This window comes from Streptomyces sp. NPDC008086 (assembly GCF_042957325.1).
GTDB lineage: Bacteria > Actinomycetota > Actinomycetes > Streptomycetales > Streptomycetaceae > Streptomyces.
This window is the reverse complement of the sequence record NZ_JBIBIA010000011.1, coordinates 181493-229168: the sequence shown is the minus strand read 5'-3', so window position 1 is coordinate 229168 and position 47676 is coordinate 181493. Positions and strand designations below refer to the sequence as shown.

The 47676-nt window shown below is 70.3% G+C and carries 40 protein-coding genes; 24 read left to right on the top strand and 16 right to left on the bottom strand.

Annotation, left to right across the window (positions count from 1 at the left end; all coding sequences use genetic code 11):
- The first annotated feature begins 212 nt into the window (after nt 1-212).
- From lipA to ACFZBP_RS35555, 3 genes are all read left to right on the top strand, one after another.
- Complete coding sequence (gene lipA / locus ACFZBP_RS35565) at nt 213-1202, top strand: lipoyl synthase (RefSeq protein WP_217209512.1); 990 nt, start codon at nt 213-215, stop codon at nt 1200-1202.
- Nucleotides 1203-1459: 257 nt separating this feature from the next.
- Nucleotides 1460-1660, top strand: a complete 201-nt coding sequence (locus tag ACFZBP_RS35560; RefSeq protein ID WP_383444265.1) for a hypothetical protein — start codon at nt 1460-1462, stop codon at nt 1658-1660.
- A gap of 65 nt (nt 1661-1725) precedes the next feature.
- Nucleotides 1726-2427 carry a DUF4191 domain-containing protein gene (locus ACFZBP_RS35555; protein WP_383444262.1) on the top strand — a complete coding sequence of 234 codons (702 nt, stop codon included), beginning with the start codon at nt 1726-1728 and terminating at the stop codon, nt 2425-2427.
- Between the two features lie 87 nt (nt 2428-2514).
- Here ACFZBP_RS35555 and ACFZBP_RS35550 read toward each other — a convergent pair whose 3' ends face one another.
- Entirely contained in the window at nt 2515-2982 is a 468-nt protein-coding gene (locus ACFZBP_RS35550) for an RDD family protein (protein ID WP_383444257.1), read from the bottom strand.
- A gap of 197 nt (nt 2983-3179) precedes the next feature.
- Here ACFZBP_RS35550 and glnA point away from each other — a divergent pair, with 197 nt between their 5' ends.
- The 4 genes from glnA (at nt 3180) to ACFZBP_RS35530 (ending at nt 6614) form a co-directional block, all read left to right on the top strand.
- Nucleotides 3180-4589, top strand: coding sequence for a type I glutamate--ammonia ligase (glnA, locus tag ACFZBP_RS35545; RefSeq protein ID WP_062718837.1), 1410 nt, complete (start codon nt 3180-3182; stop codon nt 4587-4589).
- A 127-nt stretch (nt 4590-4716) separates the two neighbouring features.
- Nucleotides 4717-4989 carry a hypothetical protein gene (locus ACFZBP_RS35540; RefSeq protein ID WP_383445650.1) on the top strand — a complete coding sequence of 91 codons (273 nt, stop codon included), beginning with the start codon at nt 4717-4719 and terminating at the stop codon, nt 4987-4989.
- A 120-nt stretch (nt 4990-5109) separates the two neighbouring features.
- Entirely contained in the window at nt 5110-6027 is a 918-nt protein-coding gene (gene htpX / locus ACFZBP_RS35535; protein WP_391419456.1) for a zinc metalloprotease HtpX, read from the top strand.
- Nucleotides 6028-6029: 2 nt separating this feature from the next.
- Nucleotides 6030-6614, top strand: coding sequence for a hypothetical protein (locus tag ACFZBP_RS35530; RefSeq protein WP_391419453.1), 585 nt, complete (start codon nt 6030-6032; stop codon nt 6612-6614).
- Nucleotides 6615-6659: 45 nt separating this feature from the next.
- Here the strand turns inward: ACFZBP_RS35530 and ACFZBP_RS35525 are convergent, their stop codons facing one another.
- Both ACFZBP_RS35525 and ACFZBP_RS35520 read right to left on the bottom strand, forming a co-directional pair.
- Nucleotides 6660-6947, bottom strand: coding sequence for a hypothetical protein (locus ACFZBP_RS35525; protein WP_383444248.1), 288 nt, complete (start codon nt 6945-6947; stop codon nt 6660-6662).
- A 254-nt stretch (nt 6948-7201) separates the two neighbouring features.
- Nucleotides 7202-8551, bottom strand: coding sequence for a DUF2252 family protein (locus tag ACFZBP_RS35520; RefSeq protein ID WP_391419451.1), 1350 nt, complete (start codon nt 8549-8551; stop codon nt 7202-7204).
- 303 nt (nt 8552-8854) lie between these two features.
- Between ACFZBP_RS35520 and ACFZBP_RS35515 the strand changes: the two genes are divergently transcribed.
- Nucleotides 8855-10048 (top strand): DNA glycosylase AlkZ-like family protein, encoded by a 1194-nt coding sequence (locus ACFZBP_RS35515; protein WP_391419449.1) that lies wholly within the window; start codon nt 8855-8857, stop codon nt 10046-10048.
- A 60-nt stretch (nt 10049-10108) separates the two neighbouring features.
- On the opposite strand, the gene ACFZBP_RS35510 is transcribed toward ACFZBP_RS35515, so the two are convergent.
- Nucleotides 10109-10435, bottom strand: coding sequence for a hypothetical protein (locus tag ACFZBP_RS35510; RefSeq protein ID WP_234762455.1), 327 nt, complete (start codon nt 10433-10435; stop codon nt 10109-10111).
- Between the two features lie 267 nt (nt 10436-10702).
- Here ACFZBP_RS35510 and ACFZBP_RS35505 point away from each other — a divergent pair, with 267 nt between their 5' ends.
- From ACFZBP_RS35505 to ACFZBP_RS35470, 8 genes are all read left to right on the top strand, one after another.
- On the top strand, nt 10703-11071 hold the full coding sequence (locus ACFZBP_RS35505; protein WP_383444237.1) for an arsenate reductase family protein: 369 nt from the start codon (nt 10703-10705) through the stop codon (nt 11069-11071).
- Nucleotides 11072-11190: 119 nt separating this feature from the next.
- The gene (locus tag ACFZBP_RS35500) at nt 11191-11892 is read left to right on the top strand and encodes a hypothetical protein (RefSeq protein ID WP_391419446.1); all 702 of its coding nucleotides are present in this window, start codon (nt 11191-11193) and stop codon (nt 11890-11892) included.
- Nucleotides 11893-12138: 246 nt separating this feature from the next.
- Nucleotides 12139-13170: a glutamine synthetase gene (gene glnII, locus ACFZBP_RS35495; RefSeq protein WP_391419444.1), complete on the top strand. Its 1032-nt coding sequence runs from the start codon at nt 12139-12141 to the stop codon at nt 13168-13170.
- Between the two features lie 332 nt (nt 13171-13502).
- Nucleotides 13503-14048, top strand: a complete 546-nt coding sequence (locus tag ACFZBP_RS35490; RefSeq protein WP_391419442.1) for a winged helix-turn-helix domain-containing protein — start codon at nt 13503-13505, stop codon at nt 14046-14048.
- 65 nt (nt 14049-14113) lie between these two features.
- Nucleotides 14114-15133 carry an NAD-dependent epimerase/dehydratase family protein gene (locus ACFZBP_RS35485; RefSeq protein WP_391419440.1) on the top strand — a complete coding sequence of 340 codons (1020 nt, stop codon included), beginning with the start codon at nt 14114-14116 and terminating at the stop codon, nt 15131-15133.
- A 53-nt stretch (nt 15134-15186) separates the two neighbouring features.
- Complete coding sequence (locus tag ACFZBP_RS35480; RefSeq protein ID WP_383444221.1) at nt 15187-16461, top strand: sensor histidine kinase; 1275 nt, start codon at nt 15187-15189, stop codon at nt 16459-16461.
- A complete protein-coding gene (locus tag ACFZBP_RS35475; protein ID WP_391419437.1) occupies nt 16446-17099 on the top strand; it encodes a LuxR C-terminal-related transcriptional regulator in 654 nt (217 codons plus the stop codon). The genes ACFZBP_RS35480 and ACFZBP_RS35475 overlap by 16 nt, the downstream gene beginning before the upstream one ends.
- A 201-nt stretch (nt 17100-17300) precedes the next feature.
- A complete protein-coding gene (locus tag ACFZBP_RS35470) occupies nt 17301-18872 on the top strand; it encodes a DUF1996 domain-containing protein (protein ID WP_383444215.1) in 1572 nt (523 codons plus the stop codon).
- A 77-nt stretch (nt 18873-18949) separates the two neighbouring features.
- On the opposite strand, the gene ACFZBP_RS35465 is transcribed toward ACFZBP_RS35470, so the two are convergent.
- Nucleotides 18950-19381, bottom strand: coding sequence for a hypothetical protein (locus tag ACFZBP_RS35465; RefSeq protein ID WP_383444211.1), 432 nt, complete (start codon nt 19379-19381; stop codon nt 18950-18952).
- Nucleotides 19382-19481: 100 nt separating this feature from the next.
- On the opposite strand from ACFZBP_RS35465, the gene ACFZBP_RS35460 reads away from it, so the two are divergent.
- The 5 genes from ACFZBP_RS35460 (at nt 19482) to ACFZBP_RS35440 (ending at nt 24810) form a co-directional block, all read left to right on the top strand.
- Nucleotides 19482-19982 (top strand): tetratricopeptide repeat protein, encoded by a 501-nt coding sequence (locus ACFZBP_RS35460; protein ID WP_391419434.1) that lies wholly within the window; start codon nt 19482-19484, stop codon nt 19980-19982.
- A gap of 158 nt (nt 19983-20140) precedes the next feature.
- A complete protein-coding gene (locus tag ACFZBP_RS35455; protein WP_391419432.1) occupies nt 20141-22066 on the top strand; it encodes a hypothetical protein in 1926 nt (641 codons plus the stop codon).
- 73 nt (nt 22067-22139) lie between these two features.
- Nucleotides 22140-23018, top strand: a complete 879-nt coding sequence (locus ACFZBP_RS35450; RefSeq protein WP_383444205.1) for a metal-dependent hydrolase — start codon at nt 22140-22142, stop codon at nt 23016-23018.
- Nucleotides 23018-24040, top strand: a complete 1023-nt coding sequence (locus ACFZBP_RS35445; protein ID WP_391419430.1) for a 2Fe-2S iron-sulfur cluster-binding protein — start codon at nt 23018-23020, stop codon at nt 24038-24040. Before ACFZBP_RS35450 ends, ACFZBP_RS35445 begins: the two co-directional genes overlap by 1 nt.
- Nucleotides 24041-24120: 80 nt before the next feature.
- Entirely contained in the window at nt 24121-24810 is a 690-nt protein-coding gene (locus tag ACFZBP_RS35440) for a TetR/AcrR family transcriptional regulator (RefSeq protein ID WP_383444196.1), read from the top strand.
- 28 nt (nt 24811-24838) lie between these two features.
- Here ACFZBP_RS35440 and ACFZBP_RS35435 read toward each other — a convergent pair whose 3' ends face one another.
- From ACFZBP_RS35435 to ACFZBP_RS35415, 5 genes are all read right to left on the bottom strand, one after another.
- Complete coding sequence (locus ACFZBP_RS35435) at nt 24839-25201, bottom strand: 5-carboxymethyl-2-hydroxymuconate Delta-isomerase (RefSeq protein WP_383444193.1); 363 nt, start codon at nt 25199-25201, stop codon at nt 24839-24841.
- A gap of 31 nt (nt 25202-25232) precedes the next feature.
- Nucleotides 25233-26996, bottom strand: coding sequence for a SpoIIE family protein phosphatase (locus ACFZBP_RS35430; RefSeq protein ID WP_391419427.1), 1764 nt, complete (start codon nt 26994-26996; stop codon nt 25233-25235).
- Between the two features lie 75 nt (nt 26997-27071).
- On the bottom strand, nt 27072-32501 hold the full coding sequence (gene pulA / locus ACFZBP_RS35425; protein ID WP_391419425.1) for a pullulanase-type alpha-1,6-glucosidase: 5430 nt from the start codon (nt 32499-32501) through the stop codon (nt 27072-27074).
- 104 nt (nt 32502-32605) lie between these two features.
- Nucleotides 32606-32815 carry a hypothetical protein gene (locus ACFZBP_RS35420; protein ID WP_391419422.1) on the bottom strand — a complete coding sequence of 70 codons (210 nt, stop codon included), beginning with the start codon at nt 32813-32815 and terminating at the stop codon, nt 32606-32608.
- Nucleotides 32816-32927: 112 nt separating this feature from the next.
- Nucleotides 32928-34328 carry a glycoside hydrolase family 30 beta sandwich domain-containing protein gene (locus tag ACFZBP_RS35415; RefSeq protein WP_391419420.1) on the bottom strand — a complete coding sequence of 467 codons (1401 nt, stop codon included), beginning with the start codon at nt 34326-34328 and terminating at the stop codon, nt 32928-32930.
- A gap of 130 nt (nt 34329-34458) precedes the next feature.
- Here ACFZBP_RS35415 and ACFZBP_RS35410 point away from each other — a divergent pair, with 130 nt between their 5' ends.
- On the top strand, nt 34459-34782 hold the full coding sequence (locus ACFZBP_RS35410) for a hypothetical protein (RefSeq protein WP_391419418.1): 324 nt from the start codon (nt 34459-34461) through the stop codon (nt 34780-34782).
- Nucleotides 34783-34813: 31 nt separating this feature from the next.
- Here the strand turns inward: ACFZBP_RS35410 and ACFZBP_RS35405 are convergent, their stop codons facing one another.
- The 5 genes from ACFZBP_RS35405 to ACFZBP_RS35385 form a co-directional block, all read right to left on the bottom strand.
- Nucleotides 34814-36241, bottom strand: coding sequence for an alpha-amylase family glycosyl hydrolase (locus ACFZBP_RS35405; protein ID WP_391419416.1), 1428 nt, complete (start codon nt 36239-36241; stop codon nt 34814-34816).
- Between the two features lie 322 nt (nt 36242-36563).
- Nucleotides 36564-38240, bottom strand: a complete 1677-nt coding sequence (locus tag ACFZBP_RS35400) for an alpha-amylase family glycosyl hydrolase (RefSeq protein WP_391419414.1) — start codon at nt 38238-38240, stop codon at nt 36564-36566.
- Nucleotides 38241-38432: 192 nt separating this feature from the next.
- Complete coding sequence (locus ACFZBP_RS35395) at nt 38433-39323, bottom strand: ABC transporter permease subunit (RefSeq protein WP_391419412.1); 891 nt, start codon at nt 39321-39323, stop codon at nt 38433-38435.
- 14 nt (nt 39324-39337) lie between these two features.
- The gene (locus ACFZBP_RS35390) at nt 39338-40342 is read right to left on the bottom strand and encodes an ABC transporter permease subunit (protein ID WP_391419410.1); all 1005 of its coding nucleotides are present in this window, start codon (nt 40340-40342) and stop codon (nt 39338-39340) included.
- 107 nt (nt 40343-40449) lie between these two features.
- Nucleotides 40450-41718, bottom strand: coding sequence for an extracellular solute-binding protein (locus ACFZBP_RS35385; RefSeq protein ID WP_391419407.1), 1269 nt, complete (start codon nt 41716-41718; stop codon nt 40450-40452).
- A gap of 381 nt (nt 41719-42099) precedes the next feature.
- Between ACFZBP_RS35385 and ACFZBP_RS35380 the strand changes: the two genes are divergently transcribed.
- Both ACFZBP_RS35380 and ACFZBP_RS35375 read left to right on the top strand, forming a co-directional pair.
- Entirely contained in the window at nt 42100-43134 is a 1035-nt protein-coding gene (locus tag ACFZBP_RS35380) for a substrate-binding domain-containing protein (protein WP_391419404.1), read from the top strand.
- A gap of 131 nt (nt 43135-43265) precedes the next feature.
- Nucleotides 43266-44243 carry a phosphatase PAP2 family protein gene (locus ACFZBP_RS35375; RefSeq protein WP_391419402.1) on the top strand — a complete coding sequence of 326 codons (978 nt, stop codon included), beginning with the start codon at nt 43266-43268 and terminating at the stop codon, nt 44241-44243.
- 72 nt (nt 44244-44315) lie between these two features.
- On the opposite strand, the gene ACFZBP_RS35370 is transcribed toward ACFZBP_RS35375, so the two are convergent.
- A complete protein-coding gene (locus tag ACFZBP_RS35370; protein WP_391419400.1) occupies nt 44316-47315 on the bottom strand; it encodes a bifunctional [glutamine synthetase] adenylyltransferase/[glutamine synthetase]-adenylyl-L-tyrosine phosphorylase in 3000 nt (999 codons plus the stop codon).
- Between the last annotated feature and the right edge of the window lie 361 nt (nt 47316-47676).

Below are 47676 nucleotides of genomic sequence, written 5' to 3'. Positions count from 1 at the left end.
CCAGCCCCCACCCACCCGCACCCGAAGGACGACCGACCGGGGTCGAAGGGGCGGAGCCCCTGGGGATGGGACGGGTAGGGGCGGCGGGGGCGAGGATCTCGCGGGTCGTGCAGGAATGCGCCGACGTTCCGCAAGGTTGCCCAGCCCGGAGAGGCAAAACGCACGGGCGTACCCTGGTGTACGCCGAAGAATCGAAGCTACAGGGAGCCGACGTGTCCGCAGTCTCACCCGACGGACGCAAGATGCTGCGCCTGGAGGTCCGCAACAGCCAGACCCCCATCGAGCGCAAGCCCGAGTGGATCAAGACCCGGGCGAAAATGGGTCCCGAGTACACGAAGATGCAGAACCTCGTGAAGAGCGAAGGCCTGCACACGGTCTGCCAGGAAGCCGGCTGCCCGAACATCTACGAGTGCTGGGAGGACCGCGAGGCGACCTTCCTCATCGGCGGCGACCAGTGCACCCGCCGCTGCGACTTCTGCCAGATCGACACGGGCAAGCCCGAGGCCCTCGACCGCGACGAACCCCGCCGCGTCGGCGAGTCCGTGGTCACCATGGACCTGAACTACGCCACCATCACCGGCGTCGCCCGCGACGACCTCCCCGACGGCGGCGCCTGGCTGTACGCGGAGACGGTCCGCCAGATCCACCAGCAGACGGCCGAGCGCGAGGCCGGCCGCACCAAGGTCGAGCTCCTCGCCCCGGACTTCAACGCCGTACCGGAGCTCCTGGAGGAGGTCTTCGCCTCCCGCCCCGAGGTCTTCGCGCACAACGTCGAGACGGTCCCCCGGATCTTCAAGCGCATCCGCCCCGGCTTCCGCTACGAGCGCTCCCTGAAGGTCATCACCGAGGCCCGTGACTACGGCCTGGTCACCAAGTCCAACCTGATCCTCGGCATGGGCGAGACCCGCGAGGAGATCAGCGAGGCGCTCCAGCAGCTGCACGACGCCGGCTGCGAGCTGGTGACCATCACGCAGTACCTGCGCCCGTCCGTCCGCCACCACCCCGTGGAGCGCTGGGTCAAGCCGCAGGAGTTCGTGGAGCTGAAGCAGGAGGCCGACGAGATCGGCTTCTCGGGCGTCATGTCCGGACCCCTGGTGCGCTCCTCGTACCGCGCCGGACGGCTCTACCAGATGGCGATCGAGCAGCGTCGATCAGCTGCTCCGCAGCGGGGCGGTTCCTACGTCGCCTCGCAGGCCGTCTGATGGCACGGAGTGCCACCACTGCCATGTGAACCTGCGCACAAGCAACTGCCCCTCGGCAGCGGCCGATTGACGCGGTCCTGGACGTCCCCGCAGATAGGGGGCCCATCAGGGCCGCGTCAAGCATTTCGGGCCGCGCATCAAGGCTTCATTGGTGTTTGACCGGTCGGTCACGCCCTGGTAACACCAATCAGTGACGCTGGTTGTACACCCCGTGCACCACTCACCAAAGCCGCCATTCCCGAGGGGGGACCTCCACCATGCAGGCCGCGCCCGTTCGCGCCACCGCCATCCCGTCGTTCACCACTGCACTGCGTGCCGTCGAGTCGTTGCTCATGAGCAGCGGCCAGCGCACCGCCCGTCGCAACGCCTGGACGTCCGTGCTGGAGGACCGCCGTCGCGCCAAGGACCGGGTCGAGGCACAGCGCGTCCTGGACCAGGTCACCGTCGTCCGCTCCTGAGCCCTTCCCCGTCCGTCAGGGCACTGCCGTCGTCGGTGCTCCCGGGGCCACGTAGACTTCGTGGCATGGCGAGGAAGGACACGGCAGCGGACGCTGCGAACCCCGGGCGACTCAAGCAGATCGCTCTGACCTACAAGATGACCCGCAGGGCCGACAAGAAGATCGGTCTTGTACTCGCGGCTGTCGGAATCGTCACCTTCGGTGTCTTCCTCGCGATCGGTTTCTTGATCGGTCACCCCATCTATCTCGGCATCCTGGGCCTGCTGCTCGCCTTCCTCGCGTCGGCGATCGTGTTCGGGCGCCGGGCCGAGCGGGCGGCCTTCGGGCAGATGGAGGGCCAGCCGGGCGCGGCTGCCGCCGTCCTGGACAACGTCGGCCGAGGCTGGACGACCACACCGGCGGTGGCGATGAACCGCAGCCAGGACGTGGTGCACCGGGCCGTCGGCAAGGCCGGCATCGTGCTGGTCGCCGAGGGCAACCCGAACCGGGTGAAGAGCCTGCTGGCCGCCGAGAAGAAGAAGATGAACCGCATCGTCGCGGACGTGCCGGTGCACGATCTGATCGTCGGTGTCGGCGAGGGCCAGGTCCCGCTGAAGAAGCTGCGCACCACCATGCTGAAGCTGCCCCGTGTGCTGACCGGCCCCCAGGTGACCGCCACCAACGACCGGCTGAAGGCCATGGGCGACCTGATGAGCAACATGCCGCTGCCGAAGGGCCCGATGCCCAAGGGCATGAAGCTGCCGAAGGGCGGACCGAAGGCCCGTTGATCTCCCTCGCGGGAGACGGCCCGTACGAGAACGAGAAAGGGGGCGCCCGGATCACTCCGGGCGCCCCCTTCGTCGTACGAGTCGGTCTCAGATCCGGACCTCGACCGTGCCCGCCAGCCGGTCATGCAGCCCCCGCCCGTCGCGGTCCCAGATCAGGGCCGGGATCGCGACGCACAGCAGGGCGGTGCGGAGCAGGGCGCGCAGCGGGTTGACCGTGCCGGTCTCCAGGGTGACCACGCGCAGGCCGAAGAGGCGCTTGCCCGGGGTGTAGCCGACGGTGCCGACGGTCAGGACGCTCATCAGGAAGAAGAGGAGCAGCGCCCAGTTGCTGGTCGCCTGGCCGTAGCCGTCGGTGATGAGACCGTATGCGATCAACAGGCTGATGCCCCAGTCGACGGCCAGTGCTCCGAGCCGTCGTCCCGGGCGGGCGATGGAGCCCGGCCCGTCCTCCGGAAGGCCGAGCTGCTGACCCCGGTATCCGAAGTCGACACCCGCTTCCTCGGCGGCCGCGCGGGGGCCCGAGAGCCAGGATCCGATTGCTTGCCTCTTGTCCACCCGACCACCGTACTGTGCCCGTTTTGCGATGTGGACAGGTGGGGTGAGGTACGGGATGTCCGGTTAACGTGTGCGAAACAAATGGGTCACGCCCGAGAAATCACCCGTCCCTAGGGTCGAGGACAGCGTGTGCCACCGCACTGGCCGCACGAACGAACTACCACCCCGGTCGGACGGTCGGGAGTAGGAGGAGCTGGATGTTCCAGAACGCCGACGAGGCCAAGAAGTTCATCGCGGACGAGGACGTCAAGTTCGTCGACGTCCGCTTCTGCGACCTGCCGGGCGTCATGCAGCACTTCACGGTGCCCGTCGAGGCGTTCGACCCGGACGAGGAGCTCGCCTTCGACGGATCGTCGATCCGTGGTTTCCAGGCGATCCACGAGTCCGACATGGCGCTGCGCGCGGACCTGTCGACCGCCCGGGTCGACCCGTTCCGCCGTGACAAGACCCTCAACATCAACTTCTTCATCCACGACCCGATCACGGGCGAGCAGTACTCCCGTGACCCGCGCAACGTGGCGAAGAAGGCCGAGGCCTACCTCGCCTCCACCGGGATCGCGGACACCGCGTACTTCGGTCCCGAGGCCGAGTTCTACGTCTTCGACAGCGTGCGTTTCGCCACCGGCGCGAACGAGTCCTTCTACCACATCGACTCCGAGGCGGGCGCCTGGAACACCGGCGCCCTCGAGGACAACCGTGGTTACAAGGTCCGCTACAAGGGCGGCTACTTCCCGGTCCCGCCGGTCGACCACTTCGCCGACCTGCGTGCCGAGATCTCCCTGGAGCTGGACAAGCAGGGTCTGAAGGTCGAGCGCCAGCACCACGAGGTGGGCACCGCCGGCCAGGCCGAGATCAACTACAAGTTCAACACGCTGCTCGCCGCGGCCGACGACCTGATGCTCTTCAAGTACATCGTGAAGAACGTCGCCTGGCGCAACGGCAAGACCGCGACCTTCATGCCGAAGCCGATCTTCGGTGACAACGGTTCGGGCATGCACGTCCACCAGTCGCTGTGGACCGGCGGCCAGCCGCTGTTCTACGACGAGGCGGGCTACGCGGGTCTGTCGGACACCGCCCGCTACTACATCGGCGGCATCCTCAAGCACGCCCCGTCGCTGCTGGCCTTCACCAACCCGACGGTGAACTCCTACCACCGTCTGGTCCCCGGCTTCGAGGCCCCGATCAACCTGGTCTACTCGCAGCGCAACCGCTCCGCCGCGATGCGTATCCCGATCACGGGCTCCAACCCGAAGGCCAAGCGCGTCGAGTTCCGCGCGCCCGACTCCTCCGGCAACCCGTACCTCGCCTTCTCCGCCCTGCTCCTCGCGGGTCTTGACGGCATCAAGAACAAGATCGAGCCGGCCGAGCCGATCGACAAGGACCTCTACGAGCTGGCTCCCGAGGAGCACGCGGGCGTCGCCCAGGTCCCGACCTCCCTCCCGGCCGTCCTCGACTCCCTCGAGGCCGACCACGAGTTCCTCCTCCAGGGCGACGTCTTCACGCCGGACCTGATCGAGACGTGGATCGACTACAAGCGCACGAACGAGATCGCGCCGCTGCAGCTGCGCCCGCACCCGCACGAGTTCGAGCTCTACTTCGACGTGTGATCGGCACCGTCGACGCCTGACTCAGGCACCCAGGCATCACGCCCGCGCCCCCGCTGTCGTACCGACGGCGGGGGCGCGGGCGTATGTTCTATTCTTCTGTCGCTGGTACGACACGGGGGTGGACGGAATGCCGGAGCGGGACGGGCAGGACGATCAGGAGCGGGAGTTCGACCTGCGGTGGGCGGACAGTGCCGAGCACAAGGAGCCTTCGGCTCGGGCTCGGATGCTGGCCGCGCGGTGGAAGGAGAACCCGCCCGGGCCGGTGCCGTTCCGGGGCGAGCCCGACTATGTGGCGCGGCGGCAGCGGCGGTCGGGCTGGGTGTCCACGGCGATCGTGCTCGGGTGCGTCGCCGGGGTGATCGTGCTGTTGGGCTACGTCAACTTCCGCGCGGGCTACTAGGCGGGCGCTCCCTGCGGCCTTTGCTGGTCCTAGGTCCGATCACGACCCGTTCATGGGGGTCACCGGGTGCACACTGGGCAGTGGGACGAGTGCCTGAGTGTGCGCGCGGGGTGATGCGAGATGCAGAGCCGGTTCCGGAGTGATCGGCGGTTGACCGTCCGGATGGGGATCACTCTGTTTCTGCTCGGGTTGCTGTACGTGGCGTTCGTGGTCGCGTTGATATTTCTGCTGAGGTCCTGGGTGCTCGTCGTGGTCGTGGCGGCGGGGCTGCTGGGGGCGCAGTACTGGTTCTCCGACCGGGTCGCGCTGTTCGCGATGCGGGGGCGGGTCGTGGAGCGGGAGGAGTATCCAGAGCTGCACGGGGTCGTGGACCGGCTGTGCGCCATCGCCGACATGCCGAAGCCCGTGGTCGCCGTGTCGGAGATGGACATGCCGAACGCGTTCGCGACCGGGCGGAACCCCGATCACGCCGTGGTCTGTGTGACCAGGGGGCTGCTGCGGCGGCTGGAGCCGGACGAGTTGGAGGGTGTGCTCGCGCACGAGCTGTCGCATGTGGCGCACAAGGACGTCGCCGTGATCACCGTGGCCTCGTTCCTCGGGGTGATCGCCGGGCTGATCGTGCGGTTCGCGTTCTACAGCCAGCTGTTCGGTGGCGGGCGGCGGGATCAGAACACCGCCGTCGTCTTCGCCGCCGTGATGGGTGTGTCGGCCGCCGTGTACGCGATCAGCTTCCTGCTGATCCGGGCCCTGTCCCGGTACCGGGAGCTGGCCGCCGACCGGGCCGCGGCGCTGCTCACCGGGCGGCCCTCGGCGCTGGCCTCCGCGCTGACCAAGGTCTCCGGCGACATCGCCCGGATCCCGACCAAGGACCTGCGGACGGCGCAGGCGTTCAACGCCTTCTACTTCACGCCCGCGCTGGGCCGGGAGCCCGGTGTCGCGCGGATCTTCTCCACCCACCCGAGCCTGGAGCAGCGGCTCGACCAGCTGGGGCGGATCTCCGCCGAGCTGGGCGAGGCCGCGGCTCCCGGAGGGGTGTGAGCATGGGGCTGCTGGACATCCTGTTCGGCCGTACGAAGCCGGTCGCGCCCGATCTCGACCAGCTCTTCGCGCTGCCGTCGGCCGCGGTGACGCTGGAGGCGGCGGCCGGGTTCCGGCCGACGGGCAGCGGGGCGGTGTGCTTCGCGACGGTCGAGGGCGCCATATTCGAGCAGACGCACCGCGAGGTGCAGGCGCTGCTGGACGCGGACGCCGAACGCGAGGGGCGGCCGGTGCGGCTGACCCGGGACGGCTACGGCTACTCGTGGCTGGTCTCCACGCGGGGGCCAGACGATCTGCCGGAGCTGGTCAACGATCTGCACGCGGTGAACAGCGCGATGGAGGTCAACGGGTTCGGGCCGCAACTGCTGTGCTCGCTGGCCGGGTTCGAGGACGACGCGGGCAGGCGGCTCGCCCTCGTCTACCTCTACAAGCGGGGCACCTTCTACCCGTTCGCGCCGCTGTCCGGCCCTGCGGAGCGGCGCGACAACGCCTTGGAGCTGCGGGTGAAGGCGGCCCTCACGAACGATCTGCGGATCGAGCAGGACCTGGGCCGCTGGTTCCCGCTGTGGGGCGCCCCCGGCCTGTGACCGAGGGCGCCTCGAACTGCGGGCGCGCTACCAGCGGAACTGGTCTCACTTGCTCTTCTCGCGCTCCTGCCGACGGGCTTCGAGGGGGCGCTCGCGGCGGTAGCGCCGCTCCCACTTGGCCTGCATGTCACGGCGGTCGCGGTAGGAGCGGTAGTCCGCGGGCATGGAGCCTCCCGACGAGGCCCCTCCCCCGGCCCCGCCGCTCGGCGCGGAGGAGCTCCGGCCGTACTGCAGGTAGAGGAAGAGCACCGCGACGGCGGCCAGCCAGTAGAGGTGGTTGTCGAACCCTAGGATCACCAGGACGACGGTCCCGGACATGACGATGGTGCCCATCACGGGCCTCCGTGAGCGTGGATCGATTCTGGTTCTCGAGCGGTGAACGTGAACGGTGAACGAGGTCCGGCGGGGCGCTGGGGGAGGGCGACCGTCCGCCGGTGCGTAGAGACTAGCGTCGAGTCCGCAGGGTGGCGCCTGCCCTGCGCGAAGCGGCGTGAGCTGCTCCGTTACGCGTGTCCAGCGTAGGGATCCGGTCACCGGGCGTGCATCCCCTTTTCCCGTGACCGGGGTGCCGCGCGGGTCTGAGGTGGTCAGACGCCGGGTGCCGCGGTGATCACCCCGGCACCGACGGCCGCGCCCAGGGTCGTGTGGTCGGTGACGGTCTGGTCGGCGTAGGCGAGGGCGAATTCGGTGACCGCGCGGTCGAAGGTGTCGGCGCCGCCGAGGTAGCCGGCGATGGCGATACGGTCGCCGGAGCGGGCGTGCGCCCGGGCGAGGGCGGTGCCGCACAGCCGGGCGTAGGCGAGGAGGTCGTCCGGGCTCATCCCGGCGACGTCGGCGGAGCCCTTCATGTCGCGCAGCTGACGCCAGTAGAAGGCGCGGCCCTGCGGCCCGGACATCCAGCCGAGGAAGATGTCGCCGGACGCCTGCAGCAGCCGTTGCCCCGCGACGACGCGATGGCCGGGGTGGACGTACGGCCCGCTCGGCAGATGCTCCTCCAGCACGGACGGCCGGGCCTCCTTGATCTGGAGGAACAGCGGGTCGTCGGTGTCCCGCCCGGCGAGCAGCACGAGGAAGCAGCGCAGGCCGACGCTGCCGACGCCGACGACCTTGCGGGCGGCGTCGACGAAGCGGTAGCGGTCGAGGAGCAGCCGGCGTTCCTCGGTGAGGGTCGAGCGGTAGTCGCTGAAGGTCTTGCGCAGCGAGGCCATGTCGGACATGCCGGCGGGTTCGAGGAGCGGCGGGTCGTGGATGATGCGGCGGCGGCCGTCGACGACCTCGGTCAGCCGGTCGAAGGCCCGCAGGCTGGTGCGGCGCCGGGCGCGTCCGAGGCTGGCCTCGCCGCGGCGGCGGTCGCGGGTGGAGCGGACCAGGGGCAGCAGCTGATCGGCGTCGATGCTCGTGTACCAGACGTCGAGTTCGCCGCGCCGGGCCAGCCGCCGCATGGTGGTGCGGTACGCCGTCACGGCTGCGAGGGCGGCTCGGCCGGCCTTGGCGTCCGGGTGGCCGATCTCGCGGGCGGCCACGGCGACCGAGGTGGCGAGCCGTTTGACGTCCCATTCGAACGGCCCGCAGAACGTCTCGTCGAAGTCGTTCAGGTCGAAGAGCAGGGTGCGTTCCGGGGAGGCGTACAGGCCGAAGTTGAGCAGATGGGCGTCGCCGCAGAGCTGCACGGTGAGGCCGGTGTGCGGGGCGGCGGCGAGGTCGGCGGCCATCACGGCGGCGGCGCCGCGCAGGAACGCGAAGGGGGACGCCGCCATCCTGCCGTACCTGATCGGCAGCAGCTCCGGCAGCCGGTCGCGGCCCTGGCGTTCCAGCACGGCGACGGGGTCGGGGCGGTCCACGGAGGGGGTCCAGGCGGCGTGCGCGGAGCGGCTGACCAGCTTGCGGGCGGTCTTGCCGCGAAGCGCCCGGTCGGCGGGGCCGGCGGGGGTCGTCATGGGGAGTCGGTTCTGTGCACGGCTGCCCCGTGCGCCGGTACGAGTGCGGCCGCCCTGTGCGCCGGTACGGGTGCGGCCGCCCCGTCGACCGGCCTTGGTATGCCGTGCCTGCCCATCGCACCTCCCTCCGCCACGCCCGCTCGGGGCGAGGTCCGTCACCTCCTGATCGCAGTGAAGGCGGGGCCGGGGGTGGACGCATGCCGGGTACGGCAATCGGGTGACGGGGCCGTCGGGCGCGCGGGGGCCGTTGTCAGTGGCGTCGGGGAGGATGCGGTCACTGGTACGTGACGGGTGGAGGCCGGGATGGGGCGTGACGGACTGCGGTACATCGGGGTGGCGGAGCGGCGGGCCCGGCTGGGGGTGCGGCATCGGCTGGCCGGGGCGGCGCGGGCCGGGAGCCCGCAGGAGGTCGCGGACTCGCTCGTCGCGCTGCACGGCACCGATCCGGCGACCGTGTACCTGGCCGTGGGGGCGCGGCTGGCCGAGCCCGCGAAGACCGTGGCGGAGACCGAGCGGGCGTTGTACGAGGAGCGGGCGCTGGTCCGGATGCACGGCATGCGGCACACCGTGTTCGTCTTCCCCACCCGGCTGACGGCCGTGGTGCACGCCTCGACGGGCCTCGCGGTCGCCGGCCGGGAGCGGGCCTCGCTGGTCAAGGCCATGGCGGCGGCGGGGGCGCCGGACGCGGCCTGGCTGGCGGAGGTCGAGGAGTCGACGCTGGCGGCGCTCGCACGGCGCGGACAGGCGACGGCGGCCGAACTCGCCGAGGACGAGCCGCGGTTGCGCGAGCGGTTCGTGTACGCGGCCGGGAAGAGCTACGAGGGCGTGCACACCGTCTCGACGCGGCTGCTGCGGGTGCTGGGCGTCGAGGGGAAGGTGGTGCGGGGGCGGCCGCTGGGTTCCTGGACGTCCTCGCAGTTCCGGTGGGCCCCGGCGCCCGCCCATCCCGAGCTGGACGTCGCCGCGGCGCAGGCGGAGCTGCTGCGGAACTGGCTCGCGGTGTGCGGGCCGGCGACCGAGGCCGACCTCAAGTGGTGGACGGGGTGGCGGGTCACCGAGGTGCGTCGGGCGCTGGCGGCGACGGGGGCGCGGGCCGTGGCCCTCGACGAGGGGACGGGGTACGTCGTCGACGGCGACGTCGATCCGGTGGCGGGGCCCGCGGAGCCGTGGGCGGCGCTGCTGCCCGCGCTCGACCCCACGGCGATGGGGTGGCAGCGGCGGGAGTGGTATCTGGCGCCGGAGCTGTGGCCGTCGCTGTTCGACCGGAGCGGCAACGTGGGGCCGACGGTGTGGTGGGACGGCCGGGTGGTGGGCGGGTGGGCCCAGCGGGGGGACGGGGAGGTCGTCTGGCGACTGCTGGAGAATCTGGGGGGCGTGGAGCGGCGGGCCGTGGAGGCCGCGGTCGCGGTGGAGGCCGAGCGGCTGCGGGGTTGGGTGGGGGCGGCTCGGGTGACGCCTCGGTTCCGGACGCCGTTGGAGCGGGAGTTGTCGGCGTAGCCGCGGGCCGGCGGCCCGATGCCGGGTGCCCTCGGTCCAGAGGGGCACCCGGCGGCGCGCTTACCTCGAGTACCTCATGAGCGCCCGCACCATGTGGCACGTGGTGTCCGACGGCGGGTGGACGCCGATCGTCTCGGCGGTGCTGCGGATCGTCTCGTTACGGGCCTGGTTGGGCATGTAGACGCCCGTGTCGAGGAGGGCTATCGCGAGGCGCAGGGCCTTGAGTCGGCGGTTGTGGGTGATGTACCACTCGCGCGGGCGGCCCGGCGGCAGCGGCCGCTTCTCCACGGGCGCGTACGGCAGGTCGAGCAGCACCGGGTGCTGCGCGGTGGACTGGGTGGGCAGCGGCTTGCGGGCCGGCTTCTGCTTCAGTGCGGCAGCGGGCACGGGCATCCTCCTGTCGCGGTGGAGCGCCAGCCGGCTGGCCCGGCGACGCTCTCGAACACTGCTTACAGTTTACTGCCCGGCACTGACAATCGGGGGGTGTGAGCGCTCGCTGAAATGCCCTGGTCAGCAACGAAGTTGTGGCTCTGTCACGGCCGGGTCGCGAGGTGTGGTTGAGATGGCGATAAATTCGAACACCGGCTGGCTCGGGAGGGTGGCGACGGGCCGTCCCGGGGGGCGGTTCGGGCGGCTCGGGATACCGTGAGCGGCATGGAGATCTGGATCAATCCGGCCTGTTCGAAGTGCCGTAGCGCCCTGACGCTGCTCGACGCCGAAGGGGCCGAGTACACCGTCCGCCGTTATCTGGAGGACGTGCCGAGCGAGGACGAGATCCGGGAGGTGCTCGACCGGCTGGGGCTGGAGCCGTGGGACATCACCCGGACCCAGGAGGCCGAGGCCAAGGAGCTCGGGGTCAAGGAGTGGGCGCGGGACGCGGGTTCGCGGGATCGGTGGGTGCGGGCGCTGGCCGAGCATCCGAAGCTGATCCAGCGGCCGATCATCACGGCGCAGGACGGTACGGCCGTGGTGGGGCGCAGCGAGGAGGCCGTGCGGGACGCGCTGTCGCGGGAGGGCGACTGAGGGGCTCTCAGGGCGGGTGTGACGCAGGTTACTTGAGCGGCTCGCATGACCGATGAGTAACTTCGTTCGGTATCTCGTACATAGCGGCGTACGCTCCCCGACCTCTTCAGGAGGCGCGCATGTCGCGTAGGAGAACTGTCAGTGCAAAGAAGAAGCTCGCGCTGTTGGTGAGTGCGGCGACGGTGGCGGGAGGCGGCGCCTTCGTCATGGCGAGCACCTCGAACGCCTCGCAGGCGCCGACGGTCAAGTCCGCCGCGGACTCGACCGTCTGCCAGGGGCTCGCCACCGCGCTCGGCAACAACGAGCGGTTCATCGAGGGGCAACGGGCCAATCCCGACGCCCAGTCCGAGGCGCGGATCGCCAACCGCGAGGCCGTGATCGCGCAGATCAAGGTCCAGCAGGAGGCGTCCGGGTGCGCCGCCGGGGAGTCGGCTCAGGACTCCCAGGCCGCACAGCCGGCGGCGCCGAGCGCTCCGGCGGCGGGCGCCGAGGAGGCGGGAGGCGCCGAGGACGCCGGGAACGCGGGGGACGCCGGGAACGCGGCGGGCAACGGCGGCGGTGCCGCGGCCTCGGGCCAGCAGGTCTGCAACGGCTCGACCGTCACGCTCTCCGGTGAGGGCGGGGCCCCGGCCGCTTCCAGCAACCAGTTCCCGGCCGGTACGAAGCTGAAGGTCACCAACCTGGACAACAACAAGTCCACGACGGTGGAGGTCACCTCGGTCTCCGGCAGCTGTGTGCTGCTCAACAACGCGGCGTTCGAGCAGGTGCGGGAGGCCGGCAAGTTCCTGATCCGGCGGGCGGTGATCGAGAAGGTGGGGTGAGGCTTCGGTAACCACACCGTACGTGTCAGGGGTCCCGCCGCTCGCGGCCACGAGTGGCGGGACCCCTCTTGTCGCGGGCGCGGCGTGAAGCTCGCCACAGCGTCGGCCGGTAACACGGGGTTCACATTCGGGCAATGATCGGGAAATCGCCTGTTGACAGGCTCGCGGGCATCAAGTGCGGTGCCCCAGTGCCGCAGCGCCGCAGCACCCGCAAGTGCGTCAGACACACCCCGAAGGAAGTGGCCCGTGACCTTCAAGGCTGAGTACATCTGGATCGACGGCACCCAGCCGACCGCCAAGCTCCGTTCCAAGACGAAGATCATCACGGGCGAGCCCGTCGGTCTGGACGCGCTGCCGATCTGGGGCTTCGACGGGTCCTCCACGAACCAGGCCGAGGGCCACTCCTCGGACCGTGTCCTCAAGCCGGTCTTCACCTGCCCGGACCCGGTCCGCGGCGGCGACGACATCCTCGTCCTGTGCGAGGTCCTCAACATCGACATGACGCCGCACGAGTCCAACACCCGTGCCGCGCTCGTCGAGGTGGCGGAGAAGTTCGCCGCCCAGGAGCCGATCTTCGGTATCGAGCAGGAGTACACGTTCTTCCAGGACGGCTACCCGCTCGGCTTCCCCAAGGGCGGCTTCCCGGCCCCGCAGGGCGGCTACTACTGCGGTGTCGGCGCCGACGAGATCTTCGGCCGTGAGGTCGTCGAGGCCCACCTGGAGAACTGCCTGGCGGCCGGTCTGGCCATCTCCGGCATCAACGCCGAGGTCATGCCCGGTCAGTGGGAGTTCCAGGTCGGCCCGGTCTCCCCGCTGGAGGTCTCCGACCACCTGTGGGTCGCCCGCTGGCTGCTCTACCGCACCGCCGAGGACTTCGGTGTCTCCGCGACGCTGGACCCCAAGCCGGTGAAGGGCGACTGGAACGGCGCCGGCGCGCACACCAACTTCTCGACGAAGGCGATGCGCGAGGGCTACGACGCGATCATCACCGCGTGCGAGTCGCTCGGTGAGGGCTCCAAGCCGCTCGACCACGTCAAGAACTACGGCGCCGGCATCGACGACCGCCTGACCGGTCTGCACGAGACCGCCCCGTGGAACGAGTACTCCTACGGCGTCTCCAACCGCGGCGCCTCGGTCCGTATCCCGTGGCAGGTCGAGCAGGACGGCAAGGGCTACATCGAGGACCGCCGTCCGAACGCCAACGTCGACCCGTACGTGGTGACGCGTCTGCTCGTCGACACGTGCTGCTCCGCGCTGGAGAAGGCCGGCCAGGTCTGATCCGCCAGGCTTGCGCGAGGGGCGTCCACCGCCGTGGTGGGCGCCCCTTCGCCGTGTGCCGACCAGGTCGGCGTCCGAGCAGTGAGAGGAGGCTCCTTTCGATGGGCGGTGTCTGCTTCAATGGGGGCATGGCCAGCTTCCAGAAGTACTCCGCGACAGGTCGCCATGACCTCGAGCCCTTCTGGCCTTCCCGTCAGCACCACGACTTCGACCGGGTGTGTTGCCGCGCGTGAACGCGCGGGCCCTGTAAAGCCGTGACTCCCCGGCCTTCGGCCAGCGCGCAACGACGTACGTCTCCCACGGACCTCTCGCGCGAAAAGAGCTGACCTCTCATGGCGACCACTCGTACGCTCTCCACCGCCCCCACGCCGACCTCCCCGACCGGTGCCCGGCATCATCTGCGCGCCGTGGACCGGGACGAGGTGATCGACGTGGCGGACCTTCTGCCGCCGGGTGCCACCTGGCTGCCCGCTCCCCAGCACTCCCTGCCCACGCTGCCCGGCCAGCCGCCGATGATCGGCTACCTGGTGCTCGTCCCGGCCGACCAGCAGCCGCCGGTCGCGGCACCCGGCGGGGCGGCGGGCGACCCGCTCGTCACCGTCGACACCGTACGGCGCAGCGCGGCGGTCGACGGGCGCGAACTCGACCTCACCTACCTGGAGTTCGAGCTGCTCGCCCACCTCGTGGCCAACCCGCACCGCGTGCACACCCGCGACCAGCTGGTCACCACGGTGTGGGGATACGGGCATGTGGGCGACGGCCGTACCGTCGACGTCCACATCGCCCGGCTGCGCCGCAAGCTGGGCGCCGAGCACCGCGACGCGATCCGGACCGTGCGGCGCGTCGGCTACAAGTACACCCCGCCGGTCGGCCGCTGATCCGGTCCTCTGCTGACGGCAGAGTCCTGTTCCGTCCGGGCCGCGCGGCGTGCAGAGTCGGCTGTATGAGGCTTCTGATGCTGGGTGGTACGGAGTTCGCGGGGCGGGCCGTCGTGGAGGCGGCCCTCGGGCGCGGCTGGGAGGTGACCGTCTTCCACCGGGGGCGGCACGAGCCGGTGGCGGGGGTGCGGTCACTGCACGGTGACCGCACCGCGGCCGACGGGCTCGCCGCCCTCGCGGAGGGCGAGTGGGACGCCGTGGTCGACACCTGGTCGGCGGCGCCCCGCGCCGTGCGGGACACGGCACGGCTGCTGCGGGGCCGCGCCCAGCGGTATGTGTACGTGTCGAGCCGCTCGGTGTACGAGTGGGCTCCGCCCGCCGGATACGGCGAGGAGGCGCCCCTCGTCCAGGGCGCCGAGGCCGGTGCGGAGCAGACCGACTACGCGCGGGACAAACGGGGCGGCGAGCTGGGCGCGGTCGAGGAGTTCGGGGCGGACCGCTCGGTGCTGGTACGGACCGGGCTGCTGCTCGGGCCGTACGAGAACGTCGGGCGGCTGCCCTGGTGGCTGAGGCGGATCGCGCGCGGCGGCCCGGTGCTGGCGCCGGGACCGCGCGACCTGACCCTCCAGTACGTCGACGTCCGCGACCACGCGGAGTGGATCCTCGGCGCCGTGGAGCAGGAGCTGAGCGGGCCGTACCACCTCACGAGCCCGCAAGGGCACGCCACCATGGGCGAGTTGCTCGACGCCTGCGTGGCCACGGTCGGCGGGGACGCCGAGCTGCGCTGGACCGAGCCGGAGGTGATCCTGGAGGCGGGCATCGAGCCGTGGACCCAGCTGCCGGTGTGGGTGCCGCCGGGCAGCGACATGCATGACGCCCTGCACACCGCCGACGTGTCCCGGGCCGTCGCCACGGGGCTGCGCTGCCGTCCCGTGTCCGAGACCGTCGCGGACACCTGGCGGTGGCTCCAGGACATCGGGGGGACCGCGCCCATGCGGCCGGACCGGACCTTCAAGGGGCTCGATCCGGAGGTGGAGGCGAAGGTGCTGGCGGGGCTGGAGGGTGTATCTGACACCACCTCCTGATCGGGGGTCCCGCCCCAGTGACCGGGGCCGCGGCCCTCGGCAAGACTGACGCCATGACCAATGACACGGAAAGCGGCCGGAGTTCGAGGGCGCGCGGCATGGGGGTCGCGGCGCTGCGGGGGCTGGCGTTGGCCCTCGTCGCGCTGCCGGGATCCGTTCTCTGCTTCGTCCTGTCCCTCGTGTCCATCGCGCTCATCCCCGTCGGCGTCGGCCTGGTGACGACGCCGTGGGTGCTGACGGGGGTGCGGGCGTACGCCGACTGGCGGCGGGTCCTGGCGGCCGAGTGGGGCGGGGTGCGGATCCCGCCGGCGTACCGGCCGTTGCCCGAGGACGCCAATCCGTGGAGCCGCACCTTCGGGATGCTGGGCGACCCGGCGACCTGGCGTGACCTGCTGTGGCTGCCGGTCGACATGACGGCCGGGTTCGTCACCGCGCTGCTGCCGGCGGTGCTGCTGATCTATCCGTTGGAGGGGTTCGCGGTGGCCGCCGGGCTGTGGCGGGTCTTCACGGACGCGGGTGGCGGGACGTACTGGTACGGCTTCGTGCCGGTCACCGGACAGGCGTCCGCGCTCGCCGCCGGTGCGCTGGGGCTCGTCCTCCTCTTCTTCGCCCACTTCCTCACCGCGCGTCTGCTCCAGGCCCACTTCCGGCTCACCCGGGCCGTCCTCGCACCCAGCCAGGGTGAACTGGCCGAAAGGGTACGGGTGTTGACGGAAACCCGACGGGACGCCGTCGACACCTCCGCCGCCGAACTGCGCCGTATCGAACGGGATCTGCACGACGGGGCGCAGGCGCGGCTGGTCGCGGTGGGCATGGATCTCGGCACGATCGAGATGCTGCTGGAGAAGGACCCCGCGAAGGCCAAGCAGCTCGTCGCGCAGGCCCGTCAGTCCTCCGCCGACGCCCTCGCCGAGCTGCGCGACCTGGTGCGCGGCATCCATCCGCCGGTGCTCGCCGAGCGCGGGCTGGGTGACGCCGTACGGGCGTTGGCGCTACGGCTGCCGATCCCGACCGAGGTGAACGTCGAGCTGACGGGGCGGGCGCAGGCGCCGGTGGAGTCGGCGGCGTACTTCGCGGTCAGCGAGGTGCTCACCAACGCCGTCAAGCACGCGGGCGCCGACCGGATCTGGATCGACGTGCACCACACCGACGGGATGCTGCGCATCGGCGTCACCGACAACGGCAGGGGCGGCGCGGCGATCGGGGCCGGCTCGGGGCTCGCCGGGGTCGAGCGGCGACTGGGTACATTCGACGGCGTCCTGGCCGTCAGCTCCCCCGCGGGCGGTCCCACCATGGTCACCATGGAGATTCCTTGCGCGTTGTCCTAGCCGAAGACCTGTTCCTGCTGCGCGACGGACTCGTCCGGCTCCTTCAGGCCTACGACTTCGAGATCGCGGCGGCCGTCGAGAGCGGCCCCGAGCTGTCCCGCGCGCTGGCCGAGCTGGAGCCGGACGTCGCCGTGGTCGACGTACGCCTGCCGCCGACCCACACCGACGAGGGGCTGCAGTGCGCGCTGGAGGCCCGGCGGAACAAGCCCGGGCTGCCGGTGCTGGTGCTGTCGCAGCACGTGGAGCAGCTGTACGCGCGGGAGTTGCTGGCCGACGGCAGCGGCGGGGTGGGGTACCTGCTGAAGGACCGGGTGTTCGACGCGGACCAGTTCGTGGACGCGGTACGGCGGGTCGCGGCGGGCGGCACCGCGATGGATCCGCAGGTGATCCAGCAGTTGCTGACCCGGCGCGCGGCCGACGACCGGCCGCTGGCCCGGCTCACCCCCCGGGAGACGGAGGTGCTGGAGCTGATGGCGCAGGGGCGCACGAACGCGGCGATCGCCGACCGGCTCGTCGTCACGGAACGGGCCATCGCGAAACACACCGCCAATATCTTCGCCAAACTGGGCCTGGAGGTGTCGGACGACGACAACCGTCGCGTGCTGGCGGTTCTCGCGTATCTCGACCATGGCCGGTGAAATCGGACCGGCCGCGCACCCGTCGTGCGGGATCAACAACTCCCGGTGTTTTCGGGACTGTTGAGCACACAGCGTTCTCACGAATCTCTCAACAATTTCCGGTACGGCTGAACGCCTCTGGGGCGCCCTGCGTATGAATGGGCGCCGCTTCACTCCTGTCGGGCGCCTCGATGCCCCGAAAAAGGAAGTCAGAGGAGTTCCATGGGACGCAACATTCGAAAACGCCGTACGCCGCTGGCCACCAAGGCCATAGCCGCATCGGCGGCCCTAGCGCTCGGTGGGGGCGGGCTTGTATGGGCCAACTTCTATGCTTCGGCGCACGAGGACAACTCTGGGTGGAACCAGACGAAGTCCACGAACGCCCAGGTCGCGACGATCAACTGCCCTGATGTCGGCCAGCAGCTGACGAAGGTGCCGAAGAGCGCGCGCAAGGGCGTCGCCAAGGAGCTGGCGCTGCTGGACAGGCAGGTCACGGATGCCTACAAGCGTCTCGCCGAGACGCGGCAGGCCCAGGCGGGGGACGCCAACTTCGTCAACAACGCCATCCTCGGCCCGCTGAAGTCCAAGCGCGTGGCCACGCTCGACCGGATCGGCATCAACATCAACCGGGCCGGCGGGCAGCGGCCGCAGAACCTGGACCAGCTCGCCCAGTGCCAGGGCGTCCCGGCCGAGCAGCCCGAGACCAACGACGGCCAGCAGGGCGGGGACCAGAACCAGGACGGTCAGGACCAGAACAACGACGGCCAGAACAACGACGGCCAGAACGACGGCGGTCAGGACCAGGGCGGACAGGACGGCGGCGGGCAGGACCAGGGCGGCGGCAACGGCGGTCAGGCCGGCAACGGTCCGAACGCGGACGACTTCGTCGACATCACGCAGGTCCAGGGCAGCGCCCAGCTGGGCGTCGGCGCGAACGGCCTCCCCGCGAACGGGGACAGCGGTTCGACCGGCAGCTTCACCACGAACTGCGGCACCAACGAGAACGAGAACCGCAACTCGGACAACGTGATCGTCGCCCCCGGTGTCAGCAACGGTGCGCAGCACCAGCACGACTACGTCGGCAACCAGGCCAACAACGCCTTCGCGAGCGACCAGGACCTGGCGAACGGCGACACCACCTGCCAGAACCAGGGTGACAGGTCGTCGTACTTCTGGCCGGTGCTGCGGGTGCAGGACGGTCAGAACGACATCGACGCGAACGCCCCCGGTGGCGGTCAGGACGGCAACGTCGGCACGATCATCCAGCCCAGCGAGGCGCAGCTGAAGTTCGTCGGCAACAAGACGAGCGACGTCGTCGCGATGCCGCAGGCCCTGCGCATCATCACCGGTGACGCCAAGTCCTTCGTGAACGGCAACAACAACGCCAACGCGAACTGGAGCTGCACCGGCTTCGAGGACAAGGTCCAGCTGCACGACAAGCTCCCGATCTGCCCCGAGGGCAGCTCCGTGGTGCGGACGTCGAACTTCCAGAGCTGCTGGGACGGTCAGAACATCGACAGCGCCAACCACCGCACGCACGTGGCGTTCGTCCAGGGCGACGGCACCTGCGCCAACGGTTTCCAGGCGATCCCGCAGCTCCAGGTCCGTCTGGTCTACGACGTCCAGGCCCCGCAGATCCAGAACGGACAGGTGCAGAACGCCTTCGCGGTCGACTCCTTCCCGGACCAGCTGCACAAGGCGATCACCGACCACAACGACTTCATCAACTTCTTCGACGAGAACACGATGAACCAGATGGTCCAGTGCATCAACAGCGGGCAGGACTGCCAGTAGTCCAGTAGCCCTGCACCACGGAAAAGCCGGCGGTGGGATTCCCACCGCCGGCTTTTCGTCTGCCTCCGGTCGCGTGCTCAGCCGTGGTGGCCGCCGCTGTTGTGGCTGCCTCCGGGATTCATGTGCTCGGAGCCTTCCTCCATGGTTCCGCCCAGCTTGCTCTGCAGCGTGGTGACCGTCTTCTGCTGGCCGACGGCGACCCATTTGCGGCCGACGAGGTAATAGCCGCCGTAGTCCTTCGCACCGTTCAGCCACTCGGCCTGGCCACGGTCGGTGGCGAAGGTGGCGAGGATGTACTTGTCCTTGCCGGTCTTGCAGATGGCCTGGCGGAGTTCGTCGGCGTCGGTCTGCATGTTCGGGTCGCACTTCGCCATGGCGGCCAGATGCTCCAGACTGCCGGTCGCCGTCTTCGGCGCCTCGGCCTCCTTCTCGCCGCCGGCGCCACAGCCGGCCAGCGTGAGCACCGCCACGGCGCCGACTGCCGCGAGCATCGGTCGGGTCACCTTCATGTCTTCCTCCCTCAGGGGCCTCCCGGTGGATACGGCTCCCGTGCGCGGAGCGCTCAAAATACGGCTGCCGGTGTTCGCCCGCCCGTGCGAGAGTGACGCCGTGAACCAGAACTGGGAAGACCGCGTGGCCGGCGCATGGGCTGCCTTCGACGCCAACCCCGAGACGGACGCGGCCGAGTTCCGCGCCGTCATCGACACCCTCGTCGCCGAGCTGCCGGACGACAGCCCGCTGGGCCCCTTCGAGCGGGCCTGCGCCTGGGACTCGACCGGGCACTCGGACCAGGCGGTACCGCTGTACCGGGAGGCGCTGGCGCGCGGGCTGAACGGCTACAAGGGGCGGCGTGCCAGGATCCAGCTGTCCAGTTCGCTGCGGAACGTCGGGCTGGCGGAGGAGGGGGTCGCGCTGTTGACGCCCGAGCTGGACGCTCCGTCCGACGAGCTGGACGACGCGGTGCGGGCGACGTTGGCGCTGTGTCTGTCGAGTCTGGGGCGGGATCGGGAGGGGTTGGCGCTGGTGTTGGGGGCGCTGGCGTCTCATTTGCCGCGGTATCAGAGGTCGATGGCGAATTATGCGCGGGCGTTGGTCGTCGATACGCCGTAGGGGGTGCCGGGATTTGTTGTTCGGCGCCTGCGGGTGGGATGCGGCTGGTCGCGCAGTTCCTCGCACCCCTGAGGCGCTGTCGCGCCCCTGTGGCTTTGCCGCGACCCACGCCTTCCGCGCCACGGTGACCTACTGACCATTCGCTCGTTCTGCTGAACGTGCAGTCACAGGATGTCGCCCCGCGCCCCGCGCCCGAAGCCGCCGATGCGGTCGTCGATGTCGAGCGGGCCGAGGCCGCGCTCGTCGAGCACTATCCGCGGCTTGTGCGGCTCGCGTATCTGGTGTTGCCGCCGAGTCTCGGTCGCAACCGGCGGGTGGTGACCGCGCACTCCCTCACCCAGCGTGCGCTGCCCAGGGGCCGGGCGGCGTCGGCGCCCGCGATCCCGGCGCAGTCGACGGGACGCGAGGGTGACCCGGGGTATGCCTTCCTGCGGCTCCGGGTGCTGACCACGGCGCTGGAGGCGGGCCTGCCGTTGCGCCGCCCGGCCTGGCCCAAGCGGTCCCAACTGCCACCCCTGTTGCCCCAGATCTGGGGGCTGCGCCTCTTCCCCCGGTCGGGCGGCGCCGACGAGCTCGCTCTGGACCAGCGGCTGTCGGCGCTGTCCGGCCCGGCGCGGGCGGCCTACGTCCTGCGCGGGCTGGAGAAGCTCCCGGACGGCGAGGTGCGCGACGTACTGACGGCGGCCGGTGTCGAGGACGTGGACGACGTGCTGGAGGAGGCCGACGACGTCCCGGCGCAGTACGCGCTGCTCGACTCCCCCGAGTTCGACCCGTGCTCGCTCCAGGCCCGGCCCACCGACCTGATGCGGCGCAGGCAGCACACGAAGGCCGCGCTGGCCGCCGGGGCCGCCCTGCTGGTGTGCGGGGCGCTGCTCGGTCTGCCCGGTGCGGGCTGGGGCCCCGACGGTCCCGCCGCGCCCCCGTACGCGCAGAACCCGGCGGCCGAGGCGGCCCTGGACCCGGCCCAGTTGACGAAGGTCCCGGCGCTGGCCTGGCAGTCCTCGGCCCGTACGGACTTCTCCGTGTGGCCCGCGCGCGGCGACCTCGCCGACGACTCGGCGCTGCTGCGGCGCGCGCTCGCGGTGTGGGCGCGCCCCGGCGAGAAGGTCACCGTGTCGGCGACCCCCGGCACCCCGGCGGGCGGCCCGTCCGGCGCGCCGCAGCTGCTGTACGCGGGGGACGTCGACAACGCGCGCGTGGTGATCCTCTACGACGGTCTGCGCATCGCCCGTTACGCCGAGCCGCTGGACGGCACGGACGGTGCCGCCCTGGACTTCTCCCGGGTCGACAACGCGACCAGGGCGGAGGCGAGCGCGGTGGTGCTGAGCCGGGCCGACGGCAATGTCCGCTATCTGATGGCGCCCTGGGTGAAGATGGCGGCCGAGCGGGATCTGCTGAAGCCGAACGCCGGCGCGATGGACCTCACGGTGACCGACGGTGTGACCTCGCCGATGGCGAGCCCCGCCGCCCAGCAGACCGGCGCGTGCTCGTCGTGGAACGCCCTCCAGGTGACCGACAGCACCGGCACCCGGCTGCTGACCGACCTCGCCGAACTGGTCCCGGCCCGCCTCACCACCGGCCGCCCCGGCCAGACCAAGGACGTGTCCGGCACACGGGCACTGCACGCCTGGGCGCCGTACTCCTGCTGGCTGGGCGCGATGCGCTCGGCCGGGGTGCGCACGGTCAACGCCTGGGCGTACGCCCGGCAGGCGCTGCCCGACGGGACCGGCGCCGCGGACTGGGTGTGTTCGCGCGCGGAGACCTGGCGGGGTGGTGGCGAGCGGGTGCTGGCCCAGTTCCGGACGCCGGGCGCGACGCACGCGGCGGTGGCGGCGAAGGCGCAGAACGTGTCGGCGTGCGGGGCGCGTGATCCGCATGTGCTGGCCGGGGTGTTGTGGAAGGCGCAGGCGGGCAGCTGGTATCTGCTGGCGGCGGGTGCCGGGGACACGGAGTCGATCCGGGCCACGGGCGGGGTGCGCGGCGGCTCCGAGGGCAGTCTGCTGGCCGTGCGGGCCAAGCAGGGGGCGCGGGCCGAGCTGCAGGGCACGTTGGCGAGCGGGCGCTCGATCGACGGCCTCAAGTGACTTGCTGACGGTGCCGTAAACAAGACCCCGCACAAGGGTTCACCCGGGGACTACTCGTCAGTACATTGACGCCATGTCTAATACGCAGGACCGGATACCCCTCAAGGCCCGCAAGGTGTCCTTCTCCTGGGACGACACCCCGTTGCACTGGGTCCCCGGCGATCCCTTCACCACGCACACCATCAACGTGCTGCATCTGCTGCTGCCCGCCGGTGAGCGGTGGTTCGTGCATGTCTACAAGCAGGTGCTGCCGTACATCCGGGACGAGCGGCTCCGCGAGGACGTCATCGGGTTCATCGGGCAGGAGGCGATGCACTCGCAGGCCCATGACGAGGTGCTGCCGCATCTGCGGGAGCAGGGTCTCGACCCGACGCCGTACACCGCCCAGGTCGACTGGCTCTTCGAGAAGCTGCTCGGCGACCGCACGCTGCCGCCGGGCCGGGCGCGCCGGTGGTGGCTGATGGAGCGGGTGGCGATCATCGCGGCCATCGAGCACTACACCGCGTTCCTCGGCGACTGGGTGCTGGGCGCCGAGGAGCTGGACCGGCGCGGCGCCGACCCGACCATGCTGGACCTGCTGCGCTGGCACGGCGCCGAGGAGGTCGAGCACCGGTCGGTGGCGTTCGACCTGTTCATGCATGTCGACGGTGACTACCGGCGCCGAGTGCGGACCTGGGCGACCGCGTTCGCCGCCCTGGTGTTCCTGTGGCAGCGCGGGGCGCGCTTCTTCATGGAGAACGACCCGACGCTCGTGGACGGCCGGGCGACCTTCAAGGACTTCTACGTCCGGGGCAGGCGGGGCACGTTGCCGGCGACCGGGGACATGCTCAGGTCCATCCCCCGGTACCTGAGCCGTGCGTACCACCCCTCGCAGGAGGGCTCCACCGAGCAGGCCGTCGCCTATCTGGCCTCCTCCCCCGCCGCCCTGGCCGCCGAGAAGGGTGCCGCCTGATGCCGAAGCTGCGTACGGTCGCCGTCCTCGCCGGGACCGCCCTGCTCGCCCGGCGGGCGATGCGACGCCGGATCCGGACCTCCCCGCTGTGGCCGATGCCCGCCCTGGAGGAGCCGGTCTCCGGGCGGCCCCGGTCGCGGGCGCTGCGCGTACTGGTGGCCTCGCGGGAGGAGGTCGCGCAGGGGGTCGTCCAACTGCGGCTGGAGGGGCGGGACCTGCCGGGCTGGGAGCCCGGTGCGCATCTCGACCTCGTGCTGCCGTCGGGCCTTGTGCGGCAGTACTCGCTGTGCGGGGACCCGGAGGACGGCTCGTCGTACACGGTGGCGACCAGGCTGGTCGCGGACGGGCGGGGCGGCTCGCGCGAGGTGCACGAGCAGGTGCGGGAGGGGACGGAGCTGGAGGTGCGGGGGCCGCGGAACCGTTTCCCGCTGGTGGAGGCCCCGTCGTACGTGTTCGTGGCGGGCGGCATCGGCATCACGCCCGTGCTGCCGATGCTGCGGGCGCTGGGCGAGGGAGTGGAGTGGCGGCTGCTGTACTGCGGGCGGGACCGCGCCTCGATGCCGTTCCTGGAGGAGGTCGAGAAGCTGGGCGGGGACCGGGTGAGCGTCGTGGAGGGGGTGCCCGACCTCGACGGGCTCCTGGCGGACGTGCCCGAGGGTGCCGCCGTCTACTGCTGTGGCCCGGAAGGGCTGATGGCCGCCGTCGAGGAGCGGTTCCCGCACGTCCAGCTGGAGCGGTTCGCGGCGCGTGCCTCGACGGGCGGTGCCTTCGAGGTCGAACTGCGGCGCAGCGGGCGGACGTTGACGGTCCCCGCCGATTCCACCGTATTGGCCGCCGTTCGCGCGCAGGTGCCCGACACCGCCTACTCCTGCGAGCAGGGCTTCTGCGGGACCTGCCAACAGCGGGTGCTGGAGGGTGAGGTGGAGCACCGGGACGAGCTGCTGACCGACGGGGAGCGGGCCGACTCGATGCTGATCTGTGTGTCGCGGGCGCGGAGTGATCGTCTGGTGTTGGACATGTGAGGGGAGGCGGGCGGGGGCAGGTGAACGTCCGTGATCGGTCCGGTCCGTTCAGGGCCGGAATCGATCGGTAAGGTGTTCGCATGACTACCGGGGTACGCCGAAGAATGGGAGTCGAGGAGCGACGGCAGCAGTTGATCGGCGTCGCCCTCGAACTGTTCAGCCAGCGCTCGCCCGACGACGTCTCCATCGACGAGATAGCGTCGGCCGCGGGCATCTCACGCCCGCTGGTCTACCACTACTTCCCCGGCAAACTCAGCCTGTACGAAGCCGCGTTGAAGCGGGCCTCGGACGACCTGGCGGGCCGCTTCGTCGAGCCGCGCGAGGGGCCGCTGGGGGCGCGGCTGCTGCGGGTGATGCGGCGGTTCTTCGACTTCGTGGACGAGCACGGCCCCGGTTTCTCCGCGCTGATGCGGGGCGGCCCGGCCGTCGGCTCCACGGCGACGAACGCGCTCATCGACTCCGTACGGCAGGCCGCGTATGTCCAAATCCTTTCGCATCTGAACGTGGAGAACCCGCCCGCGCGTCTGGAGCTGGTCGTCCGGTCCTGGATCTCGCTCGCCGAGTCCACGGCCCTGATCTGGCTCGACGGCCGGCGCATCCCGCGCGCCGAGCTGGAGGTGCAGCTCGTGCACGACTTCGCCGCGCTGGCCGCGGTCAGCGCCGCCGGCAACGAGGAGATGGGCGCACTGCTACGCCGCATGCTCAAGGACGAGCCGGCCGACGGCCCGTTCAGCGAGCTGGTCGGCCGGCTGATCTCGCTGGCGTCCTAGGGCGAGCGGCCCAGGAGGCGGACACGGCCTAGCGTTCGAACTTGCGGTACGACGGGTCGAGGTCGCGTACCTCGGCGGAGGCGTGCAGGACGACGCCGCCGTCCTCCACGTGCTTGCGCAGCAGTTCCAGGACGGCCTCGGTCAGCCTGGCCTTCGTCTCGTCGGTGCGGCCGGCGAGCAGGCCCAGCGTGACGTGCACGATCGCGTGCCCCTGCGCCTCGGGGTCCTCGTAGCCGAACGCCGTGTACTGGCTCTGCCGGAACTGCGTCTTGCACGCCTCCGGCTTCGCCGCCGCGATCTCGACCGTGGCGGTGTGCAGCGCCCGCGCGAAACCCTCCCGGTCGAAGGCGTCGGCCAGTACGCCGGAATAGTCGACGGTGATCTGCGGCATGGGCACTCCTGTTCTACAGCGGCATCTGGGCTCACCCTAACCGCAGGGCCAGCATCGCGATGTCGTCCTCCTGGTCCCGTCCGAAGCACTCGAGCAGCGTGTCGCACAGCTCGTCCCCGCCGGTCGGCGCGTCGGCGGCGGCCTTGCGGAGCTGCTCCAGGGAGACGGAGAGGTCGGTGCCGCGGCTCTCGACCAGACCGTCGGTGACCATCAGCAGGCAGTCCTGCGGGGTCAGCACCAGCTCGGTGGGCGCCGGCCGGTCCAGGCCCAGGCCGAGCAGCGGGCCGTCCACGGGGACGTAGGCGGTGTCGCCCTCGGACCGCACGATCAGCGGCGGGATGTGGCCGGCGTTGGCGATCCGGGTGCGGCCGGTGCCGGGGTCGACCAGGGCCAGGCAGACCGTGGCGGTGACGTCGGGGTGGTAGTGCAGCAACATCCGGTCGAGGCGTTCGGCCAGCGTGCCCGGGTCGCTCTCCTCGACGCAGTAGGCGCGCAGAGCGTGCCGGATCTCGACCATCACGGTCGCCGCGTCCAGGGAGTGGCCGACGACGTCGCCGACCGCGGTGAGCACCCCGGCCGGGGTGCGCAGGGCGGCGTAGAAGTCGCCGCCGATCTCGGCCTGCCGGGAGGCGGGGACGTAGCGGACGACGACCTCCACGCCGGGGAGGGAGGGCAGGCGGTGGGGCTGGGGGAGGAAACTGTGCTGGAGGGTGAGCGCGACGTGGCGCTCCGCTTGGTACCGGAGGAGGGGTTCGGCGGCCAGGGCGGTGGCTTGAGCGAGGCGCTCCGTGGGGTGCGCCGCCGTAGGTGGTGCCGGGTTGTGCAGTCGGGCGGGTGCGGGTTCGCCGTGGCTGGTCGCGCCCCGCGGCGGAGCCGCATATCGATACAGCCCCGCGCCCCTTGAGGACGTGGCAGGCGCCGGCGTCTGACACGCCGGTGTCGCGATGCATACGCAGGCTCGGCCCTCCTGGCCCGACGCCAGTACCAGGTGGGCGTCCTCCCGGACGCCGGGGCGGAAGAAGCCTGCGGGCCAGAGGGTCGCGGGCACGGTGGTGCTGTGGACTTCGGCGGGGTGGGTGCGGCCTTCCGCGAGGCGGATGATCAGGCGGGCCGCCGCCACGTGGGGGGCGGTGTCCGGTACGGCGGTGGGGGCGTCCGCAGGGCGGGCGAAGCCGTGGTAGCGGGGGCGGTTCAGGGAGCTGCCCCAGTGGGACTCGCCGTCCGGGCCGATGACGAAGACGACGGCGGGGGTGTCGGTGAGGCGGGCCGCCCCCGCGGCGGCCGCGTCGGCCAGTTCCCCCAGGCAACGCGCGGTCTGCACGGTGAATACGGCCTCGGACAGCAGCGTCAGCCGGTGGGCGAGCACCTCGGCGGCGCCGCGTCGGCGTGCCCCGCGGACGGCGGCCCGCACCACCGCCTCGATCTCGCTCGGCTCGGCCGGCACGGTGAGGTAGGCGTCGGCGCCCGCGTCGAGGCCCCGCCACCGGTACCCCGAGTCCACCGCCATGGCGGAGAAGTGGACGACGGGCAGCGCGGCCGTGGACGGCCGGGCCTTGACCACGCGGCACAGTTCGAAGCCGCTCATGTCGGGCAGCCCGACGTCGACGAGGGCCAGGTCGGGCAGGGCGCCCGCGCGCAGCCGCAGGTCCAGTTCGGTCAGTGCCTCGCCCGCGCTCGCGACGGGGACGACGTCGTGGCCGGCCCGGCGCAGCACGGCGCCCATGGCGAAGCGGCTGGTCGAGACGTCGTCGACGACCATCACGGTCGTACCCGACTGCTTGCCGAATCCGTCCATCGTCGGGAGCCCTTGAGACGCGCGAATGGGGCGGCCCCGCTGCACCGGGACCGCCCCACTCAAGTTAGTGCGGGATCAGGGCGTCCGGGAGAAGACCGCGACAGTACGCCCCGGAACGGCGAACGTGCCCGATTCCTTCTCGAAGGACGAGGACTTGACGATAGGGTCCGCACCCGAGGCCTGCACCGGATGCAGCCGGTAGCCCTCGCCGGCCAGCGAGGCGATCCGCTGCTCCTGCTGCTCGGGCGTCGCGTTGAAGACGACGACGAGGTCGCCGAGGCGCATGGTGATCACGCCGGGCGTCTCGTCCTTCCCGGACAGCGGGAAGGAGAGCTTCGACTGCACCTGACCGGCCGTGCCGAGGGAGAAGGCGCTCTCCGTCGTACGGATCCGCAGCAGGTCCTGGTACGCCGCCGAGCTGCCCTCGATCTGCGCGCAGCCGACCTTGACGGTGCCGAGCAGGGGCTTGGCGTACGGCCACTTGGACGCGTTGTCGGCCGCCGGCGGCAACCCCCGTCCGAAGCCGTTGCCGTCGGCGCAGTTCCAGTGGATGGCGTTGAACCAGTCGCCGCTGTCGTAGGAGTTGCGGTCCAGGGACTTGGAGCGCAGCAGGTCGGTGCCGGCCTGGGACAGGGCGGGGCCCTGCGACAGGGTGGCCGTGGCCATGGCGAGGACCTGCATCCGGGCGCGGTCGGCGGCGCTCACCGTCGTGGGCAGCTTGAAGGCTAGGGCGTCGAACAGCGACTCGTTGTCGTGCGCGTCCGCGTAGGCGAGGGCGTCGCCGGGGGCGGCCGCGTAGCCGGCGGGTGCGCCGTTGTAGTCGACCTCGGAGCCCTTGACCTCCTTGCCGTCGGTGTCGGTGAAGCGGTAGTCGGCGAGGTTGCCGGACAGGCCGACCTTGATCAGGTCCTGGTAGTGCAGCAGGCGGGCCTTCTGCTCGGCCGAAGTGCCGTTGTTCTTCGAGGAGTTGGGGTCGGTGTACAGGCCGGACGCGAAGCCCTGGACGCCGGGGTCCTCGTCGAAGGGGCCGCCGCCGCGCACCGCGTCACGGGCCCGGTCGGAGAAGGTGGCGACACCCGTGGCGGCCATGTTCTTCTGGGTGGCCTGGACGAAGCGGGCGTCGTCGGCGATCTCGCCGAAGTTCCAGCCCTCGCCGTACAGGATGATCTTCTTGCCGTCGACGCCGTCCTTGGCGAGGGTCAGCTCGTCCAGGGCCTTGCGGACCGCGAGGATGTTGGCCTTCGGGTGGTGGCCCATGAGGTCGAAGCGGAAGCCGTCGACCTTGTACTCCTTGGCCCAGGTGACGATCGAGTCGACGACCAGCTTGCCCATCATGGCGTTCTCGGTGGCCGTGTTGGAGCAACAGGTGCTGTTGGCGACCGAGCCGTCCGCGAGGAGCCGCTGGTAATAGCCGGGGACGACCTTGTCGAGGACGGAGGTGTCCGCCTGGCCGCTGGCCGCCGTGTGGTTGTAGACGACGTCCATGACGACCCTGAGGCCGTCCTCGTTCAGCGCCTTGACCATCTCGCGGAACTCGACCGTGCGCCGTGTGCCGTCCGGGTCGGAGGCGTACGAGCCCTCCGGGACCGTGTAGTGGTACGGGTCGTAGCCCCAGTTGAAGGCGTCCTTCGCGGCGATCTTCGCCACGCACTCCTGCTGCTTGTCGGAGTCGGCCGGGAAGGAGGCCAGGTCGCAGTCGGTGGTCGCCTGCTCGGACCTCTTCTCGGGGATGGTGGCGATGTCGAAGGCGGGCAGGAGGTGGACGTACGAGGTGCCCGCCCCGGCCAGCCGCTTCAGGTGCCTGGAGCCGTCGCTGAGCTTGTCGGTGAAGGCGCGGTAGGTGCCCCGGTCCTTCGCCGGCACCGTCTTGTCCGCCACCGAGAAGTCGCGGATGTGCAGCTCCTGGATCTGGGCGTCCTTCAGCGGTACGGCGGTGGGCTTGGTGTACGTGGACCAGCCCTTCGGCGCCAGGGACCGGTCGGCGAGGTCGACGACCAGGCTGCGCTCGGAGTTCGCGGTGAGCGCGACGGCGTACGGGTCGGTGACCTTGTTGGTGACGACCTTGCGGACGCTGGGCGCCCAGACCTTCACCACGTACCGGTACGGCTTGTTCTTCCAGGACGCCGGGCCGGTGACGGACCAGACGCCGGTGGTGTCGTTCCGCTTCATGGCGACGGTGGACACGGTGGAGCCGCCGATCTCCAGCTTCACCGACTGGGCCGTGGGCGCCCAGACGGCGAGCGTGGGACGGCCCTTGGCGAAGGTCGGACCGAGGTCGGCCTTCGTCGCGGCGGAGGAGTAGAGGTCGTCGAGCACGCCTGCGACCTGCACGCCGGTCGCGGCCTGCACGGCACCGCCCGCGGCGCGCTGGGAGGCGACGAGCTGGCCGCGCAGGGCCTCGCGGACCCGGTCGCGGTCGCGCGGGTCGACGGTCCAGGCGGCATAGTTCCTCAGGTGCGGGAACCTCGCCTTCTGGGCGTCGGTGAGCGTGGCCCTGGACAGCCGGAGCCAGCGCTCGTCGTCGCTGGTCAGGGCGCCGTCCTTGACCTCGATCGAGCCGTCGCGGGAGTACAGCAGCTGGGTGGAGGCGGCCGTCTCGGCACCGTTCCAGGCCACCGTGTCCCGGTCGATCCAGATCGCCTTGGAGGTGGTCAGGTCGAGCGCGGCGGCGGAGCCCGCGGGCTGCGGGAGCAGGTACTTCTCCTGGCCGCTCAACAGCCACACCTCGTGGCCGTTCGCCGTGAGGTCGAGCGACTGGTCGGTGGGCAGGTCCTTCTCGTCGCCCTTGTGGAGGATGTAGCTGAGGCTGGTGGCACCGTCGGTGAGCGGTACCTCGAAGACTGCGCCATAGCTGTCAGTCTTGACCGGCTTGAGGGGGTTCGACCAGTCGGTGGGGCTGGCGGCACCCGTCCAGACGTGCAGGCCCCAGCCGTCGTAGTTCCCGTCGGCGCGCTGGTAGTGCAGGACGGCCTTGGTCTTGTCCGGGGCCGGGTAGTCGGCCGCCGGCTTCTCGGTGCGGACGGTCTCCTTGCCCTGCTCGATCCAGATCTCGCCGGTCTTGGTGACGTCGATCGTGCGGTCGGCGGAGACGTCCTTGTCGCCGTCCTTGTCGATGACGAGGAAGCCGACGCTGGAGGCGCCCGGCTTCAGCTTGACGTAGGCGAAGGCGCCGTAGGTGTCACGGCCGACGAAGGGGTGGCTCTCGGGCCAGTTCGTGGCCTCGCCGTCGGCGAGGTCGCCCCAGGCGTACAGGCCCCAGTTCGCGTAGTCGCCGTCGGTGCGCTTGTAGTGGACGACCGCGTAGTCGCGGGAGGAGGCGGAGGGGGTCTCGGGGGCGGGCGGGGTGCCGGTGGTGCTCGCCGCCGTCGCGCTCGCCCTGCGGCCCGCGGAGTCGATCACGACCGCCTTGTAGCGCAGGGCGGTTCCGGCCGGTACGTCCTTCCCGATGGCCTGCGTGACCTTGTACGGGGCGTGGTCGGCGGAACCCAGGGTCCGCCACTTGCCGTTGCCCACCTGCGCGGCGAAGACGACGCGGTTGAGCCCGCCGCCGTCGACGTCGGCGCCGATCTCCACGGTGCCGGTGGCGCCGGCGGCCGGGGCCTTGAGGGTGATCGTCGGCCCGGTGGCCGGCTTGGCGGGCCTGCCGGCCGCCTTGAGGACGATCGCCGAGCCGGCCGGGACCGTGACGGTGAGCTTCTTGTCGCCCCCGCTGGTGACCGAACCGTCCGTGCCGTAGAGGCCCTTGTACGTCATCTCGGCCGCACCGGTCGCGAAGGTCGCCGACTTCGCGTCGCCCGCGTTGTTGAAGGCGACGACGTACTCGGTGCCGGTCCGGGCGTCGGTGCGGGAGAAGGCGTAGACGCCGGGGCCGTCGGCGGCGTGGCGCTCGGTCTGGATGCCGTCGGCGAGGGCGGGGTTGGCCTTGCGGAGCTTGGCGAGGGCGCTGATCTGCCGGTAGAGCGGGGCGCCGGTGTCGTAGGCGTCGCTCGCGTGGGTGCGGTCGGTGCCGAGCTGGTCGTCGTCGAGGTAGTCGGCGGTCTTCGAGGCGAAGAGGGTCTGGCGGGCGTCCTTGTCGCCGCCGGCGCCGGTGAAGCCCTGTTCGTCGCCGTAGTACACGACCGGGTTGCCTCGGCTGAGGAACATCAGCTCGTTGGCGAGCTTGTCCTTCTTGAGCAGTTCGGCGTCGGTGGCCTTCGGGTTGTCCTGGTTCAGGAAATAGCCGATGCGGCCCATGTCGTGGTTGCCGAGGAAGGTGACCTGCTCGTAGGCGTTGGCCTTGTCGCTCGTGTACTTGTAGTCGTCACCGAAGACCGAGGCCAGCTTCCGCGCGCTGCCGCCCTGGGAGGCGTACTGGCGTGCCGCCTCCTGGAAGGGGAAGTCGAGGGTGGCGTCGAGGCGGCCCTGGGTGACGTACGGGGCGGTGACGTTCGTGTCGGCGGAGTAGACCTCGCCGAACATGAAGAAGTCGTCGCGTCCCTTCTTGGCCGCGTAGGAGTCGAGGGCGGTGGCCCACTGGGTCCAGAACTCCGGGTTGACGTGCTTCACGGTGTCGATGCGGAAGCCGTCGATGTCGAAGTCCCTGACCCAGCGCTGGTAGATCTTCTCCATGCCTCTGACGACCTCGGGACGCTCGGTCCACAGGTCGTCGAGGCCGCCGAAGTCTCCGTGGGTGGAGCTCTCACCGGCGAAGGTGGAGTCGCCGCGGTTGTGGTACATCGTCGGGTCGTTGAGCCACGACGGGACCTTGACGTTCTTCTTCGCGGCCGGGACGGTCGGGGTGCGCGGGAAGGAGTCGGCGTCGACGGCGGGGAACCGGGACTTCCCGTCCGCGTAGTCGGCGTCGTCGAAGGGCCTGCCGTCCTTGGTGAGGTACGGGAAGGCGCCCTTGGAGAGGTAGTCGTAGGACTTGCCCTCGTAGTCGACGACGTCGGCGGTGTGGTTGGTGATGACGTCGAAGAAGACCTTCATGCCCTTGGCGTGGGCCTTGGAGATGAGGGTCTGGAGGTCCTTGTTCGTCCCGAAGTGCGGGTCGACCTGGGTGAAGTCCGTTATCCAGTAACCGTGATAGCCGGCGGAGGCGTTGCTCCCCGTCCCCTGCACGGGCTGGTTCTTGAAGATCGGCGCCATCCAGATGGAGGTGGTGCCGAGACCCTTGATGTAGTCGAGCTTCTTAGTCAGGCCCTTGAGGTCGCCGCCCTGGTAGAAGCCCTTGTCGGTGGGGTCGTAGCCGGTGGAGAGGCGGGAGCCCGTGAGGCCGCCCTTGTCGTTGGCCGTGTCGCCGTTGGCGAAACGGTCCGGCAGGACGAAGTAGAACTGCTCCCGGGTGGCGTCGTGCCGGGCCGGCTCGGCGGCGAGTTCGGCGTCGGAGGGCGGCGGAGGCGGAGTGTCCGCCCGCGCCGCGAGAGGCTGGACGAGTGCTGCGGCCAACGCGGTCACGGCGACCGCAGCGACCCGTCCGACGTGGGCGGTTCGGCGCCTCGACGGCGTCGGCCATCTCGATATCACAGATGGACTCCTTGCGATTGCGGCTCTCTTGGGTCCGACCCCGCGTGACCGTATCGCCGTCGAAAGGTTTACAGCAAGACTTCTGAAACCACTGGAAAGAAGTTTCAGCCGGGGGAGTTCGTCCGCCTCAGCAGGCCCAGGCGCCAGGGCAGGGGGTTGTAGGGGCCGCTCGCCGAGGGGTCCATGCCCTGGTGGAGGAACGGGAGTCGGCACGGGTTGACGGCGAGGGACTGGTCGTTGGCATGCCGTTCGCGTAGCTCAACACCATGCTGTAGCTGCCGTTGGTGGACGCGGTGCCGGCGAACACGTGCCACCGGCCCTCGTGGTACACGACCGACGGGTCCTTGATCGCACTGAGCCGGTGGGCCGCGTCGGACTTCGGGGCGATCAGCACCCCGAGCGTTCTGACCACACGCAGGGCGACTCCTATCGCTTGATGGTGTAGGTGACTAGGGAACGGGCCGGAATCGTCGCGGTGAGCGCTCCCCTACTCACGGGGACGGCCGCCTGCCGGGCCATGCTGCTGGAACCGTTGGTGAGGTACGGCGTCGCGGTCCCGGTCGTGATGCCGGTGTTCCGCAGCGTGTACGACACCTGCTGGGCGCCGGCGGCCGCGTTGAGCGCCACGACGGTCACCGTCCCGTCGGTGTCGCGGAAGGCCGACAGCCTGAGGTCGGCGTCCGGGGTCGTCGCGCCGATACGGGTCGCCCCCGGCCGGATGAAGCGGCTGTAGTTGGCGATCGCCCACAGCCGCTTGGACACGTGATAGTTCGCCCCGTCCATCTGGATCAGGCCGCGCGTGGCACCGACCGAGGCGCCGTACCAGTAGACGTATCCGCTGGTGTTGCCCTTGGTGAGGGCGTCGTGGACGGCGGAGGCGACCGTGAACCCGTCGTAGCCGCTGCCGTCGTCCCAGTTCTCGTTCCAGGTGGTGCCGTTGGGCGACCACTCCGACATCCAGGTGCGCTTCCGGGTCGGGAGCGGAGCGTCGACCGGGCTCGCGTAGGCGTGACCGGTGTGGGTGGTGACGTGGTTCCGGGCCGTGGCGTCGGCCTCGATCGCACTTGTGTACGCCTTCTGCTGGTTCCAGCCGAAGGAATCGCAGCAGGCCACCTTGTACCCGGCCGCCGTCGCGACCGGCCCGAAGACCTTGGTGAACTCGACTGCCTGGGCGGGGGTGAGCCGCATGGAGTCGTACGTCGCCGTCCAGTCGGGCTCGTTGGTGAAGCCGAGGTCGGTGATCCCGATGCCCTCCTGGCCGTAGAACCTGGCGTACTGGACGAGGAAGTTCGCGTACGCCCGGCGCCAGTCGCCGCTCGCGCAGGTGGCACCGGAGAGTCCGCACAGGGTGCCGCCGTTGGCATCCGTCCCGTTGGTCTTCATATAGCCGGGCGCGGTCCACGCGTCGGCGAAGAAGCGGGTGACGCCGTACGCCTTGGCCTGCTGGGCGAGCCACACCTGCCCCTTGTCCTGGCGGTCCCAGACGTACTTGGGCGTGGCGTTCGGGCCGCCGGGGTCGGTGGGCTGGATGCCCGAGTCGATGCCGAGGCGCAGGATGCTGAGACCGGCACCGGTGGTGCGGTTCAGCAGCAGGTCGAGGATCTCGCGCTGTTTCTGGGCCGGTAAGCCCTGCGAGCCGCGCATGATGTCGGCCCGTCCGAAGTGCTCGGAGAAGCCGAAGCCGTCGATGGGCTGGTGGGCGGTCGAGGCGTTGATGGTGGCCGTCGTCGCCGCGTGGGCGTTCGGTGTGCCCGCCGCCGTGAAGCCGGCCGCTGTCAGCAGCACCGACAGCGAGGTCAGCGTCCATTTCCTGAGTCTGCGTGTCATGATCCGCCAATCGTGGGAGCGCTCCCATTTCACAGGGCGGAACGTAGGACGATGTTCTGAACACGTCAACCCCGCCCGTGCCGCGGATAACCGGTCGCCTCCCGCGACCACCCCTGGCTACCGTCCTCGCATGGAGCAGGAACCACCGCTCGTTCGCGACGTCTTCCCGGAGCTCGTCGACGAACTGGCCACCCTCCTGGAGGAGGAGGGGGAACACTGGCTGGCCGTCTGCGTGCGGGATGTCCGCCTGGTCGGGGAGTGCGGCTGCCGCGACGACTTCTGCCAGAGCATCCGGACGACGGATCGACCGCCGGGAGAGCCGTACGGTCCCGGCCATCGCTGTGTGCCGCTGCTGCCCTCGTCGGGCGATCTGATCCTCGACGTCGTGAACGGCCGGATCATGTACATCGAGATACTCGGACGGCCGCCCCTGCCCCGGCGTGGTCAGCCGTGACCGGGGTGGCCGCCTCGAGTGCGCGGCGAACTCAGCAGCTCGACTTGCCGGAGTAGATCGCGAGGGCGGTGTTGGAACCCAGGGTGGCCGTGAACTGGCCGCTCGAGTTCACCGTCACCGTCGTGTTGTTCTGCACGTTGCAGTACGTGCCCGCCGCCAGTGACGTCTGGTAGGTGCGGGTCAGGCTGCTCGACTCGTGGTTGATGGCGACGTAGCCCTTGCTGCCCCGCCCGAACGCGATGGCGTCGCCGCCGTTGTCCCACCAGTTGGTGACCGACTCGCCGCGGGTGGCGTTGCGGAAGGCGACCATGCGGATGATCTCCGGCCAGGCGTGCTGGCACTTCCAGCCATCCTGCCAGCAGGCGGTCACGGAGCCGTTGTTGGGCGGTCCGGCGTCCGTGCTGGACCACTCGTAGCCGGAGTTGATGTCCGGGGCGCCGTAGGGGTGGGCGAGCATGAAGACGTTGGCGAGGGTGTAGTTCGCCCCGTCCTTGTAGTTCAGGGTGCTGCCGTTGCGCTCGGTGTCGTGGTTGTCGACGAAGACACCGGAGACGCCGCTGCTCATGTAGCCCCAGCCCTCGCCATAGTTCTTCAGATAGGCGAGGTTCTCGTTGTTGAAGACCCGCTTGAGGTCGTAGGCGTAGCGGAACTCCTGGACGTCGCCGTTACCGGTGTACTCGGTGGGCTGGACGGCCTCGCCGCTGCCGTAGATGACCTCCTGCTTCCAGTACACCGACGGGTTGCTCAGACGCGACTTGATGTTGGCGAGGTCGGCGGCGGGCATGTGCTTGGCCGCGTCGATGCGGAATCCGTCGACGCCGTAGCCGAGCAGGGTGTTCAGGTAGCCGGCGAGGGTGGCGCGGACGTACTCCTCGCCGGTGTCCAGGTCGGCGAGGCCGACGAGTTCGCAGTTCTGGACGTTGGTGCGGTTGGTGTAGTCGCTGATCGCGGCCGTGCAGTCGTTCATGTCGGCCGCGGAGTACAGGCCGGGATAGTCGTACTTCGTGTACGACGAGCCGCCGGTGCCGGTGCCGCTGCCCGCGGACATGTGGTTGATGACGGTGTCGACGACGACCTTCACACCCGCGTTGTGACAGGTGTTCACCATGTTCCGGAACGCGGTGGCGTCACCGAGGCGACCGGCGATCTTGTAGCTGACGGGCTGGTACGAGGTCCACCACTGCGAGCCCTGGATGTGCTCCTGGGGCGGGGAGACCTGGACGTAGCCGTAGCCGGCCGGGCCGAGGGTGGTGGTGCACTCCTTGGCGACCGAGGCGAAGTTCCACTCGAACATCACCGCGGTGACGTCCTTGGTGCCGGGTGGGGAGGCGGACGCGGTGCCGCCGGGGAAGACGAGGGCGGCGGCCCCGGCCGCGGCGAGCGCGGTGAGGGCGGCCGCGGGGGCGGTGCGGCGGTGCTTCCTGTGGCGCTTCGGGGGCGCCGAGTGTGTCGGTATCACAGGCTGAACTCCTTGCGAGTGCGGCTCAGTTGGTTCCCCCCTGCGCCGCGGCGCGGCGTCGTTGCCGGGCGTCGGCGCGAACGTACCGCCAACGAAAGGTTTACAGCAAGAGAGTTGAAAGACATAGCAAGCCCTTTCATCCGCAATCTTGACGTGGCTCTCTCAACTGCCGCACTCTCAAACCGTCGTCGAGTCCCGTCCACGGCCCGAGAGACCCGCGCCGCAGGGAGCCTCTTCCGCTCACGCCTCCGGCCCGTCGTCCGAAGTGGACAACGGGCCGGAGGGGCGGCGGGGTTCGCCGACCGGTGCTTTCAGCGCGCGGTCAGGCCGTCGTCCACCAGACCGTCGTGTCGCCGGGGAGCTTCGCCTCGCCGTCCGTCTCGCTGATCTCGCCGCTGGCGAGCAGGAGACGGCCGTATGCCGGGGTCGTCACCGACTCGCCGCCGGTGTTCGCGACGCAGACGAACTCGCCCCGACGGAAGGCGAGGACGCCCTCGGGGGCCTTCAGCCATTCCACGGACTCGCCGGCGCCCAGGTCGGGCTGCTCCCGGCGGGCCGCCAGCGCGGCGCGGTACAGCTCCAGGGTGGACCCGGGGTCACCCGTCTGCGCCTCGACGCTCAGTTGTCCCCAGCCCGCCGGCTGCGGCAGCCAACTGCCGCCCGTACCGAAGCCGTACGACGAGCCCTCGCGCGTCCAGGGGATCGGCACCCGGCAGCCGTCGCGGAAGCCGTCCTGGCCCTCGCCCCGGAAGTACGCGGGGTCCTGGCGGACCTCGTCGGGCAGGTCGACGACGTCCGGCAGGCCCAGCTCCTCGCCCTGGTAGACGTACGCCGAACCGGGCAGCGCGAGCATGAGGAGCGTGGCGGCGCGGGCGCGGCGCAGGCCCAGCTCGCGGTCTCCGGCCGTGCGGATCTGGGTGCCGAGGCCGGGCGGGTTGGCGAAGCGGGTGGCGTGGCGAGTGACGTCGTGGTTGGACAGCACCCAGGTGGCCGGGGCGCCGACCGGGCGCATCGCCTCCAGTGTGCGGTCGATGACCTTGCGCAGTTCCTCGGCCTCCCACTCCGTGCCCAGGTACTGGAAGTTGAAGGCCTGGTGCAGCTCGTCGGGACGGACGTAGTTCGCGGTGCGCTCGACCGTCGGCGTCCAGGCCTCCGCGACGAAGATCCGCTCACCGGCGTACTCGTCGAGGATCGTGCGCCACTGCCGGTAGATGGCGTGCACGCCGTCCTGGTCGAAGAACGGCATGACATCGTTGCCCAGCAGCTTGAGCTGGTCGTGGGATCCGAGGTCCGGCAGCCCGTCCGCCTTCACCAGGCCATGGGCGACGTCGATCCGGAAGCCGTCGACGCCCATGTCGAGCCAGAAGCGCAGGATCGAGCGGAACTCGTCCCCCACCGCCGGGTGCTCCCAGTTGAAGTCGGGCTGTTCGGGGGCGAAGAGGTGGAGGTACCACTCTCCGTCCTCGACCCGCGTCCACGCCGGGCCGCCGAAGATCGACTCCCAGTCGTTGGGCGGGAGTTCGCCGTTCTCGCCCTTGCCGGGGCGGAAGTGGTAGCGCTCCCTGAGCGGGGATCCGGGCCCTTCCGCGACCGCCCGCTTGAACCACTCGTGCTGGTCGGAGGAGTGGTTCGGGACCAGGTCGACGATGATCCTGAGGCCCAGTTCGTGCGCGTCCCGGATCAGCGCGTCCGCGTCCAGCAGGTTGCCGAACATCGGGTCGACGGCCCGGTAGTCGGCGACGTCGTAGCCGGCGTCGGCCTGCGGGGAGGCGTAGAAGGGGCTGAGCCACACGGCGTCGACGCCGAGGTCGCGCAGGTACGGCAGTCGGGAGCGGATGCCCTCCAGGTCGCCCATGCCGTCGCCGTTGCTGTCGGCGAAGCTGCGCGGGTAGACCTGGTAGATCACCGCGTCCCGCCACCAGTCGCGTCGTTTGGCGACGGTGGCGACGGCCGCTGCGGAGGTGGAGGTCGAGGCCGGGGCTGCGGAGTGCTGGCTCATGGCGTCCTTGGTACGTAACGGGGTTCGAGTCACGGATGAATTGTGCGACTTAAAGGTTTTCGCCGGTTTACGGAATTCTCGGTCTTCTACGGCACACGAATGTGAGGCGGCCGCGGTGACAGCGGGGTCGGATGGGCACCGCGGCCGCCACCCGCGCGACGAGGCGCACGGGAGTCGTGGTGAAACCGGGGCTCAGCCCTTCGTGCCGCCGGCGGTAAGCCCGGTCACCAGGTTCTTCTGCACGAAGTAGAAGAACGCGGAAACCGGTATGGCGACCAGCACGGCAGTGGCAGCCATCAGGTTGCGCTGCGCATCATGCTCACTGATGAAGGTCTGCAGCCCGACCGCGAACGTGTACTTCATGTCGGACAGCATGAACGTGGACGCGAACGCCACCTCACCGAAGGCCGTGAGGAAGCTGTAGAACGCGGCGACCGCCAGGCCCGGCTTGGCGAGCGGCAGGATCAGTCGCGCGAACGTGCCGAAGGGGGTCAGCCCGTCGACGCGTCCTGCCTCGTCGATCTCGAACGGGATCGTGTCGAAGTACCCCTTCATCAGCCAGGCACAGTACGGCACGGTTGTCGTGCAGTACACGAGGACGAGGCCAAGGTAGCTGTCGATGAGCTGGAGCTCGGACAGGATCTGGTACATCGGAACCATGAGGACGGCGACCGGGAACATCTGGGTCACAAGCAGTACCCACATGAACTTCTTGTAGCCCGGAAAGCGCATGCGCGAGACCGCGTAGCCGGTGGTGGCGGCGATGACGACGCCGATGAGCGTGGTGCCCAGCGTGACGACGAGGGTGCTCGTCAGCCAGTCGAGGAACTTCGTCTCCGTCAGGACGTACGTGTAGTTGTCCAGCGTCATCTTTCCCCAAATGCCGCCGGGGTGGAGGTAGTCGTCCTTGTCCGGGCCGAGGGACAGGAAGAGCAGCCAGACGACGGGGAAGAGCGCGATCAGGCTCGCCACGCTGAGGATGCCGTGGGAGACGAGGGAGGTGCCGTGGCGGCGGACCTTGCGCGGGGTTGCAGTAGGCACGGAGTCCTGCTTGTTCACCGGGGTCTCGACAGTGGTGGTCATGGGGGACTCCTGCCTCAGATCGCGAGCTGCTGGTCGTTGCGGTTCAGCCAGCGGCGGTAGAAGGAGGTGAAGACGATCAGGATGGCCAGCAGCAGCATGCCGTAGGCGGCCGACTGCGCGAAGTCACGTGGCTGCTGTCCGAAACCGAGGCGGTAGGCCCAGGTGACGAGGATGTCGGCGTCCGGGGCGGTCTTGCCGAACAGCAGGAAGATGATCGCGAACTGGTTGAAGGTCCAGATGATGCCGAGCAGTACGACGGTGGAGCTCACGGACCGCAGGCCCGGCAGGGTGACGTACCGGAACTGCTGCCACTTGCTCGCGCCGTCCATCTCGGCGGCCTCGTAGAGCGAGGAGTCGATGGACTGCAGCCCGCCGAGCAGCGACAGCATCATGAAGGGCACACCGCACCAGGTGTTGACCATGACCGCGGCGAACCGCTGCCAGAAGGTGTCCTCCAGCCACAGCGGGGTCGGCAGGTGCAGTGTCTCCAGGAAGGAGTTCACGACGCCGCCGTCGGCGAGCATGATCCGCCAGCCGAAGACGGTGACGAAGGTCGGCACGGCCCACGGCAGGATGAGGATCAGCCGGTACAGGGTGCGCCCGCGCAGCTTCTGGTTGAGCAGCAGGGCGAGGCCGAGGCCGATCGTGTAGTGGAGGGTGACACAGGCCGCCGTCCACACGACCGTCCAGATGAAGTGCGACCAGAAGCGGTCGTACGCCGTCTCGCCCCACAGGATGTCGGCGTAGTTGTCGAAGCCGATGAACTTGTAGGTGGCCTCGATCTCGTTGACGCCGATGGTGCGGGCGCTGTTGAGGCTGGTGGCGTCGGTGAGGGTGAGGTAGAAGCCGTACACCAGGGGGTAGACGACGAGCACGCCGAGGACGATCACCACGGGGGCGATCATCGCGTAGGCGTACCAGTGCTTCTGGTAGCCGTGCTTCAGGCGCTGGCCGAGCCCACGGCGTGGCCCGCGTTCGCCTCGGGTCTTCCCGGTCGCGCGGTCGATGGCGACTGTCATGGTTCGACAACCTTCATGAGGATCGACAGATCAGGGTGTACGGCGCACAGCCGGTGGCCGCCGGATCCTTCCCCCCATGATCAGGAGGATCCGACGGCCACTCGGGGTCACTTGCTGAAGTCCGGGACCAGCTTGGTGATCTCGGTCTCGGCGGTGCTCAGGCCCTTGTCCAGGGACTCCTTGCCGCCGGCGATCTTGAGCAGCTCGGTGTCGAGCGGGACCCACAGCGAGCTGTACTCGGGCAGGGCCGGGCGCGGCTGGGCGGCGGCGAGGACGGTCTGGTAGCCGGCGATGCCCGGGTCGGCCTTGACCTTGTCCGTGTAGGCGTCGTCACGCGTGGGCAGCGTGGAGTTCTTCAGCGCGATGGTCTCCTGGGCCTTCACCGAGGTCATGAAGTTCACGAACTTCAGCGCGGCCTTCTGGTGCGCCTCGTCGGAGCCGGCGTAGACGGAGAGGTTGTGGCCGCCGGTCGGGGCGCCCGCCTTGCCGCTGGAACCGGCCGGGACGGTGGCGATACCGAGGTTGGCCTTGTCCTTGAACGCCGAGCCCTTGTAGAAGTTGGTGATCTCCCAGGGGCCCTGCATGATCGCGGCGACCTTGCCGTTGACGAACGCCTCCTGGATGTGGGCGTAGGCGTCGGCGGTGGTGTCGGCCTTGTGCAGGCCCTTGCCGTCGAAGAGGCTCAGCCAGGTGCCGTAGCCCTTCTTGGCCTCGGCGGAGGCGACGGTGATCTTCTTGGCGTCGGCATCGACGGTGTCGGTGCCCTCGCCGTAGAGGAACGTCTGGGCGTAGTAGGCCTGGGTGGAGCCCCAGTAGCCGTCGACGCCGGTCTTGTCCTTGATCGTGGCGGCGGCCTTCTTCAGGTCGTCCCAGGTCTTGGGGGCCTCGACGCCGGCCTTCTTGAACAGGGCCTTGTTGTAGACGAAGGCGAGGGTGTCCGTGGTGAACGGGACGCCGTACGTCTTGCCCTCGTACTTGGCCTGCTCGATCAGGCTGGGCTGGAACTTGGCCTCGTCGGTGAGGGCCTCCGTGCCGTCCAGCGGCGCGAAGAAGCCCTTCTTGGCGAAGGCGGGGGTCCAGCCGACCTCGGAGCGCAGGACGTCCGGGGCACCCTTGGAACCGGCGGCGGTGTCGAACTTGTTCTGCGCCTGGTCGAAGGGGACGTTGACGTACTTGACCTTGATGTCCTTGTTGGCGGCCTCGAACTCCTTGACCAGGGCCTGGTACGTCGGCGCCTCATTGGTGGCGTTGGAGGTGTCCCACCAGGTGATGGTGACCGGCCCGCTCGAGTCGCTGCCACTGTCGTCCCCGCCGCACGCCGTCGCCGCGAGAGCGAGGGACGCCACCAGCGCGGTGGCCGCTATGCCACGCCGCATGAGTTCTCCTTGAGGGTGAAAGCCCGTGTGATGCGGAGGCGGCCCCGTCTGCCTGCCTCTGCTGTCTTGCCGACTGCGCCGTTGCGGCCGCCGGGCGACGTGAACGTAACAGCGTTGAAAGATCGACGAAAGACCTTGCAGAAAAAAAGTGCAAGAGATCTCCGAAGTTATCCGCACGTGACCGGTCGGCGACCGTCATGAGACGCTTCTTTCCAAGGGTGGAACACCACGCGGGCCACTTGTGCAAGACTCTGCAAGCTCTTGCTACCACTTTCACGAGGGAGCGCGATGACGCAGCAACCCGGACCGGGCCGGCCAACCGGTCGCCCCAGGCGTCCGATTGGTGTGCAAGGCGACATGCGGCCGGTACAGTCCAGTGGCGTGACCACACGGCTTGCAGACATCGCTGCTCAGGCGGGGGTGAGCGAAGCGACCGTCAGCCGCGTCCTCAACGGGAAGCCGGGCGTCGCCGCCACCACCCGCCAGTCCGTACTGGCCGCACTCGACGTGCTCGGCTACGAGCGCCCGGTGCGGCTGCGGCAACGGAGCGAGGGCCTGGTGGGCCTGATCACCCCGGAGCTGGAGAACCCGATATTCCCGGCTCTTGCCCAGGTCATCGGCCAGGCACTGACCAGGCAGGGCTACACCCCGGTGCTGGCCACGCAGACGCCGGGCGGCTCCACCGAGGACGAGCTCACGGAGATGCTCGTCGACCGCGGAGTGGCCGGCATCATCTATGTCTCCGGCCTCCACGCCGACACCACGGCCGACATGCAGCGCTACGAGCGGCTGCGCGCCCAGGGCGTCCCCTTCGTCCTGGTCGACGGCTTCTCCCCCAAGGTCCAGGCGCCCTTCATCTCGCCGGACGACCGCGCCGCGATGAGCCTGTCGGTCACGCACCTCGCCTCGCTCGGCCACACCCGCATCGGTCTCGCGCTCGGCCCCAAGCGGTTCGTGCCGGTCCAGCGCAAGATCGAGGGCTTCGTCCGCACCATGCAGGACCAGCTGAACCTGCCGCCGGACACGATCGAGGCGGACCTGATCCAGCACTCCCTCTACACGCTGGAGGGCGGTCAGGCGGCCGCCACGGCCCTGATCGACCGCGGCTGCACCGCGATCGTCTGCGCCAGCGACATGATGGCGCTGGGCGCGATACGCGCGGCCCGGCAGCACGGCCTGGAGGTCCCCCGGGACATCTCGGTCGTCGGCTTCGACGACTCCCCCCTGATCGCCTTCACCGACCCGCCCCTCACCACCGTCCGCAAGCCGGTCCCGGCGATGGGCCAGGCCGCGGTACGCACGCTCCTGGAGGAGATCGGCGGGACCCCCGCCCCCCACAGCGAGTTCGTGTTCATGCCGGAGCTGGTGGTGCGCGGTTCCACGGCTTCGGCACCGGGGAACAGAAACCATTCCTAGGGCGGGGAATCCACGGGGCCACCCCACCGTTGGTAGGAGAACGGGGGTCTACGCCCGCCGTAGAACGTGCGTCCTGACCCCGACCGGAGGATGATCGGTCGGGGAAGTCTTTTCTGGCAGACTCTGTGCCCATGGGTGACACGACCGTGACGACACTGGAAGGCCGGGAAGCGGCCGTTCTTCCCCCCGTCGCGGACGAGACGGGGCGGGGCCCCCTGCGCCGTCTGCGCACCCCCCGCCGCCCCCGCCTCTGGTTCGAGATCCTGCTGATCGCGGTGAGTTACTGGACGTACTCACTCATCCGCAACGCGGTCCCGGAACAGAAGGCAGAAGCGCTCCGCAACGCCGACTGGCTCTGGAACCTGGAACACCACCTCGGCATCGCCGTCGAGCAGTCCGTGAACCACGCCGTGAACTCGGTGACTTGGCTCATCGTCGGCATGAACTACTACTACGCGACGCTGCACTTCGTCATCACCCTGGCCGTCCTGGTCTGGCTCTACCGCAGCCACCCCGGCCGCTACGCGGCAACGAGGCTGGTCCTCTTCGCCACCACCGGCGTGGCCCTGATCGGTTACTACCTGTATCCGCTCGCTCCCCCACGGCTGATGACCAACACCGGCTTCATCGACACGGTCCTGGTCCACGACACCTGGGGTTCGATGGCCTCGGGCGACCTGAAGAACATGTCGAACCAGTACGCCGCGATGCCCTCCATGCACATCGGCTGGTCCGTCTGGTCGGGCCTGACGATCTTCGCCCTCGCCAGAATCCCCTGGGTCCGGGTCCTCGGCCTCCTCTACCCCACGGCCACCCTCCTGGTGATCGTGGCCACGGCCAACCACTTCTGGCTGGACGCGGTAGGCGGCCTGATCTGCCTGGCCTTCGGCTACACGGTGGCCCGCCTCTGGTACGGAAAGCTGCCGCACGCACTGCCGAGGCGAGTACCCCCCACCCACCCGCAGTCGCCCACGGCGGAGAGGGGACGTGCCGGGGGGTGTCCGCCCGCAGCGGCGGGCGTCAACGCCGAGCACTCTGCGGAGGAACCGAGCCGCCCGACCGAGGACGGACACCCCCCGGCGCGGCCCCGCACCACACCCCACGCTTAGGCGCTACGCGCACCCCCACCCACCCGGGACGGGCCGCCGCAGGCACCCCCGCTCAACCGCCGGAGGAACCCGTCACCCCCCGTAAAACAGCTCCTCCACGACCCCCCGAGCCCGCCGCGCAGTACGCCGATACGCATCGAGCATGTCCCCCACATGCCCGGGCTCGTACCCCAGATACCGCCCCACCGCGGCCAGCTCACGACTGTCCGAGGGAAACGTGTCCCCGGCCCGCCCCCGCACCAGCATCACAGCATTGCGCACCCGAGTGGCCAGCACCCACGCCTCGTCCAGGATCCCCGCCTCCTCCTCCGGAATGAGCCCGGCCGCACACGCGGCGGCGAGTGCTTCCCGCGTCCGGGTGGTCCGCAGCCCCGGCTGGTCCCACCCGTGCTGCAACTGCAACAACTGCACGGTCCACTCCACATCGGACAGCCCCCCGGGCCCGAGCTTGGTGTGCAGCTTCGGATCGGCCCCACGAGGCAGCCGCTCGGACTCCATACGGGCCTTCAGCCGCCGGATCTCCCGCACGGCCTCGTCCCCGAGCCCCTCCGCCGGGTACCGCAGCGGATCGATCAACTCGACGAACCGGGACCCCAGCTCGGCGTCCCCCGCGACCGGCACGGCCCGCAGCAACGCCTGCGACTCCCACACCAGCGACCACCGCCGGTAGTAGGCGGCATACGACTTCAGCGTGCGGACGAGCGGCCCCGACTTCCCCTCCGGCCGCAGATCGGCGTCGATCAACAGCGGCGGATCCGCACTCGGGAGCTGCAGCAGCCGCCGCATCTCCTCCACGACCCGGTTCGCCGCCACCGCGGCCTCGTGCTCGTCGGCCCCGTCCCGCGGATCGTGCACGAACAGCACATCCGCGTCACTGCCGTAACCCAGCTCCTGCCCGCCGAACCGCCCCATGCCGATGATCGCGAACCGGGTCGGCAGCGTGTCGCCCCACCCTTCCCGCACGACCGCCCGCAGCGTCCCCGCCAACGTGGCCGCCGTCAGGTCGGACACCGCGGTCCCGACCCGGTCCACCACGGCCCCCTGGTCGGCCTCGGCCGGCTTGGTCTCGGTGCCGTAGGAGTCGACGATATCGGCGGCGGCCGTACGGAACAGCTCGCGCCGCCGCACCCCACGGGCCGCCGTGACGGCCTGCGCGGCACCGTCCGCGCGGCGCACCGCGGCGAGGATCTCCTGCTCCAGGTGGCCCCGCGACCTCGGCTCGAGACCGCTGCCGCCGTCGCCGTCCCCGAGCAGGGCCACGGCCTCCGGGGCCCGCATCAGCAGATCGGGCGCGAGCCGGCCGGCCGACAGCACCCGGGCGAGGTTCTCGGCGGCGGCGCCCTCGTCCCGCAACAGCCGCAGATACCAGGGTGTCTTGCCGAGCGCGTCCGACACCTTGCGGAAGTTCAGCAGACCGGCGTCCGGATCGGCGGAGTCCGCGAACCAGCCCAACAGCACGGGCAGCAGGGTGCGTTGGATCGCCGCCTTCCGCGACACCCCGGAGGCCAGCGCCTCCAGGTGCCGCAGCGCGGCGGCCGGGTCGGCGTACCCGAGCGCGACCAGCCGCTCGCGGGCCGCTCCGGCGCTCAACCGGGCCTCTCCCGGGGCGAGTTGGGCGACGGCGTCGAGCAGTGGCCGGTAGAAGAGCTTCTCGTGCAGCCGCCGTACGACACCGGCGTGCCGTTTCCATTCGCGGTTCAGCTCGGCGACCGGATCGACGCGCAGGCCGAGGGAGCGGCCGATGCGCCGCAGGTCGGCGTCGTCCTCGGGGACCAGGTGGGTGCGGCGCAGCCGGTAGAGCTGGATGCGGTGCTCCATGGAGCGCAGGAAGCGGTAGGCGTCGTCGAGCTGCGCGGCGTCGGCGCGGCCGACATAGCCGCCGGCGGCGAGTGCCTGGAGGGCGTCCAGGGTGGTGCCGCTGCGCAGCGACGCGTCGTCCCTGCCGTGCACCAGCTGGAGCAGCTGGACGGCGAACTCGACGTCCCGCAGTCCGCCGGGGCCGAGTTTGAGCTGCCGGTCCAGCTCGCCCACCGGGATGTTCTCGACGACCCGGCGGCGCATCTTCTGCACGTCGGCGACGAAGTTGTCCCGTTCGGCGGCCTTCCAGACCAGGGGTTCCAGCGCGGCGACGTACTCCTCGCCCAGCTCGATGTCGCCGGCGACCGGGCGGGCCTTGAGCAGGGCCTGGAACTCCCAGGTCTTGGCCCAGCGCTGGTAGTAGGCGAGGTGGCTGCTGAGGGTGCGGACCAGGGGGCCGTTCCTGCCCTCGGGCCGAAGATTGGCGTCCACCGGCCAGATCGAGCCCTCGACGGTCGTCTCGGAGCAGATCCGCATCATGTGCGAGGCGAGCTTGGTGGCCGACCGCAAAGCCTTTCCCTCGTCCGCGCCGTCGGCGGTCTCGCCGACGAAGATGACGTCGACGTCGGAGACGTAGTTGAGCTCGTGGCCTCCGCACTTGCCCATCGCGATCACCGAGAGCCGGCACTGTGCGGCGTCCTCCGGTGCGGCGGCGCGGGCGAGGGCGAGGGCGGCGCGCAGGGTGGCGGTGGCGAGGTCGGCGAGTTCGGCGGCGGTCTGGGCGACGTCGGTGGTGCCGCACACGTCGCGGGCGGCGATGGACAGCAGGCAGCGCCGGTAGGCGACTCGCAGGGAGACCGGGTCGGTGGCCTCGGCGAGGCCCTGCTCGAACTCCTCCACCTCGGGGTGCAGGTCCCGGGGCTCGTACATGACCAGGGCCTGCCAGTCGCCGGCGTGCTTGGCGAGGTGGTCGGCGAGGGCGGCGGAGGCGCCGAGGACGCCGAGCAGGCGGTCGCGCAGGGGTTTGGCCGCTATCACCGTGTCGAGCAGTTCGCGCTGGGCGGCGTGGCCGGGCTGTGCTTCGAGCAGGCGGACGAGGCCGTGCAGGGCGAGGTCGGGGTCGGCGGTGGCGCCCAGGGCCTCCAGCAGGACCGGGTCGTTCTTGATCGGCGCTAGCTCCGGGCTGTCCAGCAGCCGGTCGGCGGCCGACGGGTCGGTGAATCCGTGCCGCAGCAGCCTGGTGAAGGTGCTGCTTCTGCGCCCCGGCGCCGTCATGCTCGCCCTCCCGTCCGATCGGGGTCGTGCGCGCCCGATCAAGGTCGTACGCGATCGAGCGTAGTCGCTGCGCCGGCTTGGGCGGGGTGCCTGCGGCGGCCCGTTGCGGTGGGTGGGGGCTGGTCGCGCCCACGCGGCGGAACCGCATATCGATACAGCCTTGCGCCCCTGGGGTGCCTGCGGCGGCCCGTTGCGGTGGGTGGGGGTGCGTGTAGCGCGGTTCGGTGGGGTGTGGGTCGGGGCCGTGGGGGGGGGGGGGGGGGGGGGGGGGGGGGGGGGGGGGGGGGGGGGGGGGGGGGGGGGGGGGGGGGCCCGGCCGCGGGGGGGGGCCCCCCCCCCCCCCCCCCCCCCCCCCCCCCAA

Bases quoted from the DNA above. Each gene is read 5' to 3' on its own strand.
- ACFZBP_RS35560 (WP_383444265.1), top strand. From the start codon at position 1,460: ATGCAGGCCGCGCCCGTTCGCGCCACCGCCATCCCGTCGTTCACCACT.
- ACFZBP_RS35555 (WP_383444262.1), top strand. From the start codon at position 1,726: ATGGCGAGGAAGGACACGGCAGCGGACGCTGCGAACCCCGGGCGACTC.
- glnA (WP_062718837.1), top strand. From the start codon at position 3,180: ATGTTCCAGAACGCCGACGAGGCCAAGAAGTTCATCGCGGACGAGGAC.
- ACFZBP_RS35540 (WP_383445650.1), top strand. From the start codon at position 4,717: ATGCCGGAGCGGGACGGGCAGGACGATCAGGAGCGGGAGTTCGACCTG.
- htpX (WP_391419456.1), top strand. From the start codon at position 5,110: ATGCAGAGCCGGTTCCGGAGTGATCGGCGGTTGACCGTCCGGATGGGG.
- ACFZBP_RS35530 (WP_391419453.1), top strand. From the start codon at position 6,030: ATGGGGCTGCTGGACATCCTGTTCGGCCGTACGAAGCCGGTCGCGCCC.
- ACFZBP_RS35525 (WP_383444248.1), bottom strand. From the start codon at position 6,947: ATGGGCACCATCGTCATGTCCGGGACCGTCGTCCTGGTGATCCTAGGG.
- ACFZBP_RS35520 (WP_391419451.1), bottom strand. From the start codon at position 8,551: ATGACGACCCCCGCCGGCCCCGCCGACCGGGCGCTTCGCGGCAAGACC.
- ACFZBP_RS35515 (WP_391419449.1), top strand. From the start codon at position 8,855: ATGGGGCGTGACGGACTGCGGTACATCGGGGTGGCGGAGCGGCGGGCC.
- ACFZBP_RS35505 (WP_383444237.1), top strand. From the start codon at position 10,703: ATGGAGATCTGGATCAATCCGGCCTGTTCGAAGTGCCGTAGCGCCCTG.
- ACFZBP_RS35500 (WP_391419446.1), top strand. From the start codon at position 11,191: ATGTCGCGTAGGAGAACTGTCAGTGCAAAGAAGAAGCTCGCGCTGTTG.
- ACFZBP_RS35490 (WP_391419442.1), top strand. From the start codon at position 13,503: ATGGCGACCACTCGTACGCTCTCCACCGCCCCCACGCCGACCTCCCCG.
- ACFZBP_RS35485 (WP_391419440.1), top strand. From the start codon at position 14,114: ATGAGGCTTCTGATGCTGGGTGGTACGGAGTTCGCGGGGCGGGCCGTC.
- ACFZBP_RS35480 (WP_383444221.1), top strand. From the start codon at position 15,187: ATGACCAATGACACGGAAAGCGGCCGGAGTTCGAGGGCGCGCGGCATG.
- ACFZBP_RS35470 (WP_383444215.1), top strand. From the start codon at position 17,301: ATGGGACGCAACATTCGAAAACGCCGTACGCCGCTGGCCACCAAGGCC.
- ACFZBP_RS35465 (WP_383444211.1), bottom strand. From the start codon at position 19,381: ATGAAGGTGACCCGACCGATGCTCGCGGCAGTCGGCGCCGTGGCGGTG.
- ACFZBP_RS35450 (WP_383444205.1), top strand. From the start codon at position 22,140: ATGTCTAATACGCAGGACCGGATACCCCTCAAGGCCCGCAAGGTGTCC.
- ACFZBP_RS35445 (WP_391419430.1), top strand. From the start codon at position 23,018: ATGCCGAAGCTGCGTACGGTCGCCGTCCTCGCCGGGACCGCCCTGCTC.
- ACFZBP_RS35440 (WP_383444196.1), top strand. From the start codon at position 24,121: ATGACTACCGGGGTACGCCGAAGAATGGGAGTCGAGGAGCGACGGCAG.
- ACFZBP_RS35435 (WP_383444193.1), bottom strand. From the start codon at position 25,201: ATGCCGCAGATCACCGTCGACTATTCCGGCGTACTGGCCGACGCCTTC.
- ACFZBP_RS35430 (WP_391419427.1), bottom strand. From the start codon at position 26,996: ATGGACGGATTCGGCAAGCAGTCGGGTACGACCGTGATGGTCGTCGAC.
- ACFZBP_RS35415 (WP_391419420.1), bottom strand. From the start codon at position 34,328: ATGACACGCAGACTCAGGAAATGGACGCTGACCTCGCTGTCGGTGCTG.
- ACFZBP_RS35410 (WP_391419418.1), top strand. From the start codon at position 34,459: ATGGAGCAGGAACCACCGCTCGTTCGCGACGTCTTCCCGGAGCTCGTC.
- ACFZBP_RS35400 (WP_391419414.1), bottom strand. From the start codon at position 38,240: ATGAGCCAGCACTCCGCAGCCCCGGCCTCGACCTCCACCTCCGCAGCG.
- ACFZBP_RS35395 (WP_391419412.1), bottom strand. From the start codon at position 39,323: ATGACCACCACTGTCGAGACCCCGGTGAACAAGCAGGACTCCGTGCCT.
- ACFZBP_RS35390 (WP_391419410.1), bottom strand. From the start codon at position 40,342: ATGACAGTCGCCATCGACCGCGCGACCGGGAAGACCCGAGGCGAACGC.
- ACFZBP_RS35385 (WP_391419407.1), bottom strand. From the start codon at position 41,718: ATGCGGCGTGGCATAGCGGCCACCGCGCTGGTGGCGTCCCTCGCTCTC.
- ACFZBP_RS35375 (WP_391419402.1), top strand. From the start codon at position 43,266: ATGGGTGACACGACCGTGACGACACTGGAAGGCCGGGAAGCGGCCGTT.
- ACFZBP_RS35370 (WP_391419400.1), bottom strand. From the start codon at position 47,315: ATGACGGCGCCGGGGCGCAGAAGCAGCACCTTCACCAGGCTGCTGCGG.